Annotated in this window: 52 protein-coding genes and 1 other RNA gene; 9 read left to right on the top strand and 44 right to left on the bottom strand. The window is 42.4% G+C overall.

The annotated features are described in order from the left end of the window. The 10 genes from AOQ70_RS17175 to AOQ70_RS17135 all read right to left on the bottom strand — a co-directional run. A partial coding sequence (locus AOQ70_RS17175; RefSeq protein WP_059377606.1) for a response regulator occupies positions 1-824 on the bottom strand: 824 nt, incomplete at its 3' end. Beyond that, positions 821-2,137 (bottom strand): ATP-binding protein, encoded by a 1,317-nt coding sequence (locus AOQ70_RS17170; protein ID WP_039181423.1) that lies wholly within the window; start codon positions 2,135-2,137, stop codon positions 821-823. The genes AOQ70_RS17175 and AOQ70_RS17170, both read right to left, overlap by 4 nt. Before the next feature lie 116 nt (positions 2,138-2,253). After that, positions 2,254-3,699, bottom strand: coding sequence for an aspartate ammonia-lyase (gene aspA / locus AOQ70_RS17165; RefSeq protein WP_039181426.1), 1,446 nt, complete (start codon positions 3,697-3,699; stop codon positions 2,254-2,256). Between the two features lie 18 nt (positions 3,700-3,717). Then, positions 3,718-4,995 carry a cation:dicarboxylate symporter family transporter gene (locus tag AOQ70_RS17160; protein ID WP_039181428.1) on the bottom strand — a complete coding sequence of 426 codons (1,278 nt, stop codon included), beginning with the start codon at positions 4,993-4,995 and terminating at the stop codon, positions 3,718-3,720. Positions 4,996-5,169: 174 nt separating this feature from the next. Beyond that, a complete protein-coding gene (locus AOQ70_RS20110) occupies positions 5,170-5,304 on the bottom strand; it encodes a hypothetical protein (protein ID WP_257218418.1) in 135 nt (44 codons plus the stop codon). Next, entirely contained in the window at positions 5,301-7,736 is a 2,436-nt protein-coding gene (locus AOQ70_RS17155) for a heavy metal translocating P-type ATPase (RefSeq protein ID WP_059377605.1), read from the bottom strand. The genes AOQ70_RS20110 and AOQ70_RS17155 overlap by 4 nt, the downstream gene beginning before the upstream one ends. 80 nt (positions 7,737-7,816) lie before the next feature. Then, complete coding sequence (gene copZ, locus AOQ70_RS17150; protein WP_024423475.1) at positions 7,817-8,023, bottom strand: copper chaperone CopZ; 207 nt, start codon at positions 8,021-8,023, stop codon at positions 7,817-7,819. Positions 8,024-8,095: 72 nt separating this feature from the next. Next, positions 8,096-8,401, bottom strand: a complete 306-nt coding sequence (locus tag AOQ70_RS17145; RefSeq protein ID WP_059377603.1) for a metal-sensing transcriptional repressor — start codon at positions 8,399-8,401, stop codon at positions 8,096-8,098. Between the two features lie 101 nt (positions 8,402-8,502). Continuing rightward, positions 8,503-8,958: a DUF6376 family protein gene (locus tag AOQ70_RS17140; RefSeq protein WP_059377602.1), complete on the bottom strand. Its 456-nt coding sequence runs from the start codon at positions 8,956-8,958 to the stop codon at positions 8,503-8,505. Between the two features lie 261 nt (positions 8,959-9,219). Then, positions 9,220-10,821 (bottom strand): histidine kinase N-terminal 7TM domain-containing diguanylate cyclase, encoded by a 1,602-nt coding sequence (locus AOQ70_RS17135; RefSeq protein ID WP_039181438.1) that lies wholly within the window; start codon positions 10,819-10,821, stop codon positions 9,220-9,222. A gap of 239 nt (positions 10,822-11,060) precedes the next feature. Between AOQ70_RS17135 and AOQ70_RS17130 the strand changes: the two genes are divergently transcribed. Beyond that, on the top strand, positions 11,061-11,300 hold the full coding sequence (locus AOQ70_RS17130) for a hypothetical protein (protein ID WP_059377601.1): 240 nt from the start codon (positions 11,061-11,063) through the stop codon (positions 11,298-11,300). Positions 11,301-11,391: 91 nt separating this feature from the next. Here the strand turns inward: AOQ70_RS17130 and AOQ70_RS17125 are convergent, their stop codons facing one another. The 9 genes from AOQ70_RS17125 to AOQ70_RS17085 form a co-directional block, all read right to left on the bottom strand. After that, a complete protein-coding gene (locus AOQ70_RS17125) occupies positions 11,392-11,961 on the bottom strand; it encodes a hypothetical protein (RefSeq protein WP_039181445.1) in 570 nt (189 codons plus the stop codon). 7 nt (positions 11,962-11,968) lie between these two features. After that, positions 11,969-12,442 (bottom strand): hypothetical protein, encoded by a 474-nt coding sequence (locus AOQ70_RS17120; protein ID WP_039181448.1) that lies wholly within the window; start codon positions 12,440-12,442, stop codon positions 11,969-11,971. 298 nt (positions 12,443-12,740) lie between these two features. After that, positions 12,741-13,103, bottom strand: a transfer-messenger RNA (tmRNA) gene (gene ssrA / locus AOQ70_RS17115). A gap of 175 nt (positions 13,104-13,278) precedes the next feature. Further along, positions 13,279-13,749: an SsrA-binding protein SmpB gene (gene smpB / locus AOQ70_RS17110; RefSeq protein WP_012011279.1), complete on the bottom strand. Its 471-nt coding sequence runs from the start codon at positions 13,747-13,749 to the stop codon at positions 13,279-13,281. Positions 13,750-13,888: 139 nt separating this feature from the next. Then, the gene (gene rnr, locus AOQ70_RS17105) at positions 13,889-16,231 is read right to left on the bottom strand and encodes a ribonuclease R (RefSeq protein WP_059377599.1); all 2,343 of its coding nucleotides are present in this window, start codon (positions 16,229-16,231) and stop codon (positions 13,889-13,891) included. Positions 16,232-16,250: 19 nt separating this feature from the next. Continuing rightward, positions 16,251-16,997: an alpha/beta hydrolase gene (locus tag AOQ70_RS17100; RefSeq protein WP_058837612.1), complete on the bottom strand. Its 747-nt coding sequence runs from the start codon at positions 16,995-16,997 to the stop codon at positions 16,251-16,253. Between the two features lie 127 nt (positions 16,998-17,124). Continuing rightward, positions 17,125-17,358: a preprotein translocase subunit SecG gene (gene secG, locus AOQ70_RS17095; RefSeq protein ID WP_003212746.1), complete on the bottom strand. Its 234-nt coding sequence runs from the start codon at positions 17,356-17,358 to the stop codon at positions 17,125-17,127. A gap of 186 nt (positions 17,359-17,544) precedes the next feature. Then, the gene (locus tag AOQ70_RS17090; RefSeq protein WP_047202977.1) at positions 17,545-17,835 is read right to left on the bottom strand and encodes an AbrB/MazE/SpoVT family DNA-binding domain-containing protein; all 291 of its coding nucleotides are present in this window, start codon (positions 17,833-17,835) and stop codon (positions 17,545-17,547) included. A 29-nt stretch (positions 17,836-17,864) separates the two neighbouring features. After that, positions 17,865-18,098 (bottom strand): helix-turn-helix domain-containing protein, encoded by a 234-nt coding sequence (locus AOQ70_RS17085; RefSeq protein ID WP_024719830.1) that lies wholly within the window; start codon positions 18,096-18,098, stop codon positions 17,865-17,867. Between the two features lie 154 nt (positions 18,099-18,252). Between AOQ70_RS17085 and AOQ70_RS17080 the strand changes: the two genes are divergently transcribed. The 3 genes from AOQ70_RS17080 to AOQ70_RS17070 all read left to right on the top strand — a co-directional run bounded on the left by AOQ70_RS17080 (position 18,253) and on the right by AOQ70_RS17070 (position 19,591). Next, positions 18,253-18,657: a helix-turn-helix domain-containing protein gene (locus AOQ70_RS17080; protein ID WP_034660010.1), complete on the top strand. Its 405-nt coding sequence runs from the start codon at positions 18,253-18,255 to the stop codon at positions 18,655-18,657. Positions 18,658-18,787: 130 nt separating this feature from the next. Beyond that, entirely contained in the window at positions 18,788-19,189 is a 402-nt protein-coding gene (locus AOQ70_RS17075; RefSeq protein WP_059377593.1) for a helix-turn-helix domain-containing protein, read from the top strand. 81 nt (positions 19,190-19,270) lie between these two features. Further along, complete coding sequence (locus AOQ70_RS17070) at positions 19,271-19,591, top strand: winged helix-turn-helix transcriptional regulator (RefSeq protein WP_024423485.1); 321 nt, start codon at positions 19,271-19,273, stop codon at positions 19,589-19,591. Positions 19,592-19,671: 80 nt separating this feature from the next. Here the strand turns inward: AOQ70_RS17070 and AOQ70_RS17065 are convergent, their stop codons facing one another. From AOQ70_RS17065 to AOQ70_RS17050, 4 genes are read right to left on the bottom strand one after another with little or no spacing between them, the layout of a single operon-like run. Next, entirely contained in the window at positions 19,672-20,361 is a 690-nt protein-coding gene (locus AOQ70_RS17065; RefSeq protein ID WP_034280931.1) for an ABC transporter permease, read from the bottom strand. Between the two features lie 21 nt (positions 20,362-20,382). Then, the gene (locus AOQ70_RS17060; RefSeq protein WP_039181479.1) at positions 20,383-21,300 is read right to left on the bottom strand and encodes an osmoprotectant ABC transporter substrate-binding protein; all 918 of its coding nucleotides are present in this window, start codon (positions 21,298-21,300) and stop codon (positions 20,383-20,385) included. A gap of 13 nt (positions 21,301-21,313) precedes the next feature. Beyond that, entirely contained in the window at positions 21,314-21,967 is a 654-nt protein-coding gene (locus AOQ70_RS17055; RefSeq protein ID WP_025094045.1) for an ABC transporter permease, read from the bottom strand. 13 nt (positions 21,968-21,980) lie between these two features. After that, positions 21,981-23,129: a betaine/proline/choline family ABC transporter ATP-binding protein gene (locus tag AOQ70_RS17050; RefSeq protein WP_039181485.1), complete on the bottom strand. Its 1,149-nt coding sequence runs from the start codon at positions 23,127-23,129 to the stop codon at positions 21,981-21,983. 268 nt (positions 23,130-23,397) lie between these two features. Here AOQ70_RS17050 and AOQ70_RS17045 point away from each other — a divergent pair, with 268 nt between their 5' ends. Further along, positions 23,398-23,934, top strand: coding sequence for a GbsR/MarR family transcriptional regulator (locus AOQ70_RS17045; protein ID WP_024426065.1), 537 nt, complete (start codon positions 23,398-23,400; stop codon positions 23,932-23,934). A 55-nt stretch (positions 23,935-23,989) separates the two neighbouring features. Here the strand turns inward: AOQ70_RS17045 and AOQ70_RS17040 are convergent, their stop codons facing one another. Continuing rightward, entirely contained in the window at positions 23,990-24,622 is a 633-nt protein-coding gene (locus AOQ70_RS17040) for a MarC family protein (protein ID WP_047202979.1), read from the bottom strand. 118 nt (positions 24,623-24,740) lie between these two features. Here AOQ70_RS17040 and AOQ70_RS17035 point away from each other — a divergent pair, with 118 nt between their 5' ends. Next, entirely contained in the window at positions 24,741-25,205 is a 465-nt protein-coding gene (locus AOQ70_RS17035) for a hypothetical protein (protein ID WP_059377588.1), read from the top strand. 14 nt (positions 25,206-25,219) lie between these two features. Next, the gene (locus tag AOQ70_RS17030) at positions 25,220-25,684 is read left to right on the top strand and encodes a GNAT family N-acetyltransferase (RefSeq protein WP_039181496.1); all 465 of its coding nucleotides are present in this window, start codon (positions 25,220-25,222) and stop codon (positions 25,682-25,684) included. Between the two features lie 23 nt (positions 25,685-25,707). Here AOQ70_RS17030 and AOQ70_RS17025 read toward each other — a convergent pair whose 3' ends face one another. From AOQ70_RS17025 to AOQ70_RS16960, 13 genes are all read right to left on the bottom strand, one after another. After that, complete coding sequence (locus AOQ70_RS17025) at positions 25,708-25,989, bottom strand: hypothetical protein (protein WP_039181498.1); 282 nt, start codon at positions 25,987-25,989, stop codon at positions 25,708-25,710. Beyond that, entirely contained in the window at positions 25,986-26,354 is a 369-nt protein-coding gene (locus AOQ70_RS17020) for a hypothetical protein (protein ID WP_059377583.1), read from the bottom strand. Before AOQ70_RS17020 ends, AOQ70_RS17025 begins: the two co-directional genes overlap by 4 nt. Next, positions 26,351-27,748 (bottom strand): hypothetical protein, encoded by a 1,398-nt coding sequence (locus tag AOQ70_RS17015; protein WP_059377576.1) that lies wholly within the window; start codon positions 27,746-27,748, stop codon positions 26,351-26,353. Before AOQ70_RS17015 ends, AOQ70_RS17020 begins: the two co-directional genes overlap by 4 nt. Beyond that, positions 27,720-28,487 (bottom strand): ATP-binding cassette domain-containing protein, encoded by a 768-nt coding sequence (locus tag AOQ70_RS17010; RefSeq protein ID WP_047202985.1) that lies wholly within the window; start codon positions 28,485-28,487, stop codon positions 27,720-27,722. The genes AOQ70_RS17015 and AOQ70_RS17010 overlap by 29 nt, the downstream gene beginning before the upstream one ends. A 58-nt stretch (positions 28,488-28,545) precedes the next feature. Next, the gene (locus AOQ70_RS17005) at positions 28,546-28,815 is read right to left on the bottom strand and encodes a hypothetical protein (RefSeq protein ID WP_058837604.1); all 270 of its coding nucleotides are present in this window, start codon (positions 28,813-28,815) and stop codon (positions 28,546-28,548) included. A 242-nt stretch (positions 28,816-29,057) separates the two neighbouring features. Next, positions 29,058-30,350 (bottom strand): phosphopyruvate hydratase, encoded by a 1,293-nt coding sequence (gene eno / locus AOQ70_RS17000; RefSeq protein ID WP_003212752.1) that lies wholly within the window; start codon positions 30,348-30,350, stop codon positions 29,058-29,060. Between the two features lie 30 nt (positions 30,351-30,380). Continuing rightward, on the bottom strand, positions 30,381-31,916 hold the full coding sequence (gpmI, locus tag AOQ70_RS16995; RefSeq protein WP_059377572.1) for a 2,3-bisphosphoglycerate-independent phosphoglycerate mutase: 1,536 nt from the start codon (positions 31,914-31,916) through the stop codon (positions 30,381-30,383). Then, positions 31,909-32,670 (bottom strand): triose-phosphate isomerase, encoded by a 762-nt coding sequence (tpiA, locus tag AOQ70_RS16990; protein ID WP_017359213.1) that lies wholly within the window; start codon positions 32,668-32,670, stop codon positions 31,909-31,911. Before tpiA ends, gpmI begins: the two co-directional genes overlap by 8 nt. Positions 32,671-32,700: 30 nt before the next feature. Continuing rightward, entirely contained in the window at positions 32,701-33,885 is a 1,185-nt protein-coding gene (locus tag AOQ70_RS16985) for a phosphoglycerate kinase (RefSeq protein ID WP_039181514.1), read from the bottom strand. A gap of 213 nt (positions 33,886-34,098) precedes the next feature. Further along, the gene (gene gap / locus AOQ70_RS16980) at positions 34,099-35,106 is read right to left on the bottom strand and encodes a type I glyceraldehyde-3-phosphate dehydrogenase (protein WP_012011304.1); all 1,008 of its coding nucleotides are present in this window, start codon (positions 35,104-35,106) and stop codon (positions 34,099-34,101) included. Between the two features lie 31 nt (positions 35,107-35,137). Further along, positions 35,138-36,175: a sugar-binding transcriptional regulator gene (locus AOQ70_RS16975; protein WP_039181517.1), complete on the bottom strand. Its 1,038-nt coding sequence runs from the start codon at positions 36,173-36,175 to the stop codon at positions 35,138-35,140. Between the two features lie 309 nt (positions 36,176-36,484). Further along, a complete protein-coding gene (locus AOQ70_RS16965) occupies positions 36,485-37,858 on the bottom strand; it encodes an amino acid permease (RefSeq protein ID WP_059377608.1) in 1,374 nt (457 codons plus the stop codon). 138 nt (positions 37,859-37,996) lie between these two features. Then, positions 37,997-39,190, bottom strand: a complete 1,194-nt coding sequence (locus AOQ70_RS16960; protein WP_039181526.1) for an ornithine--oxo-acid transaminase — start codon at positions 39,188-39,190, stop codon at positions 37,997-37,999. A gap of 209 nt (positions 39,191-39,399) precedes the next feature. Here AOQ70_RS16960 and AOQ70_RS16955 point away from each other — a divergent pair, with 209 nt between their 5' ends. Continuing rightward, positions 39,400-40,845 (top strand): sigma-54 interaction domain-containing protein, encoded by a 1,446-nt coding sequence (locus tag AOQ70_RS16955; protein WP_059377570.1) that lies wholly within the window; start codon positions 39,400-39,402, stop codon positions 40,843-40,845. 27 nt (positions 40,846-40,872) lie between these two features. Here AOQ70_RS16955 and AOQ70_RS16950 read toward each other — a convergent pair whose 3' ends face one another. Both AOQ70_RS16950 and rpoN read right to left on the bottom strand, forming a co-directional pair. Beyond that, on the bottom strand, positions 40,873-41,610 hold the full coding sequence (locus AOQ70_RS16950; RefSeq protein ID WP_058837601.1) for a FadR/GntR family transcriptional regulator: 738 nt from the start codon (positions 41,608-41,610) through the stop codon (positions 40,873-40,875). 172 nt (positions 41,611-41,782) lie between these two features. After that, on the bottom strand, positions 41,783-43,081 hold the full coding sequence (rpoN, locus tag AOQ70_RS16945) for an RNA polymerase factor sigma-54 (RefSeq protein ID WP_039181533.1): 1,299 nt from the start codon (positions 43,079-43,081) through the stop codon (positions 41,783-41,785). A 70-nt stretch (positions 43,082-43,151) separates the two neighbouring features. On the opposite strand from rpoN, the gene yvfG reads away from it, so the two are divergent. After that, a complete protein-coding gene (gene yvfG, locus AOQ70_RS16940) occupies positions 43,152-43,367 on the top strand; it encodes a protein YvfG (protein WP_024423509.1) in 216 nt (71 codons plus the stop codon). Between the two features lie 21 nt (positions 43,368-43,388). Here the strand turns inward: yvfG and AOQ70_RS16935 are convergent, their stop codons facing one another. From AOQ70_RS16935 to nikB, 5 genes are read right to left on the bottom strand one after another with little or no spacing between them, the layout of a single operon-like run. Then, on the bottom strand, positions 43,389-44,714 hold the full coding sequence (locus AOQ70_RS16935) for an MATE family efflux transporter (RefSeq protein WP_059377567.1): 1,326 nt from the start codon (positions 44,712-44,714) through the stop codon (positions 43,389-43,391). A 60-nt stretch (positions 44,715-44,774) separates the two neighbouring features. Further along, positions 44,775-45,590, bottom strand: a complete 816-nt coding sequence (gene nikE / locus AOQ70_RS16930; protein WP_039181539.1) for a nickel import ATP-binding protein NikE — start codon at positions 45,588-45,590, stop codon at positions 44,775-44,777. Positions 45,591-45,603: 13 nt separating this feature from the next. Beyond that, entirely contained in the window at positions 45,604-46,419 is an 816-nt protein-coding gene (gene nikD, locus AOQ70_RS16925; protein WP_180272444.1) for a nickel import ATP-binding protein NikD, read from the bottom strand. 4 nt (positions 46,420-46,423) lie between these two features. Next, entirely contained in the window at positions 46,424-47,257 is an 834-nt protein-coding gene (gene nikC / locus AOQ70_RS16920; RefSeq protein WP_039181542.1) for a nickel ABC transporter permease subunit NikC, read from the bottom strand. Then, the gene (gene nikB / locus AOQ70_RS16915) at positions 47,254-48,198 is read right to left on the bottom strand and encodes a nickel ABC transporter permease subunit NikB (RefSeq protein ID WP_039181545.1); all 945 of its coding nucleotides are present in this window, start codon (positions 48,196-48,198) and stop codon (positions 47,254-47,256) included. Before nikB ends, nikC begins: the two co-directional genes overlap by 4 nt. Positions 48,199-48,225: the final 27 nt, after the last annotated feature.

The raw sequence follows: 48,225 nt of genomic DNA, 5'->3' as shown, positions 1-48,225 counted from the left end.
CTCATTTTCTTTCGCACGATGGTGAAATCGAAAAATTTTGATGCGTAATTTTCAAATGTTGGATGGGAAAAATCGGTTAGCCCAAGTGATGCGATATGTTTCAATGATTGGTTGATCGCACGTCTTACCCGCTGCTCGGCTGCCTTTGCTTCTCTTGCGATGTCTGCCGATGTGTAGGGCTCACTTAATTTATCCTCCGTAATCCCAGTGAAAATGATCTTTAAAGAAGGAAAGGAATCATGATGATCAGCATGCAGCGCTAAATACTGGTCTGTAAACAGAATCATATCTAATAAATCTTTAGACCCCTTCTCACCAACAATACCAAGCTCCGCCAGCAAAAACTGCCCTGCCTCTGCAAGACTTTTCCCCCGCTGCTTCGTTTTCGTCTGACCGCGCTGCTGAAATTGCATGACTGATTTAAGCGAGTGCTGAATATTTTCAATTGAATGCTCTAAATGAAGACGTTCAATCATGAGATGGAGGACGCTTAAGACCTCTACACGATTGATCGGCTTTGTCACATAATACTCGACGCCAAGCGTATACGCCTGTCCGATTAATTCCTTTGTTTCAACCTGTGACAGCATTAAATATTTCCCGTGAAACTCATCCTTGATTGCTCGAATCGTTTCAAGCCCGTCTCTTTCCGGCATCAATAGATCAATACATAAAATATCAATGTGCAAATCATTTAAGTAGCTGGCTGTTAACTCAGCGCCATCCTCTGCTTCTCCGGCCACAATACCAAGCTCTTCATCTTCAATGAGCTGAGCCAGTGAAGAACGAACGGCTTCATCATCATCAACAATAAAAAATCTCATCTCCCAATCCCCTCTTTTCTACTGACTTGATCTACTGGTATCGTTAATGTGAAAATTGTTTGCTTATTTGGGATACTCTTCATCTCAACACTTCCGCCAAGCTTCTCCGCTGTATCCTTTACATACGCAAGCCCGATACCGCTCGATGGATTCCCAACCTGGTCGTATTTTAAAGTGAAACCCGGTTTAAAAATAACATGATGATTACGTTCTTTTATGCCAGGCCCGTTGTCGCTGATTTGAAAAATCACCTGGTTCTCTTTCTGTGAAATAGAAAGTGACACTTCTCCATCTACAGGAATGGCTTCAACAGCGTTGGATACGATGTTATTTAACAAAGATAGAATGGTATACACGTGATAGGCGGGGTGCTGCCCATCTTCATCATAATGAAAGACAATGTTTTTTTTAAGAGATTCAGCATAATTTTCATGAATGCGAATGACAAGCCCAGCGATATGAGAAGGACTCTCATAAGCCTGGAAATTTTCCTCATGAATCAGCTTTGATAAGGCAGAAAAAATCCGCTGGTTATCCTTTTTGATTTCATGCACCTCTCCTGCAATTTGCAAGGCGGTTTTACCGAGCTTTTTCAAATCCAATGATTCTGCATCCTTTGCGTGGTGAAGAGATTGATACAATTGATAGGATGTAGCCGTAATGTGCTCAGCATGTGCGAGTGTTTTATGAAAATATGTAGATTCCGTGTAAAGGTTAGACAGGAGCATCAGCAGATGTTCCTTTTCCTTTTTCATCTGACGCTCTCTCGCCTGCTCTTCATATAAACGAATCATTGTATAACAAGCCAACACGAAAAAGCTTCTGAAAATCGCCAAAACAAATAATTGAAACAGCGTCCGCCCCGTTAAAATTTCATCCATGGTGCCTCGAAGTGCGATGATCTCAACAACGCTTGCGCACAGCTCCATGATGATACCTGTTGCTCCAATCAGCCAAGGCTGATCACGGAAACGTCTGACCTTCAATAAATAAAAGAGTGTGCCATAGACGACATAATAAAGCAGGGAAGGAAATCTTAATGAAACCGCCTCTTCCAGCGGAAGATGCCCTGTCACGGCTGTATCAAGCAGCACGCGAAACGCAAAAACAGATATCCCAGCGATGATGCCGCTTGCCCATGCAGGAAATCTTTTCATTTGAAGCAGGATAAAGAAAAAGACAACGGTTCCAAAGCTGACCCGAAAGCTGTCCTCAAATGGATAAAATTTAAACTCTCCGCCAATCGGCGTCAGTACAATGAGCAGCACAATTAAATAAGGCTCTGTATTCAGCCATTTTTTTAGTAGATTCAAACGCAGTCACATCCCTAATAATTGACGATAGTATACTATGTGAGCTAAAGAAAAACAAACCTTCATGAAAAAGCGCACACCGGAACTTTGCCGGTGTGCGCTTCTCATGATGCCGCTTAATCTTCTAAACGATCTTTTTCTAAAAGTGATGCGCCAGCAATACCTGGTTTTGTCATTTCAAAAGGATTTAAGATGACATCAAGCTCTTCCTCTGTTAACACATCATTTTGCAGACAAAGCTCACGTACAGATGCGCCTGTAAGAATGGCTTCTCTTGCAATTCGTGCAGCCGCTTCATAACCAATATGCGGGTTCACCGCCGTCATGACACCGGCACTCTTTTCTACATATTCTTTTAATCTAGATTCATCTGCTTTTAGGTCACGCAAGCAGTTGTCCACAAAGGACTCGAATACATTTTTCATCATGCTGAGAGATTGAAGCAGGTTGAACACCAACACTGGTTCCATAACGTTCAGTTCAAGCTGGCCAGCCTCTGATGCAAGACAGATTGTGTGATCGTTCCCAATGACTTGGAAAGCCACTTGGTTCATGACCTCAGGCATAACTGGATTGACTTTCCCTGGCATGATAGATGAACCTGGCTGTCTCGGCGGCAAGTGCAGCTCACCAAAGCCTGCTCTTGGACCAGAAGCCATCAGACGAATATCGTTCGCCATTTTGGACATGTTCATCATACATACTTTAAGCGCAGCAGATACTTCTGTATAAGCATCTGTATTTTGCGTTGCATCGACTAAATCTTCAGCACCAACTAACGGTAATCCGCTAATGTCAGATAGATAGCCAACCACTTGGCGAATATATTTAGGATCTGCATTCAATCCAGTTCCGACTGCTGTTGCACCCATATTGACTTCATATAAATGCTGTCTAGACTGCTTGATACGTTTAATATCACGAGCAAGAACTTTTGCATACGCACTAAACTCTTGTCCAAGTCTGATTGGAACAGCGTCCTGAAGATGCGTACGTCCCATTTTGATGACATGATCGAATTCCTGCGCTTTTTCAGTCATGACTTGATGCATGTTTTCCATCGTATAAAGTAGTTTTTCAATCATATTCAATGTTGAAATATGAATCGCTGTTGGGAAAACGTCGTTTGTTGACTGCGACATATTCACATGCGTGTTTGGACTTAGCTCAGTATAAGCGCCTTTTTCCTTTCCTAGTAGTTCAAGCGCTCTGTTTGCAATGACTTCATTGGCATTCATATTCATTGAAGTGCCAGCCCCGCCTTGAATTGGATCGACAATAAATTGATTGTTCCATTTTCCTTCGATGACCTCATCTGCCGCTTCAACAATTTTTTCTCCAAGGCCAGAATATAGTCGCTGTGTATCCATATTTGCAAGTGCGGCTGCCTTTTTGACAATCCCTAATGCTTTGATGAGTTCCTCATGAATACGGTAGCCTGTAATTGGAAAGTTCTCCACTGCACGTAATGTTTGAATTCCATAATATGCTTGAGTGTCTACTTCCTTTTCACCTAGAAAGTCTCGTTCGATTCGAACTTGCTTGTCCTGTAGCTTCGTCATTTGAAAAGATCTCCTTTTTTACGCTGCTTTTGTTTGTTGTTTCAATTCCTCAATATACTTCTTCGATTTCTCTTGATCAAATACTTTTTCCCACTTAGACATGACAATGGCTGCAAGTGAGTTACCAAATACGTTCACTGTTGTGCGAACCATGTCAAGAAGTCGGTCGATCCCAACGATGAAGGCAAGTCCTTCAAGCGGCAGTCCCATAGCACCAAGAGTTGTGATGACAACAACGATCGATGCACCTGGTACACCAGCCATTCCTTTAGATGTCAGCATTAAAATTAATAGTAACGTAATTTGCTCATAGATGGAAAGCGGCATGCCGTACATTTGTGCAACAAATATCGCAGCAATGGATTGATAGATGGCACTTCCATCTAGGTTAAAGGTATAGCCTGTTGGAATAACGAACGACGTGATCGCTTTCGGGCAGCCGAACTTCTCCATTTTGTCCATTAATCTAGGCAGTACAGCTTCTGAACTTGCTGTTGAGAATGCAAGAATGATTTCTTCTTTTAATACTCTAAATAGTGTAAAGACGCTTGTTCCAGCCATTTTAGCAATAATGCCAAGTACAACAATGACGAAGAATGCCATTGTACCGTAAACGACAAGTACCAGTTTACCTAGCGGGAGAAGCGCTCCGACCCCGAATTTGATCACCGTCACACTGATGAGCGCGAATACACCAAATGGTGCAAACTTCATCACTTTATTGGTCACCCAGAACATGGCTTCGAGTATACCCTCAAAGAATCCTAATACTGGTTTTCCTTTATCTCCTACTGCGGCAATTCCTAATCCGAATAAGACTGTAAAGAAGATGGTTGGTAATAGATCACCTTCTGCAATAGATTGGAAAACGTTTGTTGGTACAAGATGAACCAACGTTTCAGAGAAAGTCGCTTTTTCAGAAGAAGCCTTAGATGTCTCTTCATATTTAGAGATATCGCCTTTCTCCATGTTGCTCATATCAATTCCTGTACCAGGATGGAAGACGTTTGCTGCAAGCAGTCCAACTGCTAATGCAATCGTTGTCACAATCTCGAAGTAAAGAATGGTCTTTCCGCCGAGTCTTCCGATCGTTTTCATATCGCCTACACCTGCAACTGCTACAATCAATGCAGCAATAACAATTGGAAGAACGATCATTTTAATTAAATGGATGAATATATCGCCAATCGGCGTTAACACATTAATAACGGTTTCATTTTGATAAAACAGCGCTCCCACGACAACACCCAGAACAAGTGCAATGAGTATTTGAGAAGCTAACCCTAACTTTTTCATACGTGAACCCCCTTTTTTTGATAACGCTTTCTTTGTTGCTTAATCGCATCTTAACGACGAACCTACAAAAAACGACAAAAAGGAACAAAAAGAAGTGAATTTTTTATGAAAAATCTTTAAAAAGGTGGGTTTTCCACAATATTGTTAAAAAAAGACTTCGCTTTTGGCGAAGTCTTAATGATTTTGCATTTGTTCACTTGGTGTATCTTGTTGTGTAGAAAATCTATCGTACATCGCATATCCAATGAGGACAAGAACAACGTAGAACAATGCACTAATCGTCCAAACCCATTTGACATTCATCTTCATTCTGCCACTCCTTCTCTGACTGGCTTCAATCGCTGCAATCTGAGCGCATTCAGCACAACGGACACGGAGCTAAAGGCCATTGCCGCTCCTGCAAGCCATGGCGCAAGGAAACCAAATGCAGCGATCGGTATCCCAATACAGTTATAGGCAAGCGCCCAAAATAAATTTTGCTTAATGTTTCTCATTGTTTTTTGACTAAATTCCAGCGCATCTGCAATCGCATGGAGATCTCCTGTCATGAGCGTAATATCTGCTGCTTCCATGGCAACGTCTGTCCCTGTTCCCACAGCCATCCCAATATTCGCTGTTGCAAGAGCTGGGGCATCATTGATACCGTCTCCGACCATGGCGACTTTTTTTCCTTGTTTCTGAAGCGCTGCAATATGAGCCGCTTTTTCTTCAGGCAGCACTTCAGCAATGACATGATCAATGCCTGCCTGTTTCGCAATCGCCTCTGCTGTTAGTTTATTATCACCTGTCATCATCACAACGTGAATCCCCTGCTCTTTCAGACGAGCGATGGCTTGATGAGAGGATGATTTGATCGTATCTGCGACCGCGACAATGCCAGCGACTTCGCCGTCAATCGCGACAAGCATAGCCGTTTTTCCTTGCTCCTCCAGCGTTGTGACGGATGATTCGACTTGATCATATGGGATATGATGTTTCTGTAATAGCTTACGCGTTCCAATTAAAAGCTTGTGTCCTGCGGCATTTGCTTCAATTCCATGACCTGGATCTGCTTGGAAGGCTTCAACTCCGACTGCTTCAAGACCTTGTTCCTTCATTCCATCTGTGATCGCTCGGGCAAGCGGGTGTTCCGACTGCTGTTCTGCCGATCCTGCTAGTTGCAGCACCGCATCTTCTGTCCAATTCGCGTATGCCAACACATCTGTCAGACTCGGCTCCCCTTTTGTCACAGTTCCTGTTTTATCTAACACCACCGTGTCGAGTGATTGAGTCACTTCTAAATGCTCTCCGCCTTTAAACAGAATGCCTGATTCAGCCGCGCGGCCGCTGCCAGCCATAATAGAGGTAGGTGTAGCAAGTCCGAGCGCACATGGACATGCGATAACAATGACGGCTATAAAGGTTTCAAGTGCTGACGTCACATTCCCAGGGTCGACAAAGAAAAACCATATGAGGAATGTGAGCACAGCAATTCCTACAACGATGGGCACAAATATCCCTGATATTTGATCTGCCATTCTTTGAATCGGTGCTTTTGAGCCCTGCGCTTGTTCTACGACTCGGATAATCTGGGAAAGCGCCGTCTCTTTTCCGACTTTTGTCGCTTTTATTTTGATGAATCCATTTTTATTGATCGTTGCTCCGATGACCATATCTCCTGCTGTTTTATCAACAGGCAGGCTTTCTCCTGTAATCATGGACTCATCTATTGCGGTTGTCCCCTCTATGATCTCTCCATCTACCGGCACTTTTTCACCCGGTTTGACAAACACAAGATCATTCACTTTCACGTCAGAAATAGGCACAGTCATCTGTTTGCCATCTCGTTCGATAACCGCTTCTTTCGCTTGTAAGCCCATCAGCTTTTGAATCGCTTCTGATGATCTTCCTTTTGCTCTTGCTTCCATTAATTTTCCGAGCACGATCAATGTAATGAGGACAGCACTTGTTTCATAATAGAGGGCTGCCTCGTGTGTGCCTCGAATCGCTGACTCGATGCTTTCATATAAACTATAGAAAAACGCGGCAGATGTCCCAAGTGCGACAAGAACATCCATATTGGCGCTTTTATTTCTTAAAGCCTTATACGCGCCTACATAAAATGGCCAGCCGACAATAAACTGCACAGGCGCTGCTAACGCCAGCTGAACCCATGGATTCATGAACGCTTCAGGCAGCCATATAAAGGATGTGAAAGAAAAATGGCTGACCATTGCCCAAAGAAGCGGCAGTGACAAAATCATTGAGAATAAAAAGCGTGCCGTCTGCTTCTCTATTGCTGCTTGGCGGTGATCTTTTTTTCCTCCCTCTGCTTGATCTACGTCTGGTTCAATTAAAGAATACCCTATAGACTGCACTGCATCTTTTATATCATTTGTAGACGTTTGGCCCGGATGATATGTGACCTGAAGTGTCTCTAGCGCAAAGTTTACAGACCCGTGATCGACACCGTCCATTCGGTTAATTTTTTTCTCGATTCGGTTTGCACAAGCCGCACAAGTCATTCCCTCTATATCAAATTCTGCTTTCTCTATCACCACATCGTAACCAAGAGATTGGACTTTTCGCTTCAAATCATCTGGTGTTAACTGCTCTGATTCGTAGATGATATGGGAAGTTTCAAGCGCCAAATTCACACTGGCATCCTCCACACCTTCCAGCCTGTTCAATCCCTTTTCGATGCGGCCTGCACAGGCAGCACAGGTCATCCCCGTAATTTGAAAGTCAATTTCCTTTTTCATTGATCTCACCTCTCCACATACTCCATGGGGGTATTATATTTTGAAAAAAAGACGTGCTGTCATGCAGCACGTATGTTCATTTATACGACATCATATCCCTGTTCTTCAATCACATCAGAGATACGGTGCAATGTGACTTGATCCGGGTGAAATGAAACCTCCACCTGTCCTTTGTCTAAATGGACTTTCACAGATTCAACACCTGCTAATTCTCCTACATTTCCTTCGACTGCTTTCACGCAATGTCCACAAGACATGCCCTGCACTTGAAGTGTTGCTTGTTCCACTTCTCATCGCCTCCATCAATCATTTTCTACAACTTACTATACCCTAGTAGGGTATCAATGTAAACATAAATGCTACGATTTTGTCAGTTTCGTAAAGACCGTCATTAACTCTTCAATGGCTTCATCCCCATTGCCGCTCTTGATAGCATCTGCTACGCAATGATGTGTATGCTTTTCCATCAAATGCAGACTGACTTTTTTCAAAGCCGCATTGACTGCGGAAATTTGATTCACAACATCTATACAGTAACGATCGTTTTCAATCATTTGCTGAATCCCGCGAACTTGTCCTTCCACTCGTTTCAAACGATTGATCAAATGATCTTTTTCCTTCTCGGCTCTTGGCGAAGCCATATGTCGTTCTTCATGTTCTGTCATGTGTGATCACCTTTTTTCTATTATGACTTGTCATTACTTAAATTAAAGCATATCTCCACCGGAAAAGGCAAAGATATGCGGCATATAAAGCTATGTTTGTCCTAATTTGTTAATTGTTCGATATCCTGCAAAAGATTGACGGATTGTTGAAGCTGTTTCATCAATCCCTGCTGATCCTCCAGTATGGAGGCAACATCGATATCGCCTGCTTTCAATTGCTGTAAATACGTTTGGATTTCCTCTGACAGCACTTTATTTTTTTCAATGATTTGTGCATGCAGGTCTTCTGCCATTTTTGGCGCTGTGACTTCATTAAAATCTTGAATATCTGCCTTCAATGATTCAAGCTGCTGCGTTAATTCTGCTTTTTTGGCGGCATTTTGCACAGCTTCTTCAGCGAGTTTTGGAAAGTCCTCTATAAATTGCTGAATGTCTGTCACATAGTCATTTGCCTCAGTGACATATGTCGTTGTATCGTTGACTTGATCAAGCAAGCCGGAGCACCCGCTTAATACAAGCGTTCCGGAAAATAGGAAAGCCATCACATATTTTTTCAAGATCGATCATCCTTTCATCTGTAGGATTAAAAGCATCATTTGTTCCGCTTCCCTCTATATCACACAGATGCAAAAAGACCTTTAAAATAGCCAGACCTTTGCCTCATGTGTGATAGGCAAAGGTCTGGCTAACATTGTTCATGCCGGAATGACCGAGAAACAACGAATGTTTCTGTAATGACGACCAGACCGTAAAAGCTACTCCCCTTTTAGGAAACCGTTCAAATGTTATGTTTATCATATCGAATGTCGGGACAACAGTCAATTCGGGAGGTCCTGCTCATGATACAGCACATGGCCCTTACCAGTTGATGCATAAATCCGGTTCCGTCCTTGGCGTTTTGACATATACAAGGCCTGATCCGCTTCAAATAGAAGTGTTTCTAATACACAAGGATCATTGGCTGTATGAGCAATTCCAAAGCTCGCTGTCACTCGCACTTTTTCCTCATCATTCGTAAAGAAACTCGCTTCAAACGAATGTCTTATTTGTTCCGCGATATGACATGCCTCTTTAAATGACTGATGAGGCAGACAAATGGCAAACTCTTCTCCCCCATATCGTCCAAATAAATCATCCATTTGTAAATGCTCCTGACAAATAGAGACAACATGACGCAGTGCTTCATCTCCAATATGATGTCCGTGTGTGTCATTAATTTGTTTAAAGAAATCAATATCAAACAGCATAACCGCCGTATCCTGCGCATCCTCTTCCAAAATCAGCTGCGTTCGTTCGATGAAAGAAGAACGATTGAAAATATTCGTCAAACCATCGATATACGCACGACGCTCCAGCTCTTCCTGCAGCAAACGCTGCTCTGTTACATCACTGATCACTATTTGCCTGCCCTCGATCTCTCCTCTTTTATTAAATAGAGACGAAGCGGTCAGATGATAATAGCAGGACTGGTCTTTTTCCTTTTTCCACATTAGATCATATTGCGAATGATCCTGCGGAGAGCGCAGCCACTGAATGAACGCTGAATCTTTGATGATTCCTGAGAAAATATCGTCGACTTTATAGCCAATTCCCTTTTTATTCGCAAGTGTCGGAATGATCGATGCTGCAGCGGGGTTGTAATCAATGAGTGTCCGATATCGATCTAAAATCAGAACCCCTTCAGACATATGCTCAAACACACGCTCCATTGCAATGGGAGAAATTTTAAAGAGCTGGAACGACATAATCGCCCATAAATAGAGTGCGTTAGTCAAAAACATCACCACAGGAACCGGATCAATATGAAAAGGAGTGACGCCTAATAAATAGATAAAAGAAGTCATAATGGGTAATAACATTCCCACTAACAGTATCAGAATCTGCTTTAAATATTCTTTTTTTGTGACACGTAAAAACCAAACCAGCATAAAAATAGCGAGCATCGAACAGCCAAACGTATAAACGCCATGGATGATATACCAATAGCCAATCGTAAAATCAGCCAATAAAAAACCATCTACTGGATTTATCGTGATGTCTCGATAAAAGAGCGAATGTAAAGAGTTGGTGAACACCAAAATGGTTGTGAGAGTTGGAATCAATAAGATGAGAAGCACGCGGCGCTTTGTGAAATATTGATGGAACCCCGTAAATTGCAGCACAATCAGCAGACTGAGCGGTGCGATAAACGGAAGACCTATGTATTGAAAACAAACCCAGAACATGATTTCTCCAGGGGTACGAGCCAATAATTCAAACGTATGCCCAAAGATATAAATCGCAGTTGCTCCAGACATGTACATAAACAATTGACAGCCAATATACCGATGGCGGTTTGCATGAGCAATGATTGATAATATCACGGACAGAATGCCAGAAACACTCATGATCACAATAAAATGTAAAACAATCGAATCCATGTAAACGCCCCAATTTCAGTCATTTAGAACTAGTCTAATCTTACTATATATGAGGACGTCACAAATGGGAAGATGTGATTTTGAATTGGTTGGAGGTTTTTTGTAAATTTTCAGGCGTTACCTGTTCGTGCCCCCTTATATTTTCACTACTTTTTGCTTAAATTGAGGGAGAAGTATGTTGCGCTCGGAGAAATATCTGTACAATGTGGGGATGAATGGAGAGGAGACTCGAAAGAAATATGATTTTTTGGATGATCATGACGGGGCTGTTTATACTGATTCTTTTAGAAAAACCGTTTGAAAAGAGAAGTTCTGGATTATTATTTTTGATCAGTTACTTGCTGCTGATTGCGATTTATGTGATTCAGACAACATTTGTGGAACTTGTGTCAGATGAATTTTTGATGATGTTTGCGGTGGTTGTCGTTTTTCCTTTGTTTGTTCGGTTGTTGGTGTCTTCTATGAGAAACCGTACATAAGAAAAGAGATGCCAGATGTGGCATCTCTTTTTCTGTTGTGATCCAAGTTCGGTGTATCTCCCTTAAAAAGTTCCAGCATCATTTTTTAAAATCAAGATTTTGATTTGTCCTTTGGTGTATCTTTAGCTTTCTCATCTTCAATTTTACTAACTTCTGTTTTTGCAAGAACCATCTCTTCTAATGCTTTCTTCATTCTAGAATCTATGAAATTCAAATCATCATCAACGACCTTATCTTGCTTTGTAACCTTTATGATATCTTTGAAGACCGGTTCTAATTTGTCATCTGTTTTTACTAAGTAACTATTTACTTTTTTATACGTATCAGGAACTTTGTTTTCGTTTTCTTTGGCTTCGCTAAGTAATTCTCGCAGGCTATCAATTTTCTTCTCAAGTTCACTAGCCCATTCTTTATCATAAACATTATCCATTGGAACTAATGAAAAAAAGAAAGGCATAATTCTATCTTCAAAACGTTTTAAATACCCCTTATACCATGCAGCATATTCTTTATCGGTCATCTTTTCAATTTTTTCTTGTTTTGCCGGCGTTTTATTTGACGATGAACCGTTTGCTGCTTCATTTTTACCGCATGCTGTGCTCATCATCAATGTAAATACTAGAAGAAATACTGAAATCATTGTCCTTTTATTTGTCTTCATGTGTGAATTACTCCTTATCCTTTGAGACTTTTTCTACTTCGTCATCGGCTTTGGCTGTTTGATCGTATGCTTTGTCGAGACTTTTCGAAATGTTATCCAATGATTCAAGATCAAGATTTTCAAGTGCTTTCGGTGTTTCTTCTACGGCATATTGATATCCTTTGTTTGCTTTTAGCAAATACTCATGTGCTTTTTTATAAGCACCAGGAACGTTTTTCTTTTCATTACCCTCATCAATGACTTTTTGTACATCAAAAAGTGACTTCTCGACAGATCCAAGCCATTCATCATTACCTGCATCAATGGCCACCATCTTTTTAGCAAACACGAGCATTGTGTCTTCGATATCACTTCTGTAGTTCTCATACCACTCGGCATATTCTTTTTCTGCTTTTTGGTTGCTGCACGCTGTACCGAATACCATCAGCACAGCAAGCATGATCATCGTTGCGAATAGTGATTTAGTCTTTACTTTGTTCACTAAGATAAACTCCTTCTGCATTCCTGCTGTTATTTTCAAGCTTTAAATTTAATGAAATTGCCACTTGTATATGGTGTAACATTCCTACATTTCATCGGTTAAATAGTAGTTATATTTAGCTATTCATTCAATTTATTAGTAAATAGATCCTCATTTGGCTTTTCTGTTAAAAAATTATAAAAAGCATAAAAAAAAGACGCTATCAATAGCGTCTTCTTGTATTTAATCTCAATTTTCATGTTGCCAGTCCCGCATCAAGAGCTTTCAAACCCTTGATACGACTGCATTCTAAAAGTTTTGATGGAGACGGTGGGAGTCGAACCCACGTCCAGAGACATCGATTACTTAAGCGTCTACGAGCGTAGTCAACATATTTTGTGTTCACTCATCCTCATGCCTGCTGACGGGCGCTTGGAGAGCTAGTCTGATGGATCTCTTCTTACGTCCTCAGACGGAAACGTAAGCGTAGCCTACTTCATTGGGCTCCTCACAGACACATAGGCGATGTCAGGAAGAGCTCGCTGCGCTTATTAGGCAGCTAGTGCTAAGTTTTGGTTAAAACTTTTAGTTTTGCCAGTTACATTTAAGTGCGTGTTAACGAGATCGCCTCTCGGCTCGCAGCCTAAGCTCGAACCATCCCTGTCGAATCCGTAACGTCCCCTTGTAAAAAGGGATATACGGGATGGAAGTTCAGCTTCACTGCTTCCGTATATAACTATTATAACAATCTCACTGTTCGAAACAACTGGTGGTTTCTGTCAAAACAGCGTTGATTGTTTACTGCATAACATATTGTAGCATAATGCTTCCGCTCTCAGCAAGCCATCTGCATCAGGCTAGAATTGCTTTTGACGATCGCGGAAGGCACGTTCGATTTCACGTTTTGCATCTTTTTTCTTCAGATCTTCACGTTTATCGTATTTCTTCTTCCCTTTCCCAATTCCAATCAGCACTTTTGCAAAGCCATTTTTCAAATATAGTTTCAGAGGCACAAGTGAGTAGCCTTCTTCCTTTGTCGCACCAATCAATTTGCTGATTTGCTTGCGATGAAGCAGCAGCTTTCTCGTTCTCAGCGGATCATGGTTATAACGGTTCCCCTGTTCGTATGGGCTCACGTGCATATTGTGAAGAAACACTTCTCCTCGCTCGATTTTGGCAAAGGAATCTTTTAAATTCACTTTTCCAGCACGAATCGATTTGATTTCAGTTCCTTGTAATACAAGGCCGGCTTCGTAAGTTTCTTCTATAAAGTAATCATGATTTGCTTTTTTGTTTTGGGAAACAACCTTTCCCTCTCCCTTTGGCATTGGCGTACACCCTCCTTTTGACACAAACACGGTCCAAATCGTACAGATTATTTTATCAAACAATCCAGCTTTCGACAATGCTGACGCCATGTGGTCAAAAAGCAAATAGAGCGTGATGCCCTATTTGCTTTTTGACACGTTACTTTTTCTTTTTGCGTTTTTGTTTCGGTGCGTTTTCAAATACGCGTTTTTTCTTTTTCTTCTTTTTACGGCTTGTGAACCAGTCACTTCCGTTTTTATCCTCTTTGCCTTTTTCCCCAGAGGCTTTTTGACCTCCACGCCCTTTTTTCGCTGGTGGATCTGTCCGTTTTTTGAACTTGAAATCTTTTGGTGATTTACGGCGAGTGCCCTTCATACCGACGATTTCAAAATCAATCGAGTGCTCATCTTTATTGACATTCACAACTTTGACAGTGATTTCATCACCGATTCGGTAGACATTTCCTGTCCGTTCACCGATCATGGCAAAGTGCTGCTCATCAAAGCGATAATAGTCGTCAGTCATGTAGCTGACATGGACAAGACCTTCTATCGTATTTGGCAGTTCAACGAATAGTCCGAAGTTCGTCACGGAACTAATCATGCCATCAAACTCTTCACCGATTTTATCTAGCATAAACTCTGCCTTCTTCAGATCATCTGTTTCACGCTCTGCATCGACTGAGCGGCGCTCCATTGTCGACGCATGATCTGCGATTTCAGGCAGCAGCTGGCCCCACTTTTCTAGGGTCGCTTCATCTGTCTTTTTCTGAATCAAATAGGTTCTAATCAGTCTATGCACGATTAAATCCGGGTAACGTCGGATCGGTGATGTGAAGTGTGTATAGAATTCCGTTGATAATCCAAAATGGCCAATGCTTTCTGGATCATACTTCGCCTGTTTCATAGAGCGAAGCATCACAGTTTGAATGACGACTTCTTCTGGTTGATCCCTTACAGCATCGAGGACACTTTGAAGTGCGCGCGGGTGAATATTCGTTGACGTTCCTTTTACAATGTAACCAAACGTCGTCACGAACTCTAAAAAGCGCTGAAGTTTCTCAGGATTTGGTTCTTCGTGAATTCGGTAAATGAACGGAACATTCATCCAGTGGAAATGCTCTGCAACCGTTTCGTTTGCAACAAGCATGAATTCTTCAATTAATTTCTCTGCAACGGAACGCTCACGAATGACAACGTCTTTTGCTGCTCCTTCATCATCTACAAGTACTTTTGCTTCCTTGAAATCAAAGTCTACAGCTCCGCGCTCCATTCGTTTGTCACGTAGAATCTCTGCAAGCTTCTCCATCTCTTGGAACATCGGAACAAGCGGCTCATATTTGTTTAGAAGTTCTTCATCTTGGTCGACTAAAATCTTATTTACATCGGAATAGGTCATTCTCTCTGTCGTTTTGATCACACTTTGGAAAATCTCGTGTTTGACGACTTTTCCGTTTCGATCAATGACCATTTCACAAGACAAGGTGAGACGATCGACCTTGGGATTCAATGAACAAATACCGTTAGACAAACGATGCGGAATCATCGGAATGACGCGGTCGACGAGATACACACTCGTTCCACGTTCATAAGCTTCCTGATCAATCGGGGAATTCTCTGTAACATAATGAGAAACGTCTGCAATGTGCACGCCAAGCTTATATTTGCCATCCTCCAGCTTTTGCACAGTTACGGCATCATCTAAGTCCTTCGCATCTGCACCGTCAATCGTCACAATCGTTTCATTGCGCAAGTCGCGTCTGCCTTCAAGGTCCTTTTCATCAATCGTTTCCGGTGTGTCCGCTGCCTGCTGAAGCGCTTCTTCTGGGAACTCACCTGGCAGACCGTGCTTATGAATGATCGACAAAATATCAATGCCAGGGTCATTTTTATGACCAAGGATTTCAGTCACTTCACCCTCTGCACTCATTCTTCCTTCAGGGTAGCTTGTCAGCGTCACAACGACTTTATGACCTTCGACCGCTCCGTTTTTAGCGGATTTCGGAATGAAGATATCGTTTGTGATTTTTTTATCATCAGGAATAACAAAGCCAAAGCTTTTCGTTTCAGTATAGGTACCGACAACCGTCTGAGTATTGCGCTCCAGAATGCGGATGACAGTTCCTTCTTTTTTCGTGCCGTTTGATTTGTGGCTGACACGAACCATGACGGTATCGCCATTCATCGCTGTGCCTAACTCATTTGGCGGAATGAAAATATCATCCTGTCCAAACTCTTCAGGCGTTACAAATGCAAATCCTTTTGCATGAGCAGACAGCTTTCCTTTTACTAAATTCATTTTTTCTGGTACACCGTAACGGTCGCTGCGCGTGCGAACGATGAGTCCTTGATCTTCCAGCGTCACAAGTGCTTTGACGAGCTCTTTATAATCATCAGGATTGGTAATCTCCATCATGACTTCCAGCTCTTGAACTGTTAACGGTTTATACGCTTCTTCTTTCATAAAAGCGAGTAATTCATCCATAAATTCTTCTTTTTGCACACTCTAACCCCCTATATATTTAAATTGACCAATCAAGCGATTCTAAGAATGCATAGACATCCTGATGAACCTTCTCCCGCTCTTTATCAAGCGTGATGACATGGCCTGATTCTTCATACCATTTCAGATGCTTATCATCTGTCTCTACTTCGTTATAAATGATATTCGCACTGTCTGTATTAATCATATGATCGTGACGTGCCTGCACAACAAAAGTAGGTGAATAGATCATGTCGACATTGTTTCTGACATCTGCAATCAGTTCTTGCAGGCTCTTGAGAGTATCCATTGGTGTCTTCTTGAACGCTTCCATTTCTTGTTCAATTTGATTCTCTGACTTACCCTCAAATTTCTTATAGTTACGGGCATAATCTAGTACACCCTGGTACATGACTTCTTCACTTTTTATGTACATAGGTGCACACATAGGTACAATTCCCTTTACAGGTACAGTGTAACCTAATTTCAATGAAAAAACTCCTCCGAGGGATAGTCCGCAAACCGCAATCTCCTCATAGCCCTCATCTTTTAAGAATTGATAGCCTTCTTCTACATCTTTCCACCAGTCAGACGGGCCTGTATGAACAAGCTCTTCTGGCGGCACACCGTGTCCTTTATATTGAGGTGCATGGCATGTATATCCTCTTTCGTTCAAATAACGACCAAGCATTCGAACATCGGCTGTATTCCCAGTAAAACCGTGAAGAAGAAGCACCGCCTTTTCTCCACCTTTAAACGTAAATGGTTTTGGTGTAACAACTTTCATGATGATGTGACTTCCTTTCCTTCTGATATGGTTTATATTTTCCACTTGTATGTATGAAACAAACACAAAAGAGTGCTGATAATAAAAAAAGGTCTGAAAAAAGATCAGACCTTCTGTTACTCGCGCTTTACACGCCTAAATATGCCAATGCAAGTGTTAAGATGAAGAAAAGCACTGACAAAATAACCGTTAATCGGTGAAGAATCAAGTCAAGGCCTCTCGCTTTTTGTTTACCGAAAAGCTGCTCGGCTCCACCTGAAATAGCGCCTGACAGTCCAGCACTTTTACTTGATTGTAGTAATACAACGATGATAAGTGCGATACTGACAATTACGAGTAATGTGATAACAAATGCGTGCATGAAAACACCTCCAGACAAACTGGTACACATAACTTTATTTTACATGAAAACAAGGTGCATGTCACGAAACATCAAAATAAAGATTTCCTATATATTGTCGACTTGATTCGTTATTTTGATACAATTTCGTTCCAAAGTGCTGGCTGCAGCATTTTTATATGCAATTTTCCGGTTAAAAACTCATTTTTAATGAGTTGCTTCTTCCTTCAATAGCTGTTTTAATTCTTCTAACAAACGTTCAGCTCCTTCAGGACTCAGCATCACGCTTCCATTTCCATAGCTTTTGTTGTACTTCGTCACTTGTCCCGTTAGCAGGCAGCTCTTATCTGCATCATATTTTTTCAGCATAATGGTTTGATCTTCAATGAAAATTTCTAACAGCTGCTCTTCTTTAATATTGAGTACCTTGCGCATTTCTGAGGGCAGAACAATTCTGCCGAGAGAATCAATTTGTCTGACCATCCCAGTCCTTTTCAATGACATTTCCTCCTTGGTGATGATATGAATTATTGACTTTTGTCAACATTTTCATAGTAAAATAGATCTTCAAATTTTTTATCAAAGTAATGAATCATTTTGCCAATGACAAGCTGTCCTGGTTTTCGGTGACCATTTAATACCCTGCTAAGAGTGGCAGGAGAGATGCCAATTTCATCAGCGAGCTGATTTAAAGACATATCGTTCTCGATCATATACTGCATGACAAAAGCCCGCCTGATCTGAATCTTTTCGACCATCATTACAACCTCCTATGGAATCAATATGTACAACATGTAAGGCTCTCACATCAAGCAGATTCATTAACTTATGTCAACACTTTTGCCCCTCTGCTATTTCCTTTGGTCAATGATCATACTAAAATAAGTCATATACTGAAATGTGAGGTTCGATGTCATGAATCACTTTGGTGAACAATTACGCATTTTAAGAGAAAATAGAAAAATGTCGGTCAATCAACTTGCCATGTATTCAGGTGTAAGCGCTGCTGGTATTTCTCGTATTGAAAATGGAAAGCGCGGTGTGCCAAAGCCTTTAACCATAAAAAAATTAGCACACGCCTTGAAGGTGCCTTATGAGGATTTAATGCTGCTTGCCGGTCATATTGAACAGGAACAAGTTCATGAAATGAAACCGAAATATGAGTCCATGTTAAAAATCTATCAAACGGCGCTTCAAAAGGATGTAGAACATCTTCCCATTTTTGACGGGGACAAATGGGAAAGGCTCTCCGCACAAGACATCAGCCAGCTGAATGAATACTTTCTCACGCTCATCAACCAAAAAAAGGCGAACAAATAGCGGGGCATAAACCTAATGTACATCCACCATTAACTAATGTCAATATTTTCATGGTATACTTATTGCCAATAGTCAACATATCAAGTAAAATAGACATATCGAATCTATAACCATGTGAGGTTTTGCGTTGATGAACTTTGGTGCATATTTAAGAGCATTACGTGAAGAAAAGAAGCTGTCAGTGAACCAATTAGCGATGTATTCTGAGGTCAGCGCTGCCGGTATTTCTCGTATTGAAAACGGGAAACGCGGCATTCCGAAACCTCCTACGATTAAAAAGCTAGCTGGTGCGTTAAAGGTACCTTATGAAGACATGATGCAGGCTGCGGGCTATATTGAGGAAGTCTCTCCTGTCCATCAGATCAAGGAAGAGGATCTGGCTTTATCCAAAATAAAGGAAGCCGCAGCGCAATATGAACTTGATGATCTCGAAATATTTGATGGTGACATATGGTCGACCCTTTCGAAAAAAGAAATAGAGGACCTCAACCGCTATTTGTTATTTATGTTAAACAGCCGATCATCCTCATAAATGTTTTCATCATTAACAAGCTTTTTACGCCGATTTATGACAGATTTACGGTATAATGGGTTCAGATTGGAGTGAAGAAAGATGAATCAATCTGACATGTGCCCGCGGTTTGAAAAAGCAGTTGAGTTATTGAGCAAACGCTGGGTGGCACTGATTGTTTTTCAGCTTCTCTCAGGTCAGCAGCGCTTTAGTGAAATTGAGGCAGCCCTGACAAATTTAAGCGGAAGAGTATTATCTGAGAGATTAAAAGAGCTGGAGGCAGCAGGTATTGTAAAACGGGAGGTTTTTGCTGAAACACCCGTGCGCATAGAGTATTCTTTAACAGATATGGGACGTTCACTTGCACCCGTTTTTGAAGAAATTGCGAAGTGGTCCTCTGAATGGATCACGCTTGAATCATAAAATACATGCATGTGAACTGTCTGATCATCATAAAACAACCTCCCTTACAGATGTAAGGGAGGTTTTGTCTTTTCAACCGCTTAAGCAGATGTGATGTTTTTTTCAGCTAACGCTTTTCTTTCTTTTTTCTTGTTTGTCGGGCTTAAATAGCGTTCGAGCCAGCCCATGACAAGGTCAGCAATGATAGCCATGAGTGCCGTTGGGATCGCACCTGCTAAAATGATGGCTGTTCCGTTTGTGGCGTTTGATCCTCTGATGATGATATCACCAAGACCTCCCGCGCCCACAAATGTTCCAATCGCTGTAATACCGATGGCGATGACCAGTGCGGTTCTTAAACCTGCCATAATGACTGATAAAGCAAGCGGTAATTCAACCATTCTCAGCACTTGCCATTTCGTCATGCCCATCGCTTTACCTGATTCTAAATAGGCATGTTCAATGCTGACAATGCCTGTATACGTGTTTCGGATGATCGGCAGAAGCGAATACAAAAAGAGTGATAGGATGACTGTATTTGCGCCAAGTCCTAATACAAGCATCAACACGGAAAGCATCGCTAATGCCGGTATCGTTTGAATGACGTTGGTAATGGCGAAGACCCAATTGCTCAGCTTGCGGTAATGCGCCACAAAGATGCCTACTGGAATCCCGACAATCGCCGCAAACAACACCCCATACGCCGACATGAGAAAATGCCGATAAAATTCTTCTAACACATATGAACCGTTCTGCTGATAATACGTCCATAATTGCTGCAGTGTGTCCATCAGCCGTGACACCTCCCCATCTTACTCAAAGTAATTGTGTTTTTTCAGGAAATTCTTCGCAACGGTTGCTGGTTCTTGAAGCTCGCCGTCGACTTGATAGTTCAACTCTTGCATTTGTTCTGTATCGATTTTTCCGATCAGCCTGTTGATCACCTTATTAAGCCCTGGATTTTCTTTTAAGACTTTCTCCGGGACTACTGGCGATGCATCATATGGCGGGAAGAAACGTTTATCATCTTTTAAAATTTTAAGGTTATAGGCCTTGATTCGTCCATCTGTAGAATAGGCAAGCACAATATCCATTTTTTCATTTTTTAATGCATCATAGACTAAACCAATTTGCATCGGATATGTGCTGCCAAATTTAATTCCGTATGTTTTCACAAACCCTTCATAGCCGTCGCCTTTCTTTTTGAGCCATACGTTATCGACACCAAAACGGTAATTGTTCGCATTCTTTTTCAAATCAGAAACCGTTTCTAACTTGTTTTCCTTCGCCATCTTCTGCGTCACGGCAAAGGCATACGTATTATCAAACCCATAAGAATCAAACCATTTGTAATCATATCGTTTCTTAAATTCTTTTTGGACAATCTCCATCGCACGCTCCGGGTCTTTTTCTGCATCCATTCCAAGCGTACTTGTTAAATCCGTGCCTGAATATCTTGTGGCAGAGATGTCAACGTCTCCGTTTTCCATTGCTTTCTGCTGCACAGTGTTGGAGCCTAGGTTTTTCACAATGGTTGTCTTTTTATCTGTGTAATGTTCGATCATATCGCCAACCATATAGGCCATAATTTCTGATTCGGTAAAGTTTTGTGCTCCGATTCGCAGCGTGCCCCCTGAGGAGCCGGCTAGTCCAGGAAGTGAACAGCCGCTTATCAATAGCAAGCATCCGGCAAGCAGTGCACTGATCCATTTTGTTTTTCGATTCTTCACATAAGCCAACTCCTTATGAAACTTCCTTCAATCCTTTTAAGCCTTCTGGTGTTACTTTTTTCTCCAGCTTCATTAATGATAGGTCGATGATGACTGCTAAAATCGTGACTGGGATCGCACCTGCAATAATAAATTCCGGCTGATACAGCTGAAGTCCAATCAAAATGTAGTCACCTAGACCGCCTCCACCGATAAAGGCTGCAAGTGTTGTCCAGCCAATTAAATAAATCGTTGACGTTCTGACACCTGCCATAATGACCGGTACAGCAAGCGGGAGTTCAACAAGACGAATTTGTTCCCATGTTGTCATCCCGATTCCTTTACCGGATTCAAGCAAGTTTTTGTTCACACCTTGGACCCCGGCATACGTATTTCTTAAAATAGGTAAAACCGAATAGAAAAAGAGAGCAACGATTGCAGGTATTTTCCCAACCCCCAAAATAGGAATAAAAAAGGCAAGAATCGCTAAACTAGGGAGTGTTTGAAAGATATTCACGATACCGATGATAAAGCCTGCGCCTCGTTTCATTCGTGTGAGAACCACACCTAAAGGAACGGCAACGATAATACCAAGCACAACAGCAATTAAGGAAATATATAAATGCTCCCACATTTTTGTGAGGAGTTCCCCACCATTTTTCTCTAGAAAGTCGATGATTTGATCCATGTGTACACCTCCCTTAATTCATTTCAGTGACAGCCGCCGGCGTATCGTCTCCCCAAATGGAGTCGTACACAACATCTACAAGACTTGCACGTGTCACAATGCCTTTTAAGTGCCCTTCTGCATCCACAACCGGTACATATTTAATGCCGCGTATTAAGATTTTCCGGACAGTGTCTCTTAGAAGTGCGCCTTCTTGTACGGTATAGAACTCTGTATTTAAAATATCACCAACGAAAGCTGCTTTTCTGCGGTTCGCATCGATTGTTTCAATGTCGATATAGCCTTTTAGCACATGATGTTCATCTACTACAAGCAAGGAATCGACCCGCTTTTCTCTCATGATGTAGATGGCATCTGTTAATGTTTTTTCAACTGTAATGGTGACTGGTGACGTGTTCATCATTTGTTCTACACGTTCCATATTCGGATTTGATTGAAGCAGACGTTCTTTTCCGATGAATTCTTCTACGAATTCATTGGCAGGGTTCCGCAGAATATCGTCAGGCGTACCTACTTGGACAATCTCTCCATCTTTTAAAATCACAATTCGATCAGCTAGTTTAATGGCTTCGTCCATGTCATGTGTGACGAATACGATGGTTTTATTTAACGTTTTTTGCAGTTTCTTAAATTCTTCCTGCAATGAATCTCGAGTGATTGGATCAAGTGCGCCAAACGGTTCATCCATGAGGATCAGAGGGGGTTCCGCTGCTAGTGCGCGAAGAACACCGATGCGCTGCTGCTGTCCTCCGCTGAGTTCATGAGGGTAGCGTTCTAAATATTCTGGTCCCATGTCGACAAGCTTCAGCAGTTCACGTGCCCGTTCTTTTCGTTTTTCTTCCGGCCATTTTAACAGCTTTGGAACAAGTGAAATGTTTTGTGCGATGGTCATATGGGGGAACAGTCCAATTTGCTGAATGACATAGCCAATTTCTCTTCTTAATTGAACTGGATCTTTTTTCATAATATTTTCTCCCTCGATGAAGATGTTTCCTGAGGAAGGTTCGATGAGTCGGTTGATCATCTTCATGGTTGTTGTCTTACCACAGCCACTCGGTCCAATAAAACAAATAAATTCTCCTTTTGCTATTTCTAAATCAATATTTTTGACAGCTTTTTTTCCGCCTTTATACGTCTTAGATACATTCTCTAGTTTCAGCAAATGAGACACCTCCATTAGTCGGATTAATATTTTCAGAAAATTTACACCTTATTTATTATAGTGCAAACTTTATAAAATAAAAAGTTTATGATGTGTTTGTATTGCATAACATTTATTTAAAATTTTCAGTTAACGTCCTGCTAGATAGAGATCTCTCCTTTTTCCTCCAAATTACGAGCAAATACTCAATATTTATTGTTTTCATCAACAAACAGGTATATGATATATTGTGTTACAAATTGTCAGTCGTGAAGGGATGAATCGGGGAGTGGACAAGCAAGCGTTAGGCGCCATTCAAAAAGCACAGGATCATTATATTGAAAAAGCTGCCGAGAACATGAATGCCTTTGGTCTTTCTTCTACAGTAGGTAGAGTGCTTGGTATCATTCACATGAACCGTAAACCAATGACGCTTGGAGAGCTATCAGAGGCGACAGGCATGAGCAAAACGAGAATGAGTCAAGTCGTTCGAGAAATGCTCGATTTGAATATTGCGGAAAAGGTTTATGAAAAAGGAATACGTAAAGATCTTTATGACGTTGAGCAAGATCAATACCAAACGTTTATTTCCTTGTTTGCAGCCAATTGGTCCCGAGTTGTCAGCAAAAACCGCAAAGCACATAAGAAAACGTGCAAGGAATTGCTGGAATTGCTTGAACAGGACGACCTGCCAGAAGAGACAGAGGATAAAATCAATCTGCTTCTTTCAGAAATCAAGGAAAGTCTTGATTACTATGATTGGATTAGCCGCTTAATTGAATTCTTTGAGAGTGAAGAAGTATTTAAGCATGTGCCGAAACCTTAAAAAAAGCTGTTTTATTTTACATCATTGTAGAAAAAAACAGCTTTTTTATATACACTTATGACATAAACATCGGAAACATCCCTTTTAAGCCCGCACCAATCATTTCAACTGCCACTACAGCAAGAATTAATCCCATTAAGCGCGTCACGACATTCATCTCTGTTTTCCCCATTTTTCGCATAATGAAACTTGAATAATGAAAAGCATAAAAGGTCATCGCCAGTACGATGACAATGCCGATTAAAATCGCAAACATGTGAAGCATCCCTTGACTTCCCGGGGTTAAGCTCATCACTGTAGCGATTGTACCGGGACCAGCGATGATCGGAATCGCCAGCGGCGTAACGGAGACATCCGCCTTTTCTTTGCTTTCTGCCTTTTCCTCAGAATGAGGATTTTGGACATGTGACTCCTTTGCATTCAGTAAATTGTAAGCGATACCAAAAATGAAAATACCTCCGGCGATGCGGAGAGCATGAATATCGATCCCAAACAATTTGAAAATGAGCCTCCCTGCCAATAGAAAAGCAACCAAAATAATGAAAGAGACCACAATGGCTTTTTTGGCTGTTTGGGAGCGTTCTTTCTCTGTATATCCCTCTGTTAAGGTAATAAAAAGAGGCACGTTTCCAATAGGGTTTGATACAGCAAATAATGAGACCACGACATGAATCATAAAGGAAATCAACAGACACCCTCCTTTTTTCATAGTGTCTGCCAATCTGATGTGAATATTCCCTTGTGATGTTAAAACCTGTATATATTTAACCGATGATAATAAAGGTTTAAAGAAAGGGGAATGACACATGAAGAAAACGATCACCATCATCCTTCTATGCGCTGTGGTTTTAGGAGCAGCCGGCTGGATTGTTTGGCAGCAGCAGTCCATCCAAGCAGCAGAGGAAAAACATCAGCAAGAAAGCAAAACGAACACTGAGCAGCTTTCGAAGTTAAAATCAAATCAAGCAGATTTGAAGCATAAAAACGAAGATCAAAAAAAGAAACTGTCTACCATCACGAAAAAGCTCAAAAAAGAAAAGAAAGCCTATCAAAAAGAAGTCCAACAGCGTAAAGCGCTTGAGGCAAAAATCGACCAGCTTCAAAAAGAGCTGACAGCAGCGAAAGCCACTGCTCAAGCGAATAAGCAGACTTCACAGACTCCAAGGAAAACAACTGTCAAAAAAGACCCAAATGTCACCCACAATCCGCCTTCACAATGGGTACAGGATCAATATGATTGGGGTGTGAAACAAGGATATATTAAAGAATAGAAAGGATGAAAAACATGATACAAATTCGGCCATTGTCAGGTGATCATTCTGTCCCTATGGATCTTTTACTCTTAGCTGATCCTTCAAAGGAAAAGGTACTTGAATATGTGCAATCCGGTTCTTGTTATGCCGCTTATCATGAACAGGACGTGATTGGTATCTATGTGCTTTTATCTCTGTCTCAGCAGACAGTCGAAATTATCAACGTCGCCGTGAAGGAATCATGGCAAGGAAAAGGAATTGGAAAGCAGCTGATCCGCCATGCCATTTCTGAAGCGAAAGCCTCCGGCTTTCACACGATTGAAATCGGCACAGGTAACTCGAGTATCCAGCAGCTCGCACTTTATCAGAAATGCGGCTTCCGCATGACATCTATTGACCACGATTTCTTTCTTAAACATTATGATGAACCGATTTTTGAAAATGGCATTCAGTGTATGGATATGGTACGGCTCTCACTCACTTTGCAAGCAGACTGATGTTTTGTTCCGTCTGCTTTTTTTTATGTTCTGCGCTTTTTCACCACATGCTTCACATATTGAATAAAAAAATAGAGCACGGCGCCAGCTAAAAAGCAGACCACACATCCAAAGAGCGTCGCCTCTGAACTGAATTGATACTCTTCAATTTTCATGATATAAAATGGCATGCCAAACATTGATGGACTTGATTCAACATGATTGACCTCTAGCAGCAGTAAAAAAACAGGGGTCATAAACACAGCAAATACATACAGCATCGCAAGTGTTAAACCGCTGGAAAACGAATGAAATACTTTAATCATCTCTTTCTCTCCTTCATCTCTTTTAAACTGGCTGTGATATTTTTCCCGTCTGGGCAAGCTGGATGCAGCATCACCGTATTTAGTAAAGAAAAAAACAGCAGTTGATGACTTACCGGATGCTTCCATATCATAAAAAGCACAATCGAACAAAGCACCGGAAAGAGCGGGCCTGCAAGTGCCACGATCATATTGAAGCTCGGCCGGACAAATTTCTCATGGACGACCGCCACATGCTTCCAATCAATCGTTATCACAAAATCAAAGAGCGGTCTTTTTTCAATTTTGTTACACACCATGATCATCAGCATATGACCGAGTTCATGTATCAGCACAACCGCTAGGAAACTACACACAAGCTCTATCATCGCAAGACAGGCCTCTTTAACATGACCGCATAAATACAGCTAAAAAATGCAAGTGAACCTAGCAGATAGGCGGTGGCGAGAAGATACACATCTGTTGAAAGCCACTTCAATAAAAGCATATCGATGAAGCTGAATACAGCAATCATCATTACGATGACAAACAGTTTATTAAACTCACTGATCTTCACGATAAATCCGGTACAGGCCGCCATGACAGTGATCAACAAAATGGACAAACTTGCAAGGACATGGCCTTCACTTTCAATGCCTATCACCATAGATGCAAACCCAATAAACACAAAATATATCAACAAATTAATAGCGTAATAAAATAAAATTCTCGACAACAAATAAGCGCCCTTTGATGTATTTAACATAAAGATGGCCCTTTGATTCATATGATATTCTCTGCCAATCATCAGCGGAAGCATGATCAATATTTCCTTTAACGCATACTGAACAATAAAGGCATACAGCCAGCCGATTTCTACCGGTGTAAAAACAAATGGCAGCCCCGCCGTTAAACAAACGAGAAATAAAAACAAAATGCCCTGTTCTTTAAAAACAGCTGACCGGCTGAAATAGACCAATTCCTGCCGCAGGTGCGTTAGAAAGGAAGATTGCGTTCTGATTTTCTTATAAGAAAACGACTTCACCTCTGTTTTCAGCTGCAAAAACATCCAATGGACATAAGAAGCCGCTAACCCCTTCAGCCATAGCCAGCCAGCGCTTAGAAGGAGCATTAGAAATATGAGATAGACTGATGGCCATACGCGGATCATCTCCATTGCTTTTTGCAAAAGGAGAAACACCAATAGATTCAGCACCGCAAAGCCGAGCGTTTGCAGCAGCAAATGCTCTTTTGTTTTTGATACGAAATGGCTCACAGCAATCCGCATCACCATCCAAGAAGCAAGTGCAAGCAGCACCAATACACAGCAAGTCATGCACACAACCGTTATCCAATACAGAGATGGCGTAACACCGCTGATCAAAAGGCCTAATACAATCGGTAAAAAAAGCAGTCCAACCACGAGGAAACAAAAGAGCATCGGAAAGAAATATACACAAAGGACAAATGGCACACTTTGTATCGCACTATTCAAAAAGTAGAATTGATATTCCTGGCGCTTTAATTTATTGCGGGATAACACAATGCCTACGCTTAAAAGTAAAAGCGTCATTTTCATCAATTGGAGGTATAGAGCAGCCGGCTCGCTTTCTCCTGCCTGCATGAAAAAGCGCAGGCTGATAACGACGTATATCGCATACATGAGCAAGAAAAAAGCCGCGGCTGCGAGAAGCTGTATAGGGTACTTTTTTGCGAGCTGCTTGACTTTCGCTGTCAGCATCCCCCATTCTATTTTATGAAGAACGTGTCGTGTCCAGATCATTGAGTAACCTCTCCACCTGCATATAGTAATCTCGATTCACTTCTTTATAAATCTCTTCAAGTGCCTGATGAGGAAATGTCTGATTCGTTTCTTGGCGGGACATATCCAGCTTGACGTCTCCATTTCTCAAGATCATGAGATGGTCATAAAGCGTATCACCAAAACTCAAATGATGGGTTGAAATGAGAATGCCAGCGCCTTGCTCTCTCAGCTTCATGAGCACCTTTTTTAAGATGATCATCATATCTGGATCAAGTCCGTTCGTTGGCTCATCAAACACATAATAATCACATGGCCTGAGGAGCTGGGAAATGATCTGCGTTTTCTTTTGATTGCCATGAGACAGCTGAGCGATAGGCTGATCCATATACGACCCCAGCTCAAACAGATCAATAAACGTCTCTTCCCGTGTGACATCTTGCTCATTTGGCAGCTGAAGTAATTGAAAGTATTCCCTCGGCGATAAATAATCGAACAACGAATGGTCATCAGGAATATAGGAAACATGTTTTTTCAATAAGGAGATATGTTCTGAGGATTGAAGGTTCAGCTGTTTACCATGTAAAGTGACGCATCCTATAAATGGCGTCAGCCCAAACATGGATTGGATCATCGTTGTCTTTCCCGCACCATTATGCCCCAAAAGCAGTAGCATCTGCCCTTTCTCGACACTTATTTGAATATTGCGGAGAGAGAAGGTGCGGCTATATGTTTTTTCTTTTAATTGTAATGTCAGCATCATATCCCTCCGTTTGATTCAGATAGAACAGATGACCTTGCATCTGTTCTCATCCCTGTTAATAACCACACTGGATTTTAACGTACATGCCTAATAATTTGAACTCTCCTAAAAATTTCGAGCCCTGTCCAAATGTCTTGCATGCCCAAATCAATGCTCCAAGTGAAATAATGCCCAATATAGCGGCAAGGACATAAATCCAAAATGCGTTTTTCTGTACATTCTTAGAAGTTAGAATTCGTTGCTTCCTTTCATCATATGCCGCCAATAGGTGAAGAACATACATATACACACCTACTGGAAAACGAAGGCCAAAAGGATTCAGCATCTCATCACCCCCTAATATATGTAAAATGATACCACCCCCTTACAGAAAGCATAAGTTCATTTCAGATCATATTTTTAGACGAATTTTCATGATTTAGTGCTTATAAATGGAGGGGATGTTGACTTCTTCTCTAACTGAAGGAGGAGGTTTTACAGAAATAGGATAAGTCAAATGAATTAGCCAACAAAAAAAACGCTGCGTCCCGATCTCATAAAAGAGTGGAACGCAGCGCATAGCTGACATTATTTATTCAAGTTATAGAATGTTGCAATGCCGTGATATTGTGCTGTTTCAGCCAATTGATCTTCGATGCGAAGTAATTGGTTGTATTTCGCCACACGGTCCGTACGAGACGGAGCACCTGTTTTGATTTGTCCAGCGTTTGTTGCAACAGCGATGTCTGCAATTGTGCTGTCTTCAGTTTCACCAGAACGGTGAGAAATAACAGCTGTGTATCCTGCGCGTTTTGCCATTTCGATTGCATCAAATGTTTCAGTTAATGTACCGATTTGGTTTACTTTGATCAGGATTGAGTTACCAACGCCGTTTTTGATTCCTTCAGAAAGCTTCTTCGTATTTGTAACGAACAAGTCGTCTCCTACTAACTGAACCTTGCTGCCAAGGCGCTCAGTTAATAGTTTGTGACCTTCCCAGTCGTTTTCATCAAGGCCGTCTTCGATAGAGATGATTGGGTATTTCGATACCATATCTTCATACCAGTCAACCATTTCAGCAGATGTTTTCACAACACCTTCGCCTGATAAATGATATTTACCGTCTTCTTTGTTGTAGAACTCAGAAGATGCAGCATCCATTGCAAGTTTCACTTCTTCACCTGGTTTGAAGCCAGCTTTTTCGATCGCTTCAACGATTGTTTGAAGTGCTTCTTCGTTAGAACCAAGGTTTGGAGCGAATCCACCTTCGTCACCTACAGCTGTGTTTAAGCCTTTTGCACTTAATACAGATTTCAGGCTATGGAAGATTTGAGCGCCCATGCGAAGTGCTTCACGGAAGTTTGGAGCACCTACAGGCATAATCATGAATTCTTGAATGTCTACGTTGTTATCCGCATGCTCTCCACCGTTGACGATGTTCATCATCGGTACTGGAAGCGTTTTGGAGTTGAATCCACCAAGGTATTGATAAAGTGGAATTTGTAAGAAATCAGCAGCCGCACGTGCTACAGCGATAGATACGCCAAGGATTGCGTTTGCGCCTAATTTCCCTTTGTTTTCTGTTCCGTCAAGTTCGATTAACATTTTGTCGATCGCTACTTGTTCTGTTACATCAAAGCCTAAAAGCTCTGGTGCAATGATTTCGTTTACGTTGTTTACAGCTGTCAGAACACCTTTTCCAAGGTAACGGTCTTTGTCTCCGTCACGTAGTTCTACTGCTTCATATTCACCAGTAGAAGCACCACTTGGAACAAGCGCACGGCCAAAGCCGCCAGATTCTGTGTAAACTTCTACTTCAACTGTTGGGTTACCGCGAGAGTCTAATACTTCGCGTGCATATACGTCAACAATGTATGGCATTTTTAATTTCTCTCCTTTTGAATCAATTTGTTATTTTTGAATCAATGATGTTCCTGTCATCTCTTTTGGTTTTTCAAGACCAAGTAAGTCTAAAAGCGTTGGAGATAGATCGGCTAAAATGCCGCCTTCTCTAAGCGTCGCACCTTTTTTCGTCACGATGACTGGCACAGGATTCGTTGTATGTGCAGTATGCGGCTTTCCTTCTTCGGTAATTAGCACGTCTGCGTTACCGTGGTCTGCCGTGATGATGGCATGTCCGCCTTTTGCCAGGATTGCGTCGACTACAGCTCCTAAGCACTCATCTACTGCTTCAATAGCTTTGATTGTTGGCTCAAGCATACCTGAATGACCAACCATATCCGGGTTAGCAAAGTTCAGAATGATCGCATCATGCTTGTCAGCATTGATGTCTGCAACAAGTGCATCCTTTACCTCATAAGCGCTCATTTCCGGCTTGAGGTCATAGGTTGCCACATCTGGTGAATTGATTAAGATGCGGTCTTCACCAGGAAATTCTTCTTCACGGCCACCGCTCATAAAGAACGTCACGTGAGGATATTTCTCTGTTTCAGCAATCCGCAGCTGTTTCAATCCGTTTTGAGCAAGCACTTCTCCTACTGTGTTATCCAAATTCACTGGTTTGAAGGCAACATAGCCGTCAACCGTTTCACTGAAGTGTGTGAAGCAGACGAAGTGTAAATTCCTCGGATGAGCTTCTCCGCGGTCAAACGAGCGGAAATCTGCATTAGTGAAAGTGTTCGAGATTTGGATGGCACGGTCTGGACGGAAGTTATAGAAAATCACAGAGTCGCCGTCGTTTACTTTGGCAACCGGCTCACCATTTTCTCTCGTAATGACAGATGGAATAACGAATTCATCGTAGATTCCATTTTCATAGGAGTCATCAACGACATCATAGATGTTTTGATAACTTGGGCCTTCACCATACGCCATCGCGCGGTACGCTTTCTCCACACGATCCCAGCGTTTGTCACGGTCCATTGAGTAATAGCGTCCAGAAAGTGTTGCCACTTCACCGACACCGATTTCTTTGATTTGTTCTTCCAGCTGTTTTAAGTACACTTTGGCTGTCTTCTGACCAACGTCACGTCCGTCCAAGAAGCCATGAATGTATACTTTTGTTAAGCCTTCTTTTTTCGCCAGCTTCAGCAGGGCAAAAAGATGCTGGATGTGACTGTGCACACCGCCGTCTGACAAGAGACCAAATAAATGAAGCGCCTTGTCATTCTCTTTTGCATAAGTCATTGCATCTAGGAACGTTTCGTTTTTCTCAAATTCCCCATCACGAATGGCAACATTCACTCTTGTTAAGCTTTGATACACAATGCGTCCTGCACCGATGTTCAAATGCCCCACTTCAGAGTTCCCCATTTGACCTTCTGGGAGACCTACTGCCTCACCTGAAGCCGTTAAGGTTTGATGCGGAAATTCGTTCCAGTAGCGGTCAAAGTTCGGTTTTTTTGCTTGTGCGACAGCGTTACCGACTGTTTCGCCTCTTAAACCGAACCCGTCTAAGATGATTAATGCTGCTGGTTTCTTACTCATATTGACCTTCCTCCAATAATTGAACGAAAGACTGAGGTTCTAAGCTTGCGCCGCCTACCAAAGCACCGTCAATATCGGATTCTGCCATATATTCTTTAATATTTGCAGGCTTCACGCTTCCGCCATATTGAATGCGAAGGCTGTCTGCCGCTTCTTGACCAAATTCGCTTGCAACGGTTTGGCGGATGTGTGCGCAAACATCGTTTGCATCTTTCGCTGTAGAAGATTTTCCTGTACCGATAGCCCAGATTGGCTCATAGGCAATCACAGATTCAGCCACTTGCTGCTTCGTTAAACCAGCTAGTGCTTTCTTCACTTGATCAGCGACAAGTTCATTTGTTTTGCCAGCTTCACGCTCTTCAAGCGTTTCACCTACACAAATAATTGGAACGATGCCATGCTTGAATGCAGCATGTGCTTTTTTGTTCACTGTTTCATCTGTTTCAGCAAAGAATTCACGGCGCTCTGAATGCCCAATCACTGAATAGCCGATGCCTAGATCTTTTAGAGCAGCAGGGCTGATTTCACCAGTGAATGCACCATTTTCTTCAAAGTGCATGTTTTGTGCACCAATTTTAAGGTCTGTTCCGTTTGATAGGCTGTTTAGCTTTTCAAGGAAAAGAGCTGGCGCACAGACAATGGATTCCACTTTGTCAGGAGATGGAATAGATGACTTAACTTCTTCAACGAAGCTGACTGCTTCGCCAAGTGTTTTGTTCATTTTCCAGTTCCCAGCTATAATTGGTTTTCTCATGATTGACACTTCCTTATAGCAGTTTTGGTCTTATTTATCGTTTAATGCAGTAACACCAGGAAGTTCTTTGCCTTCCATAAATTCAAGTGAAGCGCCGCCGCCTGTAGAAATATGGCTCATCTGATCGGCAAGACCAAATTTCTCAACAGCTGCTGCTGAATCTCCACCGCCAATGACAGAATATGTATCTTTTGCTTCTGCCAGTGCTTCTGCGATTGCTTTTGTTCCTTTAGCGAATGCATCGATTTCAAATACACCCATTGGCCCGTTCCAGACAACAAGTTTGCTGTTTTTAATAACGTCAGCATACTTTTCTCTTGTCTCTGTTCCAATATCAAGTGCTTCTAGATCACTTGGAATTTCAGAGATTGGCACAATGCTTGTATTCGCATCATTTGAAAAGTCGTCGGCTACCAGAACATCTGTTGGAATCAGGAAGTTCACGCCTTTTTCTTTTGCACGGTCCATAAAGGATTTCGCTAAATCGACTTTGTCTTCTTCTAATAGAGATTTCCCTACCTCGTGGCCAAGTGCTTTCACAAATGTGTAAGCAAGTCCGCCGCCGATGATGAGGTTGTCTACTTTATCAAGAAGACTTTCAATCACACCGATTTTATCCTTTACTTTTGCGCCGCCGATAATCGCTGTAAATGGGCGATCAGGATTTGAAATGGCTTTTCCTAACACCTCAAGCTCTTTTTGCATGAGGAAGCCTGAAACAGCCGGAAGATAAGCTGCAATACCTGCTGTCGATGCATGTGCACGGTGTGCAGCACCGAACGCATCATTGACATACACATCGGCTAAATCAGCAAATGCTTTTGATAATTCAGGATCGTTCTTTTCTTCACCAGGATAGAAACGAACGTTTTCAAGCACTAGCACATCTCCTTCTTTTAAGTCAGAGATTTGCTTTTTCACGTTGTCGCCGTAAGCTTCATCTGCTTTTTCCACTTCTTTTCCAAGAAGCTCTTGCAGACGTTTTGCCACAGGTGTCAGACGCAGTTCTTCAGTAACTTGACCCTTCGGACGACCCAAATGACTAGCTAGCAGTACCTTTGCGCCTTGTCCTGTTAAATACTCAATCGTTGGTAATGCTGCGCGGATACGAGTATCATCCGTCACTTCTCCGTCCTTCATTGGAACGTTAAAATCTACGCGGCAGAACACAACTTTACCTTTTACGTCAATGTCTTTTACTGATTTCTTATTCATGCTCGTCAGGAGATCCTCCTTTATTCTGGTTTCCTTACGCGTTGGACAAGACTCTCTTTATCCTTTTCCCATTTTGCCCTCATCAAAACGAGAAATCGTGCAGAACGGATAAAAACAGAGAAAAAGGGAAAGGGATGCTTCCCCTTCCCTTGTCCGTCTTCATTATATCGTGTCTCTAGGAAAGAACCAAGTGAGTTCCTTCAGTGTGAGAAATTAAAGACCTTGTTTTGCAATGTAAGCTGCAAGGTCAACAACGCGGTGAGAATATCCACTCTCGTTATCGTACCAAGAGATCACTTTCACCATGCTGCCTTCCATCACCATTGTAGAAAGAGCATCGATTGTTGAAGAGTTTGCATTACCATTGTAGTCACCAGATACTAATGGCTCTTCACTGTAGCCAAGGATTCCATTAAGTTCTCCTTCAGCTGCTTCTTTAAGTGCTGCATTTACGTCTTCAGCTGTGACATCTTGGTTTAATTCAGCAACAAGGTCAACTAAAGAAACGTTAGGTGTTGGAACACGCATAGCGCCACCGTTTAATTTACCTTTAAGTTCAGGCAATACAAGTGAAACAGCTTTCGCAGCACCTGTAGAAGTTGGGATGATGTTTTCCGCAGCTGCACGAGCACGACGGTAGTCTTTGTGCGGAAGGTCAAGAATTTGCTGGTCATTTGTGTATGAGTGAACAGTTGTCATCATACCGCGTTTGATACCAAATTTATCGTTAAGTACTTTTGCAAATGGAGCTAAGCAGTTTGTCGTACAAGATGCATTAGAGATGACATCGTGGCTAGCTGCATCGTATTTGTCTTCGTTTACACCCATAACGATTGTGATATCTTCTTCGTTAGCAGGAGCAGAAATGATGACTTTTTTAGCGCCAGCTTCTAAGTGTTTCGCAGCGTCTGCACGTTTTGTGAAGAATCCAGTAGATTCAACAACGATTTCTACGCCTTGTTTACCCCAGCTTAATTTCGCAGGGTCACGCTCAGCTGATACTTCGATTGTTTTACCGTTCACTACTAAGTTTGTACCGTCTACAGAAACCTCTGCATCTAGTTTTCCGTGAACAGAGTCATATTGTAAAAGGTGTGCAAGCATGTTAGCATCTGTTAGATCGTTAACCGCTACTACCTCAACTTCAGGATTATTTAATGCTGCACGAAATACGTTACGTCCAATACGTCCAAATCCGTTAATACCGACTTTTACTGCCATGATGTTTCCTCCTTTTATAGGTCACAATGTTTTATATTGAGGGATCAATTGACTCCCTTAATAACTCTTTTGCGGCTCCTTCGTCTGTGACGAGAACCGTTCGGCGTGGTTTTTTGAAATAAGCTTCAATCGCCCCCGCCTTTGATGATCCACCTGCAACAGCAATGATGTGTGGAATGCTTTCTAGATCATCTAGCTGCATGCCGACGGAGTGCACTTTGTGTACGACCTCACCATCACGATTAAAGTAATAGCCAAAGGCCTCTGTCACTGCGTCATGCTCATCAATCTTTTTTAAATCTTCAGCTGGTGTATTTCGTCTCATCGCCATTGTTTTTGCTTCACCAATACCATGAATGAGCATCGTGGACGATTTAATCGTTTGAAGCACTTCTTTGACGGACGGCTCTTCAATAATGGAAGAGTATGCACCTTCTGACAGCTGTCCTGGAACAAACAGCAGTTTGTAAGTACCGGAAGCTTTTTCAGCCATGTGGGCACAAATGGTGTTTGCCTGATTTTTTACATTCTCCCCAAGACCGCCTCTTGCAGGGACAAACATCATATCGCGGTTTTTAGCATCAGGGGTCATCATTTCGGCAACGGCTTCCATCGTCGTTCCGCCAGTGACGGCGACGATATTATTTCCAGTAAACCTTTTTTTCATACATTGGACAGCAGCTCTTCCCATTTCTTGCTTCACCCACGGGGATTCGTCACTGTCACCAGAAACGATAATGACTTCTTCCAGGCCTAACTTTCTCTTTAGTGTATTTTCCAAAAAGGTTAAACCTAAAACGTCCTTCATCATTCCTTCAAGCATTTCAAGCAAAGCGTGACCCTCACTCGTCAGCATCATGCCGCTCGTTTTGACATCCAGCAGATTTTGTTCTTTTAAAAACTGAACTTCAGCGCGTAAGATACGCTCACTGAGACCAAGACTCGTCGCAAGACTTCTGCGGCCAATTGGTTCAGCTAATCTGATGTACTGCAAAATGTCGTAGCGTTTTTGCATAACAATGAGAAGATCTGGCAATAATTTTTTTTGAGCTTCCAATAAACGATTCATGGCTAACGACCCTTTCTTTTCACGTTGGACTAAAAACGTCCCACTGTGACAAAAAACGTCCCGCCACAGCCAAAAAAAATCAATCCCTGCTTTCTTTAATTATTTTAACAGGATAATCTTGCATTTTCAACTCTTAGAAACACATTTAGACAAAAAATAGACACATTTTCACCGAAAGCCTGCTTGTCATCAAGGTTCTTGCGATGATATTTCTTTTCAAAATATTTATTTCCCTTTATATAGAATGAATAGACGATTGAAAATGTGCATGCTGGTGATATCAGCATGCACATTTTTTTCAGGACCTGCTTATGTTTTTGTGATGGTTCCAAGCTGTTTTGCCTCTTCCTTCGGTTTGATTTTAAGATAATAAATGATGTAGCAGGCGGCCATGAACGGGATTCCGCAATAAAGGCCGATCCGCTGATCCTCGATAAAAAATAAGCTGATGAGGACGATGCCAAATGCGATAAAGCCTGCTAATGGAACAAATGGATAGAGCGGTGTTCGGAAGACGAGATCCTTTACATCTCCGCCCTCCTTTATGAATTGTTTTCTAAAGAAATACTGAGACAAGCAAATGGACATCCACACCACAACAAGGACCATACCAGAAATAGAAATGAGCCATACATACACCGTTTTTGGTGCTACAACACTTGTAAGAAGAGATAGTGCAGATACACCCATTGTCACCAATAATGCATTGATCGGAATTTTACGCTTGGACAGTTTTTTCGTAAAGTCGGGTCCTTTTCCGTCTTTCGAAAGCGCCCAGAGCATACGCGATGATGCATATAACCCAGAGTTTGCTACAGATAAGACGGCTGTGATGATGATAAAATTCATGATATCTGCAGCATATGGTATGCCGACCTTGTCCAGCACGACGACAAACGGACTGTCAACGGTGCCTGCTGTCTGCCACGGAAGAAGAGCGGCCAGAACCGCAATGGATAAAACGAAGAAGACCATCGTTCTCCAAATAATATTTCGTATAGATCGCGGCAATGTTTTTTCAGGGCTTTCACTCTCTCCTGCTGCAATCCCTACAAGTTCTGTTCCTTGAAAGGAGAAATTGACCGTGACCATGGTTAATAAAATAGCAAAAACACCGTTAGGAAATAGTCCGCCATGATCCGTCAAATGACGAAATAGAGGGGCTGGTTCTCCATCTTTCAGATGAATCATTCCGAAAATTGCGCCAATTCCAATGATAATAAATAATAGGATGGCAGCGACCTTAATGGCTGAAAACCAAAACTCGGTTTCAGCGAAGCTGCGAGCTGAGATGGCATTCACGGCAAATAAAATCACACTAAATGCAAGACACCACAGCCAAACAGGGATATCCGGGAACCACCTTTGGAGCAAAATGCCTGCTGACGTAAACTCCAGTCCAATTGTACATGCCCAGCTAAACCAATAAAGCCAGCCGATCATAAAGCCTGTGGACGGGCCTATATATTTGGTTGCATACTCTTGAAAGGAACCCGCTGTCGGCATCGCCACTGCTAATTCTCCAAGACAGAGCATCACCAAATACATTAACAATCCGCCAATGATAAAGGAGAGAATGGCTCCCCCAGGTCCAGCCTGATGGATAATGAGTCCTGATCCAAGGAAAAGACCAGTACCAATGACGCCGCCTAAGGCAATCATAAAGAGATGCCTGCTTTTCATGGAACGTTCTAGTTCATTATGCTGTTCTTGCTTCAAATCCGCTTCCCCACTTTCACTCTTCTATTCATCATCCTTTGACAAAATTCGCTGTTCGTGGAAAGAGAAAGGGAGAAAGTGATGGTTCTCCCCCTTTGACATTTATGCTTGAAATAATGCTTCAATATGACCAATCGCCCAGTCTAAATCTTCTTTAGAAATAGTGAGAGGCGGTGCAAAGCGGATGACGGTCTCATGGGTTTCCTTACATAACAGTCCTGCTTGTTTCAGCTTCTCACAATAAGGTCTCGCAGCCTCTGTCAGCTCCATGCCGATAAATAATCCGCGGCCGCGCACTTCCTTGATAACAGGACTTTGAATGCGAGACAGTTTGTCTTTTAAGTATTCGCCAAGCTCCATAGAACGCGCTGCAAGGTTTTCGTCGATTAAGACATCTAGTGCAGCCAGCGACACCGCACACGCAAGAGGATTGCCGCCAAAGGTAGAGCCGTGAGACCCAGGGTTAAACACGCCTAATATATCGCGGTTTGCTACTACACACGAGATTGGGAATACACCGCCGCCTAAAGCTTTCCCAAGAATCAGCATATCTGGCTCAATGTCTTCCCAGTCGCATGCAAACATCTTGCCTGTTCGCGCTAATCCGACCTGAATTTCATCTGCAATGAACAGCACATGTTCCTGTTCACAAAGCGCCTTCGCTTCCTTCAAGAAGCCCTCTGGCGGCATGACAATTCCCGCTTCCCCTTGAATAGGCTCAATCAGAAAAGCCGCTGTTTGTGGTGTGATGGCTTCACGTAACGCTTCAATATCTCCGTAAGGAATCAGTTTGATGCCTGGAAGCATTGGACCGAAACCTCTTTGATATTCTGCTTCAGAAGAAAGGGAAACAGCCGTCATCGTTCTGCCATGGAAATTTCCGACGCACGCAATGATTTCTGCGCGATTGTCTTCGATTCCCTTGACGTCATAGCCCCAGCGTCGTGCTGCTTTTACAGCTGTTTCTACAGCCTCAGCTCCAGTATTCATAGGGAGTGCCATCTCTTTATTCGTCAGTTGACAAATTTTCTCATACCATGGTCCAAGCTGATCATTGTGAAAAGCTCTTGAAGTCAGTGTCACACGGTCTGCCTGTTTTTTGAGCGCCTCAATAATGCGGGGATGGCGATGGCCTTGGTTCACTGCGGAATACGCACTCAGCATATCCATATATCGATTGCCTTCAGGGTCTGTCACCCAAACTCCTTCAGCCTCTGAAATCACAATTGGCAGCGGATGATAGTTTGCCGCACCGTATTGTTCCGTTTGTTGAATCAATTCATTTGTCTGTGTCATCGTCTATTCCTCCTTCTATAAGCTAGCCTTTTTCAAATTAGGTTCATCTACACACATATGATATGCAAGGATTGTGCCAACTTTCTGCCTGCATCATGGCGCTGATTGTAAAGGCTATTCATGCAAAATATATTTGCACCTGCAAATTTTTTTAGAGGAAACCGCAAAATTTTTCATGTAAAATAGAGGTAACGTCTGGAGGTGCCGCAATGAAAGAAGATTCGTATACTGCAAAGCTGGCAAATGAGATTGATCTGTATAAGCAAATGCTCGATTTAATAGATGTCGGGGTTCATGCAATTGACGAGAATGGCAATACTGTTGTTTATAATAAAAAAATGATGGAGATTGAGTCTTTGAAACGCTCTGATGTTCTCCATAAAAATGTATTAGACCTCTTCGTCTTCCAAGACGAAATGCACAGTACGCTCGTCCAAGCGCTGCGCACTGGGAAACAAACCGTTCATGCAAAGCAGACGTATCATAATTACAATGGAAAAGAAATCACAACGATTAATCATACATACCCGCTCGTTCGAGATGGCCTCATCCAAGGAGCGGTTGAAATTTCGAATGATGTGACCAAGCTGGAACGGCTGATTCACCACAATATGAAGAAAAAAGGAAGCACACGCTTTACCTTTGATTCCATTATTGGACAAAGCCCTGCGTTTTTAGAGGTGATTGAGCATGCAAAACGAGCAACACGCACCTCTTCCTATGTGCTCATTGTGGGAGAAACAGGAACAGGAAAAGAACTATTTGCTCAAAGCATTCATAACGGCAGCAGCCGGTCATCTGGACCATTTATTACCCAGAATTGCGCGGCACTGCCTGATAATCTCATTGAAAGTCTGCTCTTTGGCACACAAAAAGGGGCTTTTACCGGCGCAACTGATCAGCCCGGTTTATTTGAACAGGCGCAGGGTGGTACACTTCTGCTTGATGAGATCAACTCATTAAATCCTGGTCTTCAAGCAAAACTGCTGCGCGTATTACAGGAGAAGCGGGTGAGAAGGTTAGGCAGCACAAAAGAAATCGCTGTTGATGTAAGAGTCATTGCTAATATGAATGAGGACCCTGTTGATGCGATCGCAGGCGGACGCATGCGCAAGGATTTATTTTATCGGTTAGGTATTGTCACCTTATTTATTCCGCCGCTTTCTGAGCGAAAAGAAGATATTCCTACGTTTGTCAGTCATTTTATTCAAAAATATAATGAGCTGTTTCAAATGGAGGTGAAGGCGGCTGATGAAGAGGTACTAGCCCTTTTTCAAGCGTATGATTGGCCGGGGAATGTACGGGAACTGGAGCATGTGATTGAAGCGGGGATGAATATGATGATGGATGAGGATTACTTAAGCATGCATCACCTTCCATATCATTTTAGATTTAAACAACATAGGGAAAGCCGTCCTGCAGCGCAATTACAGACGAATCCTTTGCAGCATACCGCAGCAGCTGACACGTTTATTTATACAAGCCCAGAACATACGACTGATTTTCAAACCCAGATGGAACGATTCGAAAAACAATACATCGTCCATTACTTAGAAAAAATGGACGATAATATTTCACAGACTGCAAAGATATTGGGCATGAGCAGGCAAAGTCTGCAATATCGCATGAAGAAACTGCATATTTCTCGTTCATAATAGAGCTGTGCCCTCATTCGGCACAGCTTACTGTGGTTCTGACTGTCCTGCCGGTTCTTGACTCACATCACTCAGCAGTTTTTCTACATTTTTTAAATGCGTGAGCATCGCCCTTTCTGCTTCTTCTGGCTGTCTTGCCATAACAGCTTTGTAAATGTGTTCATGTTCTTTGTAAAGCTGCCGAATGGAGGCTTTCCTTGAAAACAAGACGACTTTTCTCGTTTCCCGCATTGTTTCTACCAGCAAGGTGGAGACCTGATTCATTAACGCCTTTAATAAATCATTCTTTGAGGCTTTGGCTAAAGCAAGATGGAAGGAGAGGTCTGCCTCTTCACCAATTTCTTTATGTGCTTCTGCGAGTTTCATTTGTTCGAGTGCCTCACGCAGCTGATGAAGGTCATCGTCCGTTCGCAAAAGCGCTGCCTTTTTGACAGCACCCGTCTCAATAATGGTTCTTAATTCAAGGAGCTGCGTGATATCATGCTGCTTCATCAAAAATGCAGGAGACAGACTAAATGTGAGCTGCTCAGGATCGAACTGCTTCACATACGTGCCTTCCCCTTGCTTCATCTCTATTAATCCGATCGCTTTAAGAGCAGACAGTGCCTCTCTTACAGCGGAACGGCTGACTTGAAAGCTTTCTGAGAGCGCTTGAACCGAATCTAATTTTTCCCCTGGAAGAAGCTCACCTGTACGAATGGATTCAATTAATGCATCCGCAATTTCTTCATATATTTTTTTCGTTTTGATTTGTTTATATTTCAATTGGTCTCACCTCATCACTGTTGTCTATCCCTATCGGCTCATGCCCTATCTTATACTTTACCCCAAAATTTCAGATCACACGTCTCCCCTCTTTAATTTTCAAGAAATCTTCGAGCTGCCTTGCTTTCAACAAAAAAAGAAGCACGTGCCATGTTCTGGCAAGTACTTCTTTTTAATCGTAGCGCTTCCTTAGTGTTGAGGCTGGAAGATTCATTTGTTCGCGATATTTTGCAATGGTTCTGCGCGACACGCGGATGCCAAAGGTTTGCTGAAGCAGCGTCATGATTTGCTGATCTGAATACGGCTTTTTCTTATTTTCCGTTTGAATGAGCTCTGCAATATGCGTTTTGACTGTGTAGCTGGACGCCTCTTCTAGCGAATGCCCTTCTAATTTTGCTTGGAAAAATTGTTTCATTTCCATGAGACCATAAGGGGTTTGCACCATTTTCCCTTTTACAGTACGGCTGACTGTTGACTCATGGACTTGCAGTATATCTGCGATCCGCTTCATAGTAAGCGGTTTCATTTTATGTTTCCCTGTTAGGAAAAAATCCGTCTGATGTGAGATAATCTCTCGAACGACATGAGTCATCGTTTGCTTTCTTTGCCTCAGCGCTTGGACAAGCCAATTGTACTGCTGCTCTTTTTCCTTTAAATACGTGTATGCTTCGTGCCGCTTTTGGTCTTGAATCATGGCGAAGTAGCCTTCATTCATTTCAACGTCTGGAAAAGCGCGCTGATTTAGCTCAAATGTGATGTGATCCTGCACCACAGTAATCGTCACATCAGGCTCGATATACACATGCTCTTCATCAGATGAGAAATGAAGGCCTGGTCTTGGTTCAAGCTGAGACACTTCATCTTGTACCGCTTGGAGTGTTTTCATTGAAACACCTGTTTTCGCCGCAATTTCCTTCCAAGCCTTTCTGGCAAAAAGAAAGAAATGCTCTTCGATGATCAGCTCAGCTTCATACCAGCGCTCCTTTTTTCTTCGCAGCTGAAGGAGAATGCATTCCTGCAATGATCTTGCGCCAATCCCGGCAGGCTCTAGTGATTGCAGCTGATGAAGGATGGCTTCTACTTCTTCAGCTGGCACCTTTAAGACAGCTGCCATTGCGTCGATCGGTTCATTTAGATAGCCATTGGAATCAATGGACTCAATCATAAAATGAAAGATTCTTTGATTCTTTTCACTTAAATTCAAATCAATCGCCTGTCTTTTTAAAAACATTTGCAGGCTTTCTTTTTGATGCGTTCGATACGGCTCTGTCATTCGTTCTTGTGATTTTTTATGATAAACTGGTTGATAGCTGTCCGTGTCTTTCCGCTCAATCAGAGGGTTCTCAAGCGCTAACTGGTCAAGATACTCGCCGAGCTCTGCGCAATTCAGCTGCAGCAGCGTAATGGCCTGCCTGAGTTCTTGTGTGAGCACCTGCTTTAATACCTGTTCTTGTTGCAGTTTAAGGCTCATTGTCTCCCCTCCCTCTCATCATTTTACATGAAGATTGACGGACCGTATATACGAAATAGGAGTGATTTCTATGTCTGAACTTTTTTCCGTTCCATACTTTGTCGACAACTTGAAACAGCACATCGCCATGAACCAAAATGAAGACAAAGTTCATGCGATGAATGCCTATTACCGCTCAGTGGTGTCAACGCTTGTTCAAGACCAGCTGACCAAAAATGCGGTTGTATTGAAGCGAATTCAGCATCTTGATGAAGCCTATCAAAAGGTGAAAAAAGAAAGCGAATGAACGAAAAAGAACACCCTTTTGTCAAGATGACAAAGGGTGTTTATCATATGCAAAAAGCTTCTGATCCAGCCTCGATTTATACATCATTAAAAAGCCAGACCGCCCTACAGTATAGATGATAAAGGCAAACCATAGGCCATGATTGTGCCAAATGGGCGTGACCACGGTTTGAACTACGATAAACAAAATCATTGCAAACAGCATCGAATTTCTAACAGGGGCAATTTCTGTCGCACCTGTAAATACGCCGTAAATGACCAAACCGAAACAAGCCGCAAACGGATAAAGTACAAGCCAGTCCGCATAGCGTAATGTCACGTCAAGCAGCTGAGGGAGATTTGTAAACAGGCTCAATATCGGCTCTTTTAATAGAAAATAAACCGCCGCAATGACACATGCCATAACAAGTGCCCACTGCCTTGAAAGGGTTAAAGTTTTTTCATAAAGAGAACAGTCATTTGCACCAACTGACCGCCCAACAAGGATGCTGGACGCATTGGCAAAACCATCGAACAAATAAGCCATGATGTAGTGAATTTGAAATAAGATAGCATTAGCTGCCAGCAGCTCCGTACCAAAAGAAGCCCCTTTTGCCGTAAACATGTTGATGACCACTAGCAGACAGATCGTCCGGATAAACAAATCTTTATTCACATGAAACATTTTCTGCACTGCGTGAGTATCCATGATTTTCTTAATGGAAGGCATCTGGAATCCGTTTGACGAATGCTTCATGATGATCCATGCCCCTAACACAAAAGCGGTTAGTTCAGACATCAATGTCGCAGCCGCAACTCCTTTGACCGCAAACGAAAACACATGAACAAGCAGAAATGCAAGCGCCATATTCATGACATTGATCAAGATTTGTAAAGAAAGGGCTTCTTTCATTTTTGCCATCCCCATCAGCCAGCCCAATATGACATAATTCATTAAAGTAAAAGGCGCTCCCCAAATGCGAATATGAAAATAGTCTGCGGCAAATTGACGGACATCAGCATCAGGAGAGATCACTAGAAAAGCAGATTGAATAATCGGCCATTGCAGGGCAATAAAACAAAGTCCGACGATGATGGCGACGAAAAAAGGTCTTAGAAAAGCAAGAACACCCTGCTCCTCATTCTGCGCCCCGTTTGCCTGGGCGGCAAAAGCAGATGTACTTACCCGCAAAAAACCAAACAGCCAATATAATGTACTGAAAATGAGACTGCCGACCGCAACGCCTCCAATATAAGCAGGATTTGCGAGCTGACCGACAACCGCTGTATCAACAGCTCCAAGTAAAGGAGTGGTCATCGTTGAAATCGTTAAAGGAATGGCCAAAGCTAAATACGCTCGATGGTTCACGACGCCACCTGCCTTTCATGAAAAATAGCCTCTTCTCAAAGAGGCATTGATAATAAAGCTTTACCGAACCGGTCTGCCAATCGTTCGTGACAAAGGATGGTCTGCGAGCATTGCATCTCTCATTTTCCGCACCGCTTCCTCTTCTGATGAAAAGAATTCTTCCTTTGATTGAAATTGGGCGACAAGCTTTCCTTGATCAAGAATCGCCAATTGATCACTTAAGTGATAGGCTGCTGTCATATCATGTGTAATAAATAAGTAAGCCACACCCAGCTCCTTCTTTAATTCTACTAATAAATCTAAAATGACAGCCTGTGTGACCATGTCTAAGCTGCTGACAGATTCATCAAGTACAATGAGCTTTGGCTGGAGCAATAAAGCTCTAGCAATGTTGATCCTTTGCAGCTGGCCGCCGCTGAATTGGTGCGGATATTTAGACAAATCTTTTTCACTGAGCCCGACTCTTTCCAACCAATGAATCAGCACGTTTTTACGTTCCTTTCGGCTCATGGTTTCATAGTTTTCAAGCGGTTCAGATAAAATTTGTTCAACTGTCCATCTTGGATTTACCGCCGAATAGGAATCCTGAAATACCGCTTGCACATGCCTGCGAAAATGCTTACGTGTTTGCTGATCTGCACGATAAACATCCTGACCTTCAAAAAGAACCTGTCCAGCTCTTGGTTTCTCTAAACCAAGTATGATGCGGCCAAGTGTACTTTTTCCTGCACCGCTTTGTCCCAGCAGTCCAAGGCAAGTGCCTTCTTCAATGTTCAAATCGACGCTTTTCAGGACAGGGGCTGCGCCTTTATTTCTCATTAGAAACGACCGGCTGTTGTATGCATGACTGACTGCTTTCACTTCTAATAAATGCAAGGGCCTTCTCACCTCAAATCGGGCAAACAGCTGGGATAGATGGACGAGCTGCTAATAGTTTTTTTGTATAATCATGCTTTGGTTGTTCAAAAAGTTCAAGAACTCCTGCCTTTTCCACAATTTCTCCTTGTTTCATGACGACAACTTGATCTGCCATTTCAGCAATGACACCAAGATCGTGGGTAATGAGTAAAATGGCCGTTCCATAGTTATGACGAATTTGGTTCAGATGCTGAAGCACCCGTTTCTGATTGTGTACATCTAAAGCAGTTGTCGGCTCATCTGCAATGATGAGGGGCGGGTGCATACAGGCAGCCATGGCGATCATGACACGCTGCAGCATCCCTCCGCTTAATTCAAAGGGGTATTTGTTGAACAGTTCGTCTGGCTGCGGCAGATTCATTTGCGCTAAAGCATCCATTGCCTGTGCTCGTGCCTTCTTTTTACTAACAGCAGAATGCCGGCGGATGGTTTCAACCAGCTGATGGCCGATTGTCCATACCGGCGTAAAACTGTTCATTGGATTTTGCATAATATATGAGATGTCTTTGCCTCGAATGGACCGCATATTCTTTTCACTTATACCGATCAATTCTCGTCCCTGTAATGTGATACTGCCAGTGACTTCAGTTGTTTTTCGATCAAGCATACGTAAGATCGACATACTTGTAACTGTTTTCCCGCAGCCGCTCTCACCAATTAATCCAAGGATTTGACCGCGCTCTACTTCAAACGATACTTCTTGAATAAGAGGGGTTGTCCCTTGAGGTGTTTTCGTATGCACATGCAGGTTCTCTATTTGTAAAATGGGCTCTTGCACATTGATCATTCCTTTACACACGGCGTTTGATACCATATTTCTCTGAAAGGGCTTCTCCTAGTAAATTAAACAGAATCACCACAGTCATGATCACAAGACCCGGGTACAGCATCAATTGAGGATTCGTTTGAATATACGATTTCCCTTCATGAATCATTGCTCCCCATTCAGGCATAGGAGGCTGAACCCCTAATCCGAGGAAAGACATCGCAGAAATGTCCATAATCGCCCAGCCCATTTCGAGTGTTCCAATGACTGCTAATGGCGGCAGGACATTGGGAATCATATGCTTTCTCATGATGTTCCAGTGCGAGGTCCCACTGATTTTTGCAGCTGCAATAAAGTTCTGTTCTTTTAAACTGAGCACCATCCCTCGGAAGACGCGGGCATAATACACCCATTGCACAAGCATCAAAGCAAGTACGACTTGAGAAAGTCCCGGACCGAAAATGCCGACTAACCCAAGGATCAGCACCAGGTTTGGAAATGCCATGACACCGTCACAGATTCTCATCAAAACATGATCAATCCAGCCGCCTTTGTATCCTGAAAACAGGCCGACAATTAAACCAATGAATAACGAAGAAAGAAAGATTAATAACGCACAGCCGAGCGAAACACGCGCACCATATAAAATACGAGATAAATTGCACCGCCCTAATTGATCTGTTCCAAGAGGATACTCCCACGAAGATCCCTTTAGCTTCATCGCTAGATTGACAGCTGCCGGATCATGCGGGGCGATCCATGGCGCACATATTGTCACAATCAGCAGGAGACCGAGCAGCAGAGCGCAGATCGAGATCATCTTTTGATGAGAGAAAAGATGTTTTACTTTTGTCATCATTGCTGGCGGCCTTCCTTTCTAGAAATACGAGGGTCAATGATCAATTGAATCAAGTCAACCATCAAACTGCTCAAGATAAAAATACAGGCTGACATGAGGACATAAAATTGAATGACTGGCAAATCACGGTTAAAGATCGCTTCAATAAAAAAGCGGCCAAACCCCGGCCATGAGAAAACGGCCTCTACAATAATGGTTCCGGTTAACAGCTTGCCGAGGTTCACCCCAAGTCCGGTCAGCATCGGCGATATCGCGATTCTGAACACATGCTTGAACATGATCGATTGTTCCTTCAATCCTCTCATTCTCGCATATTGAACGAAAGGTTCTTGAAGCGCCTCACTCACACTTGAACGTAACAGCCTTGTATACGTAGCAATTAAAGGGACTGCCAGTGTGATCGACGGCAGGATGAGATGCGCCCATGTTCCGACCCCTTCAACTGGTAAAAGGTCGAGCTTCACTGAAAAAAAGAAGATGAGCAAATACCCCAAAACAAACGTTGGGATAGATGCTCCTAAGAAAGAAATGAGCCGGCTCACATGATCAACGGCACCATTTTTCCTCATGCCGCTGAAAAAGCCGAGCGGAATGCTGACACAAATAGCGATCAGCAGACTGGTCAGTGCCAATTGAATCGTCGCCGGTATTCGATACATCACCTCATCAACGACAGGCTGATTGGACATATACGACCGGCCGAAATCAAGATGAATGACTTTTTCAATGGTATGAAGATATTGCATATAAAATGGCTCATCTAAGCCAAATTCACTTCGTTTTTGCGCTAATATTTCATCCGTAGGCTGGATATGAGCCGCTGCTAAATATGCCTCAGCCGGGTCAACTGGCGAAAGGTGAATCATACCAGTTGTGAGCAGTGTGGCTAATAAAAATACAGGAATAATTGATAGCAATCGTTTGACGATATAGCGGCCCATTTCCTTACCTTCCTTCTGTTACTTCAG

It is taken from the genome of Bacillus sp. AM 13(2015) (genome assembly GCF_001518755.1).
Classification (GTDB): Bacteria; Bacillota; Bacilli; order Bacillales; family Bacillaceae; genus Bacillus; species Bacillus safensis.
This window is presented reverse-complemented; position numbering and strand designations above follow the sequence as displayed.

Coding starts and splice junctions, on each gene's coding strand:
- AOQ70_RS17155 (WP_059377605.1), bottom strand. CDS start 7,736: ATGAAAAAGGAAATTGACTTTCAAATTACGGGGATGACCTGTGCTGCC.
- AOQ70_RS17055 (WP_025094045.1), bottom strand. CDS start 21,967: ATGGATCAAATCATCGACTTTCTAGAGAAAAATGGTGGGGAACTCCTC.
- AOQ70_RS16985 (WP_039181514.1), bottom strand. CDS start 33,885: ATGAATAAGAAATCAGTAAAAGACATTGACGTAAAAGGTAAAGTTGTG.
- AOQ70_RS17160 (WP_039181428.1), bottom strand. CDS start 4,995: ATGAAAAAGTTAGGGTTAGCTTCTCAAATACTCATTGCACTTGTTCTG.
- AOQ70_RS17145 (WP_059377603.1), bottom strand. CDS start 8,401: ATGACAGAACATGAAGAACGACATATGGCTTCGCCAAGAGCCGAGAAG.
- AOQ70_RS16955 (WP_059377570.1), top strand. CDS start 39,400: ATGAAAGAAGATTCGTATACTGCAAAGCTGGCAAATGAGATTGATCTG.
- AOQ70_RS17080 (WP_034660010.1), top strand. CDS start 18,253: ATGAATCACTTTGGTGAACAATTACGCATTTTAAGAGAAAATAGAAAA.
- AOQ70_RS17005 (WP_058837604.1), bottom strand. CDS start 28,815: ATGCTGAATCCTTTTGGCCTTCGTTTTCCAGTAGGTGTGTATATGTAT.
- AOQ70_RS17065 (WP_034280931.1), bottom strand. CDS start 20,361: ATGGACACACTGCAGCAATTATGGACGTATTATCAGCAGAACGGTTCA.
- AOQ70_RS17100 (WP_058837612.1), bottom strand. CDS start 16,997: ATGAAAGTTGTTACACCAAAACCATTTACGTTTAAAGGTGGAGAAAAG.
- gpmI (WP_059377572.1), bottom strand. CDS start 31,916: ATGAGTAAGAAACCAGCAGCATTAATCATCTTAGACGGGTTCGGTTTA.
- AOQ70_RS17035 (WP_059377588.1), top strand. CDS start 24,741: ATGAAGAAAACGATCACCATCATCCTTCTATGCGCTGTGGTTTTAGGA.
- AOQ70_RS17025 (WP_039181498.1), bottom strand. CDS start 25,989: ATGATTAAAGTATTTCATTCGTTTTCCAGCGGTTTAACACTTGCGATG.
- AOQ70_RS17135 (WP_039181438.1), bottom strand. CDS start 10,821: ATGGATTCGATTGTTTTACATTTTATTGTGATCATGAGTGTTTCTGGC.
- tpiA (WP_017359213.1), bottom strand. CDS start 32,670: ATGAGAAAACCAATTATAGCTGGGAACTGGAAAATGAACAAAACACTT.
- eno (WP_003212752.1), bottom strand. CDS start 30,350: ATGCCATACATTGTTGACGTATATGCACGCGAAGTATTAGACTCTCGC.
- rpoN (WP_039181533.1), bottom strand. CDS start 43,081: ATGAGCCTTAAACTGCAACAAGAACAGGTATTAAAGCAGGTGCTCACA.
- gap (WP_012011304.1), bottom strand. CDS start 35,106: ATGGCAGTAAAAGTCGGTATTAACGGATTTGGACGTATTGGACGTAAC.
- AOQ70_RS17075 (WP_059377593.1), top strand. CDS start 18,788: ATGAACTTTGGTGCATATTTAAGAGCATTACGTGAAGAAAAGAAGCTG.
- AOQ70_RS17085 (WP_024719830.1), bottom strand. CDS start 18,098: ATGATGGTCGAAAAGATTCAGATCAGGCGGGCTTTTGTCATGCAGTAT.
- AOQ70_RS17015 (WP_059377576.1), bottom strand. CDS start 27,748: ATGATCTGGACACGACACGTTCTTCATAAAATAGAATGGGGGATGCTG.
- AOQ70_RS17020 (WP_059377583.1), bottom strand. CDS start 26,354: ATGATAGAGCTTGTGTGTAGTTTCCTAGCGGTTGTGCTGATACATGAA.
- AOQ70_RS17010 (WP_047202985.1), bottom strand. CDS start 28,487: ATGCTGACATTACAATTAAAAGAAAAAACATATAGCCGCACCTTCTCT.
- AOQ70_RS20110 (WP_257218418.1), bottom strand. CDS start 5,304: ATGAAGATGAATGTCAAATGGGTTTGGACGATTAGTGCATTGTTCTAC.
- AOQ70_RS16965 (WP_059377608.1), bottom strand. CDS start 37,858: ATGAAAAGCAGGCATCTCTTTATGATTGCCTTAGGCGGCGTCATTGGT.
- AOQ70_RS17030 (WP_039181496.1), top strand. CDS start 25,220: ATGATACAAATTCGGCCATTGTCAGGTGATCATTCTGTCCCTATGGAT.
- secG (WP_003212746.1), bottom strand. CDS start 17,358: ATGCACGCATTTGTTATCACATTACTCGTAATTGTCAGTATCGCACTT.
- yvfG (WP_024423509.1), top strand. CDS start 43,152: ATGTCTGAACTTTTTTCCGTTCCATACTTTGTCGACAACTTGAAACAG.
- AOQ70_RS16960 (WP_039181526.1), bottom strand. CDS start 39,190: ATGACACAGACAAATGAATTGATTCAACAAACGGAACAATACGGTGCG.
- aspA (WP_039181426.1), bottom strand. CDS start 3,699: ATGACGAAGCTACAGGACAAGCAAGTTCGAATCGAACGAGACTTTCTA.
- nikD (WP_180272444.1), bottom strand. CDS start 46,419: ATGATCAATGTGCAAGAGCCCATTTTACAAATAGAGAACCTGCATGTG.
- nikC (WP_039181542.1), bottom strand. CDS start 47,257: ATGATGACAAAAGTAAAACATCTTTTCTCTCATCAAAAGATGATCTCG.
- AOQ70_RS17125 (WP_039181445.1), bottom strand. CDS start 11,961: ATGAAGACAAATAAAAGGACAATGATTTCAGTATTTCTTCTAGTATTT.
- AOQ70_RS17130 (WP_059377601.1), top strand. CDS start 11,061: ATGATTTTTTGGATGATCATGACGGGGCTGTTTATACTGATTCTTTTA.
- smpB (WP_012011279.1), bottom strand. CDS start 13,749: ATGCCAAAGGGAGAGGGAAAGGTTGTTTCCCAAAACAAAAAAGCAAAT.
- AOQ70_RS16975 (WP_039181517.1), bottom strand. CDS start 36,175: ATGAATCGTTTATTGGAAGCTCAAAAAAAATTATTGCCAGATCTTCTC.
- AOQ70_RS17070 (WP_024423485.1), top strand. CDS start 19,271: ATGAATCAATCTGACATGTGCCCGCGGTTTGAAAAAGCAGTTGAGTTA.
- nikB (WP_039181545.1), bottom strand. CDS start 48,198: ATGGGCCGCTATATCGTCAAACGATTGCTATCAATTATTCCTGTATTT.